This is a genomic window from Bartonella sp. B10834G3 (genome assembly GCF_016102505.1).
Classification (GTDB): Bacteria; Pseudomonadota; Alphaproteobacteria; order Rhizobiales; family Rhizobiaceae; genus Bartonella; species Bartonella choladocola.
This window is the reverse complement of the sequence record NZ_JACFOM010000002.1, coordinates 1-57,671: the sequence shown is the minus strand read 5'-3', so window position 1 is coordinate 57,671 and position 57,671 is coordinate 1. Positions and strand designations below refer to the sequence as shown.

Here is a 57,671-nt window from a genome sequence, read left to right as displayed (position 1 = left end):
CGATTCTCTATTGGTTCAGCGTCCATAATTTTTCAAAATAGCGTGAGACAAACTAATCATTCCCACTTTTATATTATCAGTTAAATCGAGGCAATCGAATTGCATGCAAGAAAAAGGGTCATTTGAATAGTTCACCCGACAAATCATGAACGTACTTTATTTGAGAAAAATGTTTAAAACGCCGTGCTATTTAAAAAGCCGGATTTGATAACGTCTTTCAACTTGAATGCTCGTAAAATGCCGGTAACGAATAATTCGACATCATAGATGCTCTTTATTCGGCAAATCGCAATGTCGACGCAATCCGGTGCGGGTGACCGCCTGCTTGATAAGAGTTTTACAGGTTATTTTTCTGCCTGATTAATTTACTCGTCTTTTTGCAGAGCGCGCCATTTGCGCACATTTGCATTATGCTCATCCAATGTTTTTGAAAAAACATGTCCGCCCGTACCATCAGCAACAAAATAAAGTGCATCCGTTTTAGGTGGATTGGCTACGGCTTCTAACGCGTCTTTTCCTGGGTTTGCAATCGGTGTAGGCGGAAGTCCGTTTATTTTATAAGTGTTATAGGGAGTTTCTTTATCAAGATCGGATTGATAGATCGGCCGGTCGGATGGTTTACCCTTCCCCCCGAACAAACCATAAATGACCGTCGGGTCGGATTGCAGCCGCATATTTTTTTCAAGCCGGTTATAAAAAACCGCTGCCACCTGAGGTCTTTCGGACGGGATGCCGGTTTCTTTTTCGACAATTGAAGCAAGTGTCACAAAATCATTGATATTTTTTATAGGCAAATCGGCACTGCGCTTTGCCCAGATGTCGGCAACCAGTTTCTGCTGGCCTTCCCGTAACCGTTTCACGATCTGTTCACGCGTCGTCCCGCGGGTAAAGTTAACGGTATTTGCCATAAGGCTTCCCTCAGGCGGCAAAACTTTCGGTAAATCGCCGACCAGAATATCATTGGCGGCAAGACGGTCGAAAACTTGCGCCACAGTCAGCCCTTCCGGCACGGTAAATGAATGTTCTATCGATTTTCCATTCACCAGAATGTCCATAATATCTTTCATGGAAGCATGTGCCGGTATGGCATATTCTCCGGCTTTTAAAAGCCGCGCTTTATCCTGATAGCCGACACCGTAAACAAAAATATCTGCCGACCTTATCAAGCCCTGTTTTTCAAGTATGGAAGCAATTTCCCTGATTCCGGAACCTTGACTGATGAGAACCACTTGTTCGGATTCCTGCGGTCCTGCTGCAAGAAACATGTTTTTTCCGACATATATCGGTATCGTGATTGCCAGAATCACCACCAGAACCAGCATCAGGAAGAAATTTCCGAGTATTATAAACGGATTTCGCGCAACTTTGGACCGGCTCGGCTTGGCTTTTATTTTTGCGCCACCATTTTTTTCCGAAGTCGTACCTTTCTCGTTCGGAATGTTGCCGGAATTGTCATTTCCGGAAGGCGTGGGGTTTACCCCTTCGTTTTGCTGCTGATCTCTACCGCCAATTTGCAAGCGCGATGAATGCGCTTCCTCAGGTTCTTCTTCAGGCTCTATCGAAGATTGCTGTAAAGTCGGCAGACTGTTTTGATCTTTCTCGACCTCTCCCTCGGCAACTGGTGCGCTAGCTTGTCCGGAAGGCTGCGTAGCCGGTTCCGCTTGCGAAGGAGTTTGTTTTAATGACGATGCACCGGATTCCGAGGCGAATTGATCCTGTTTTAGCTGTTGCGATTCTTTTTCTGATAAGGATGACCGGGGAAAATTATGGTCGGATGTCATCTTCTTTTCTTCATCAGACATAAGCACACATCCTGTTTGCTACAAATTTCCCGTCATCACCGGTTATCTCAAGATTGCGGCAAAATTTCAAGAATGTAGCGAAAAAGCGAAATATTCCGGAATTTTCATCTATTTTGAAAAACGGCGCATAATCAACGATGCATTGGTTCCGCCAAATCCGAACGAGTTCGATAAAATAGTGTCGATCTTGCGTTCACGCGGTTTATGGGGAACGAGATCTATCTTCGTTTCGACAGACGGATGATCGAGATTGATTGTTGCGGGTGCAATATTGTCGCGGATGGCCAACACACTGAATATAGCTTCGGCAGCACCGGCAGCCCCCAACAGATGGCCTATTGATGATTTTGTAGAAGACATCGAGACTTTCGAGGCATGTGCGCCCATGACACGTTCAACGGCTGCCAGTTCGATTGTATCGGCCATCGTCGATGTTCCGTGTGCATTAATATAATCAATTTCCGAAGGATCGATTCCGGCGCGTTTAATCGCTGCACGCATGCACCGCTCTGCTCCATCACCACTTTCGGAAGGAGCTGTTATATGATAGGCGTCGCCGGACAAACCGTAGCCGATCACTTCTGCATAAATTTTGGCACCACGCTTTTTAGCGTGTTCCAATTCCTCAAGCACAACAACGGCAGAGCCTTCCCCCATAACAAACCCGTCACGGTCTTTATCGTAAGGACGTGAAGCATGTTCGGGGTCATTGTTACGACCGGTTGACAGCGCTTTACAAGCAGCAAATCCGGCCAGAGAAATGCGGTTCACCGGTGATTCAGTGCCGCCGGCAAGCATAACATCAGCATCATCAAGTGCAATCAGCCTTGATGCGTCACCAATCGCGTGCGAGCCTGTCGAGCATGCAGTAACAACAGCGTGGTTAGGGCCGCGCAAGTGGTGTTTGATCGAAACATAACCCGATGCGAGATTGATAAGTCGTCCGGGAATGAAAAATGGTGAAATACGCCTTGGACCTTTGTCCCGCAAAGTATATCCGGCTTCGACTATTCCTTCGACACCGCCAATACCCGAACCGATTATAACTCCGGTACGAATCTGGTCTTCGTCATTCGACGGGTGCCAGCCGGCATCATCTAGTGCTTCGTCCGCCGCTCCCATTGCGTAGAGAATGAACGGATCAACCTTGCGCTGTTCCTTCGGCTCCATATGAAGATCGGCATTGAACGTTCCATCAGTACCGTCACCGAGTGGTATACGGCCGGCAATCTGGCACGGAAGATCATCGACCTCGAACTCGGTTACACGGCGAACGCCGCTTTTACCTTCAAGAAGCCGTTTCCAGCTATGTTCCACGTCGCCGGCCAGTGGAGAAACCAGCCCCAAACCGGTAATGACGACACGTCTCATACTTTCAAATCCCAATCTTAAAAATTAAACCGGATTACTCGTTTATTGGCGAGCAAATATTGGCGAGCAAAAAAGAACAGGAGACAAAAACCGACAAAGGTTTTTGCCTCCTTAAGCAATCAGGCCGAAGCCTTGTCGATAAATTTGACGGCATCGCCAACGGTCAAAATCGTTTCGGCTGCGTCGTCAGGAATTTCTACGTTGAATTCTTCCTCAAAAGCCATGACCAATTCTACGGTGTCAAGACTATCGGCACCAAGATCGTCAATGAAACTTGCGTTTTCGGTTACTTTATCTGCATCAACACCAAGATGTTCGATGACGATTTTCTTGACGCGTTCTGCTGTATCACTCATGTCGGATCCTCGACTTTTGTTGTTTCCCTGCCTTGGTTAGCGGCACGGGCTCATCTAATCAAGCAATAGATGCATTTAACCCTATCATTTTTAGGTTTTCAAATACATCCTGTGGATATCCCCTCAAGGGATCAACCGGCTTTACCCGCCGGCCTTAAAGGCGCCAGTTACCATACTCGGCGCCAAGGCGCAAAGATATTTTAGCAAATTTTGCGTCTTTCTCTTCATTTTGTGCCAGAATTATGTCTTTTTGCTCAAGCAAAAACTATAAAAACATAGCATCCGGCGCAAAATATTGCACTTTTAAAATTGGTGAATACTCATTCGAGTCTTTCACAATCAATCGTCAGATCATCGCCATTCCGCCATTGACGTGCAATGTCTGGCCGGTGACAAAGGAAGCCTCGTCACTTGCAAGATAGATCGCGGCAGCCGCTACATCGTCGCTTGTTCCTATTTTCTTCATAGGAATAGCCGAAATAATTGTTTCCTTTTGCTTGTCGTTAAGTTTGTTGGTCATTGCCGACTCAATAAACCCCGGAGCAATACAATTGACTGTCACATTGCGGCTTGCAATTTCCTGAGCGAGAGATTTCGAGAAACCGATGACGCCGGCTTTGGTTGCACAATAATTGGTTTGACCGGGATTACCGGTAACACCGACAATAGACGAAATATTGATAATGCGCCCATAGCGGCGGCGCATCATCGGGTGGGTCAATGCGCGTGTCAAAAGAAATACCGCTGTCAGGTTGACGGCCAACACATCATCCCAGTCACGGTCGCTCATACGCACGAAAAGTCCGTCACGTGTTATGCCGGCATTATTGACCAGAATATCGATGCCATCCATTTCATTTTCGGCTTTTTCTGCCAATTTTGCAATTTCTTCACGATCGGAAAGATTGGCAGGAAAAACGAAACAATTATCACCCAGCTCTTCGGCAAGAGCTTTCAGCTTTTCCTCGCGTGTGCCATGAAGTCCGACAATAGCGCCCCGTTCATGCAACCGACGTGCAATCGCTTCGCCGATACCACCGCTCGCTCCGGTTACAAGTGCCTTACGCCCTTTAAATTCAAACATCGCCAAATTCCTTAATCATACACCAAGCGCTTTCAGCGCATTGTCAATCTCTTCGGCCGTCCCTACGGTCAGGCCGTGCAAATTCCGGTCGATTCGTCTTGCAAGTCCGGTTAAAACTTTGCCGCTACCGACTTCAAAAAGTGTATCGACCTGATGAGCTGCCAACCATTCCACTGTTTCGCGCCATCTCACGCGGCCTGTGACCTGACGAACGAGCAATTCTATGATTTTTTCCGGATTTGTTTCCGGCTCGACAGAAACATTGGGAATAACCGGCACACTTGGTGCAAGTTTATTCACGTCGAGAAGAGCATCATGCATGGCTTCAGCAGCAGGCTGCATCAAACTGGAATGGAACGGTGCCGAAACAGAAAGCAGAATTGCCCGCTTTGCGCCCTTTTCTGTTGCAAGTTTGACTGCTTCGTTAACAGCTTTTGTCGCGCCTGAAATAACAAGTTGCCCGCCGCCATTATCATTGGCAATTTCGCAAACGCCTTCCCCCAGAACCGAACTGCAAATCTCTGCAACAACGTTTTCTTCAAGGCCGATAATTGCTGCCATGGCCCCCTCGCCTACTGCAACCGCTTCCTGCATGGCATTTCCACGAATTCTCAAAAGGCGCGCAGTATCGGCAAGGCTGAACGTTCCAGCAGCACACAATGCCGAATATTCGCCAAGAGAATGCCCTGCTACGAATGAAACCTTGTTCTTGAGATCAAGTCCGTTTTTTTCGAGCACTCTGATGACAGCCATGGAAACCGCCATCAAAGCCGGTTGTGCATTAGCGGTCAATGTCAAAACATCTTCCGGCCCTTCAAACATAACCGAGGAAAGTTTTTCACCCAAAGCATCATCGACTTCTTCAAATACTGCACGCGCTTCGGAAAATTGTTCCGACAGTGCTTTGCCCATACCAACTGTCTGACTTCCCTGACCGGGAAAGGTAAATGCACAAACCATTAGAGTGTACTCCCTGGCTTAAAAACAAAGATTATCAGGTCTTGGCCTATAAAAGTGCTAAAAGTCAAGCCGGACTTAACGGATCAGGCCTGTAAATCTGTTCCTCTTCCTTTTGGTGAATATGGCAATTCATAAATAAATTTGGGAACAAACGGCATAAGAAATCGCGCTACTATCATAGAAATTACAAGCCCCAGAACGATACCGCCGAAAATATCGGAAGGATAATGGACGCCTGTAAAGACACGCCCCCAACAAGTCAGCAAACCGAGAACAAGACCAATTCTGGCCACCTGTTTATAACGATACCAATATAATGAAAAAACATAGATTGTGAAAATCAAGGCATGATTACTCGGAAAGGAAGCATTTTCCTTGTGTTCGATAAGAGCTTTGACGATTCCTGCCACAAAGGGACGCGGTCGATAGCAAAGTTGTCCGATAATAAAACTGAGGAGAAGCGCTACAGCCACTGAAATCACGATAGAAAGGGCTGCTTGCCTTTCCCCTCGCCCGCCAAAAAACCATAATATAATCAAGTGGAATGGAATGAAATAGATAAGGAATTTCGCACAAACAATGCCCAAATAAGCAATGAGTGTCGGGGTTTGCGGTGTTGCGGCGAAAAAATTGAAAATGAAAATATCGATATTTTCCAGAAAAGCCATTTTGCCTGAACTCCGAAAATTGGCTGTTAAATTTCAATCACTCATATATCGACAATACCATTCTTCCAACCCGAAAACGGTTTTTGTTGTCTTCCTGCTTGCTATTTTTCCAAATACACTGTAAAGACCGCGCGTTCATTGTCGGCATTTGGCCGGGGGTTGAACGGAGGGTCGCCAAACAAGCGACAGGAAACGTTAATGTTTCAAGCCTCCCGTGTCTCCGCTCTCGAATGTCTCGAAACACGCGTCCTTTCTTCTTCGGCTTTAGCCGGAAAGGCAAGTCGCAGAGGCTCTGCGCCGGAGGTCGACAAAGATTAACAGAAGAAAGGCAAAACAATGGCTCTTTATGAACATGTGTTCCTTGCCCGACAGGATATTGCACCGCAACAGGTTGACCAGCTTGTAGAACTCTACAAGGGTGTCATTGAAGCCAATGGCGGCAAAGTCGGGCGTATTGAAAATTGGGGTTTGCGTACGCTGACCTATCGCATTCGCAAGAATCGCAAAGCCTATTACACTTTGATGAACATCGATGCTCCGGCTGCTGCCATTGCAGAAGTCGAACGGCAGATGCGCATCAATGAAGACATTCTCCGTTACATGACGGTTCGCGTTCACGAGCTTGAGGAAGGCCAATCCGCGATGCTTTCGCGTCGCGATCGTGATGAACGTTATGGCAAGGATGATGACCGTCCACGCCGCTCGCGTCGTTCACGTGATGATGATAACAATGAAGGAGATGAATAATGGTTGATATTAGTCAGATCCCGACCCGTCGTCCTTTCCATCGTCGTCGCAAGACCTGCCCGTTTTCAGGTCCGAACGCACCGAAAATCGACTATAAGGATGTGAAACTTCTTCAGCGCTATATTTCCGAGCGCGGCAAGATCGTTCCTTCACGCATTACCGCAGTGAGCCAGAAGAAGCAGCGCGAATTGGCTAAAGCTATCAAGCGCGCCCGTTTCCTTGGCCTTCTGCCTTATGTCGTCAAGTAAGCAATTCCGGCAGCCGGTTTGACCGGCTGCTTCCCCTGCTTTCGGTGCAGGTTTAAATAAAACCGGAGTTGGAGCAATCATCTTGGCCCCTAACTGCAAAGGCAGGACAGCGAATCAATGTTGCAAAAAAAATCCTATACATTTCCGGCGGGTATTTTGGGCGGGCTGTTTGCTGCCGTCCTTGCAACAGCTATTATGAGCTTTTTTCTGGTCTTTCCGCCACTTGCATTGTTACTCGGCTGCTTTATGTCGCTACCGATTTTCATAGTGGCCTTTGGTTGGGGCACGGCTGCCAGCGTCATTTCTCTTGTTACAGCAACAGTCGTTCTGATATTTGCACAAAATTTCTATATCGGGCTTGGCTTTACATTGCTGTTTTTCCTTCCCGCCGTCTATGCATCCTGGCTGTTAGGGCTTGCCGAAATGGACGAGGATGGCCATGCCATCAAGTGGTATCCGCTTTCTTCTGTCATCTTTTTGTTGACCGGCTTCATCTCGATTATTTGTGTTTTCATCGGCACAATACTCTACAACAACCCGACCACGCCGATCATTGCCGGTGAAATTGCCAGTTTTATCGCAAACTCCTTGCGTGAGACCAATTCGGCAAGCGAAGCCGACATCATCACCTTCCACGACTTTCTGGTAACCAATATCGTACCGTTATTATCGAGTAGTCTGTCCACTTACGGCGTGCTCTTTCTCACCGGAAATCTGTATTTTGCGCTTGTCGGTGCGCAACGCATGAAACGACTCGCCCGCCCGCGCGATGACTGGCCGAAAAAATTCCGTCTGCCATTGCCCGCACTTATCATTTTCATTGTCGCCTTCGGGGCCACATTTTTCCAACTGGGGACATTTCTTAATCTATGCGCGTCGGTCTTCAACACGACTTTTACATTGGCAATTTCAATGACCGGACTTGCCTATCTACATAATCTGACGCGCGGCATTAATGGGCGGATTTTTATATTGGGATTCGTCTATGTTTCGCTTTTCACGTTCATATTCACTGTTCCGGTATCCCTCATTCTTCTTTTGATGGGGATATGGACAACCATTCAAGACAGCCGTCAACACGGCAAAATCAAACAATAAATGCAGCTGAAAGGAATTTAAAATGGATGTTATACTTCTCGAACGCATTGCCCGCCTCGGCCAAATGGGTGATACCGTCTCTGTGAAAGACGGCTTTGCACGCAATTTTCTTTTTCCCCAGGGAAAAGCCTTGCGCGCCAATGAAGCAAACAAAAAGAAATTCGAGAACGAAAGAGCCCAATTGGAAGCCCGCAATCTCGAACGCAAGAGCGAGGCCCAGCAAGTTGCCGACAAACTCGATGGCAAGACATTTGTCGTCATTCGCTCTGCCGGTGAAACCGGACAACTCTACGGTTCTGTTTCGACCCGCGACATTGCCGATATTATTACGGCTGAAGGCTTCACAATTATTCGCACGCAGGTAGAACTTAATCACCCGATCAAAACAATCGGCCTGCATAATGTCGCTGTCAATCTTCACCCTGAAGTTCAGGTCAATGTCACCATCAATATTGCCCGTTCTGCTGAAGAAGCCGAACGTCAGGCTGCCGGTGAAGATCTGACTTCGATTGAAGCTATCTACGGCATTGAGGAACAACCGCTCTCGGAAGAAATTTTCGACGAGGAAGGTGCCGAACACGAAGCCGAAAAGAAGGCCGAAGAAAAGACGGAAGAAACCAAAGCCGAATAAGCTTTGAGTCGCCGTTTACGATAACATTGTCTTGAGTGCGACACACCGTCCTAGTGTTTTGGTACAGTTGTTTCTTGACATGTCAAAAAAAAATGAACACACCCGACCCGATGGTCGGGTGTTTTTTTTAAAAATCAGCATTATAAACAGCGCATCGCTTGAAATAGATTTTTAATAGCAATTTAAACGCTTGTTTATGCATAAAAGCGGCCAATTTATTAAATGGAAGATGGGACTCGATAGATGTTTGCTTTATTGAAGACGGCTGCCAGCCACATTATTACTAAAGGTAATTTGACAATTACCGATTCACGTGGGGTCACACACCAGTTCGGCGACCAGACGGGCAAGCCAATTCAAATACGCTTTACATCGGCAAAATGGGAACGTGAAGTTGCCCTCGACCCTGCTTTGAAACTGGGCGAAGCCTATATGGAAGGCGGGTTTATATTTGTTAAAGGCGATATTTACACGCTGCTCGAAACAATTTTTGAAAGCACAGGCCCAATTGCTGAAAATCAACTATGGATGAAAGCATTTTCGTTCATTCGCACTGCTACAAAACGATTCGCGCAGATGAACACATTGCGCCGCTCGGCAAAAAACGTTGAGCATCATTACGATTTATCAGGCAAACTCTATGAATTGTTTCTTGATCCCGATCGCCAGTATTCATGTGGTTATTTTGAAAATCCGCATGTCAGCCTTGCCGAGGCGCAATTAGCCAAGAAGCGCCATCTGGCAGCCAAGTTGCAAGTCAAACAGGGTGAAAAACTTCTTGATATCGGCTGTGGCTGGGGTGGACTTGGTCTCTATTTTGCACGTGTTCTCGGTGCAAATGTTACAGGTGTTACGCTTTCTCACGAACAGCATGGCATTGCCAACCAGCGTGCCAAAGATATGGGACTTTCGGATAAAGCCAAATTTTTGCTTCTTGACTATCGCAAGCTTGATGACAGCTTTGACAAAATTGTTTCAGTGGGAATGTTCGAGCATGTCGGCATCGGCCATTACAAAGAATATTTCGACCATGTCAAAAGATTGATGAAACCCGACGGGCGCTTTGTTCTCCATTCAATCGGCCGTTCAGGCGAACCGGGTGCTACCAATCCATGGATTGCCAAATATATTTTCCCCGGTGGTTATATTCCCTCATTGTCGGAAGTCATTCCGGTTATTGAAAAAAGCGGACTTATCATTACCGATATAGAAATATTGCGTCTGCATTATGCCGAAACATTGAAAGCATGGCGAGAAGCTTTCCTTGCTCATTGGGATGAAGCCAAAGCATTATACGACGAACGTTTCTGTCGCATGTGGGAATTCTATCTTGCCGCATCGGAAAGTGCTTTCCGCTGGCAAGGTATGATGGTTTTCCAGATCCAGCTAGCCCACAAGCAGGATGCAGTTCCTTTAACGCGCGATTATATTACCGAGGAAGAAGCGCGTCTTGAAAAAATTGACGCCGATCCGAATTTGAAAGTGGCAAAAAACAAAAAAAGCAACTGAGGCAATAGGAAAACAGGACAAGGTTAAAGCGCCGGTTTCGCTGAAAATGCCCTGTAAAAATCCGTTCTCTTGAAATGAAATTCCGTGAATCAACTAAAACGACAAGTTCGTGAAAATGCGGATATTTCAACATTCAAAGTGATTGTCATTCCGGTTGTCGAAACAATTTCTTTTTGAAGAAAAATGCCATATATGGCCGGATGTGTGGCATTTTTAAAAAATACAAAATTTATATTTTCTCTTCCGGAATGTGAATCCATTTCCGGCAGACGGGATTTTAATATTTAAAACGCACGGAAATCCGGTTCATTTGCCATTTCTTTTTCCGGCTGGTAATAGATTGAAAAATCTGGCAATCGGGTAAAACCTTGTTAATGGAGAAAAAAAAGTGGCAGTCCCTACCCACAATGGTGTACAGTAACAGGGGTTTCCAATTAAACAAAATTCAGGCGAGCAGCAATAGACTCATGTCAGAAGCAAAAGTTCTCAATATCGGGCAAACCAATGGTGATGAGACACTCCCGTTCAGGCAGATTCCGCATAATATCGAAGCTGAACAGGCTCTTCTTGGGGCAATTCTCATCAATAATGATGCACTTGACCGTGTGTCCGATTTTTTAAAGCCTGAACATTTTTTCGAGCCATTACATCAAACGATTTTTGCCGTTTTGAGCGAATTTATTAAAAACGGCAAGCATGCCGATCCCGTTACAATCAAACCGTTTATTCCGGCTAATGAAAAAATCGGCGACATGACGGTCTTTAGTTACGTTGTCCGCATGGCAACAGAAGCCGTCACCATCATCAATGCAGAAGATTATGGCCGCGCCATTTATGACCTTTATACACGTCGCTCTTTGATTGATCTGGGAAATGAGATCGTCAATACCGCATATGATGCGCCGATTGACCTTACTCCTTCAAAACAAATCGAAAATGTCGAGCAAAAACTGTTCACACTGGCCGAAACCGGTAAATATGGCGGCGGCTTTGAAAGTTTCGATGATGCTGTAAAAAAAGCGATCGATATGGCGGGAGCTGCAAAAAAGCGCACTTCCCGACTGTCTGGTATTCCCACACAGCTCAAAAAGCTCGACGAGCAAATGGGTGGTTTGCAACGTTCCGACCTTATCATCCTTGCCGGTCGTCCGGGCATGGGTAAAACGTCACTTGCCACCAATATCGCCTTCAACATTGCCAATGCCTTTATCAAAGCGAAAGAAAACAAACTTCCGGAAGAAGAAAATGAAGGCGGAATCGTCGGTTTTTTCTCGCTCGAAATGTCATCGGAACAATTGGCAACGCGTATTATTTCCGAACAGGCGGAAGTCTCTTCTTCCAAAATCCGCCGTGGCGATATTACCGAAGATCAATTCGCAAAACTGCTTCATTCGATGACAAGATTGCAGAAAGCGCCACTTTATATCGACCAGACAGGTGGCATTTCCATTGCACAACTTTCAGCCCGCGCGCGGCGGCTTAAACGCCAGCATGGGCTTGATGTTCTGGTCATTGACTATGTGCAATTGATGACCGGCGTCTCGAAACGCGCGTCGGAAAACCGCGTGCAGGAAATTACCGAAATCACGACCGGTTTGAAGGCTCTTGCCAAAGAACTCAATATCCCGATCATTGCATTGTCGCAGCTTTCCCGTCAGGTTGAAGCGCGTGATGACAAACACCCGCAACTTTCCGATCTTCGTGAATCGGGATCTATCGAACAGGATGCCGATGTCGTGCTGTTTGTTTATCGTGACGAATATTATATCAGAAACAAAGAGCCGAAGCTTGGCAGTGAAGAACATTTGAAATGGCAAGCCGAGATGGATGAAGTCTTTGGCAAGGCCGAAGTGATTGTGGCGAAACAGCGTCATGGTCCGACAGGAACTGTAAGATTGGCATTTCAGTCCGAATATACGCGCTTTTCCGATCTTGCTGAAAGTGACAAGCTACCAGAGCAATTCGGCTGATCTCTATGGCAAAAACACGCACCCAGTTTGTCTGTCAAAATTGCGGCACGGTCTATTCCCGGTGGGCGGGAAAATGCGATGCATGTGGCGAATGGAACACCATTGTCGAAGAAGGAACGAGCGGCGGTATTGGCGGCGGGCCTGCCAAAAGCAGCCGTAAAGGGCGCGTCGTTGCCCTCACTTCGCTTTCCGGCTCTATTGAAGACGCACCGCGGATAAAATCGGGAATCGCCGAACTTGATCGTGTGACAGGTGGCGGTTTTGTGAGAGGCTCGGCACTTCTTGTAGGCGGTGATCCGGGAATTGGAAAATCGACACTTCTAACGCAAGCCGCAGCAGCGCTTGCCCGTCAAGGCTGTCATGTTATCTATGTTTCCGGTGAAGAAGCGGTGGCGCAGATCCGCTTGCGTGCACAACGTTTGGGTGCTGCCAACACAACTGTGGAGCTTGCTGCCGAAACCAATGTCGAAGATATTCTTGCAACGCTCACAAATGCCAAAAAGCCTGATCTCGTCATCATCGATTCTATACAGACGCTTTGGTCCGAGGCGGTCGATTCTTCTCCGGGAACAGTAACGCAGGTGAGAACCGGTGCGCAGGCGATGATACGCTTTGCCAAAAAAACGGGGGCAGCAGTTGTCCTTGTTGGTCATGTCACAAAAGACGGGCAAATTGCGGGCCCTCGCGTTGTCGAACATATGGTTGACGCGGTGCTTTATTTCGAGGGTGAAGGCGGACACCAGTACAGAATTTTAAGAACCGTGAAAAACCGCTTTGGCCCGACTGATGAAATCGGTGTTTTTGAAATGTCGGATCATGGCTTGCGGGAAGTCAATAATCCATCCGAACTATTTCTTGGAGAACGCAACAGCAATGCGCCCGGTGCGGCGGTTTTTGCGGGCATGGAGGGGACAAGGCCGATCCTTGTCGAAATACAGGCTTTGGTTGCGCCAACTTCCCTTGGTACGCCAAGACGCGCAGTTGTTGGATGGGACAGCAACCGGCTTTCCATGATTCTTGCGGTTCTTGAAGCCCATTGCGGTGTCCGTTTCGGGCAACATGATGTTTATCTCAATGTTGCTGGCGGATACCGCATTTCCGAACCCGCCGCCGATCTTGCAGTTGCGGCAGCTCTTGTTTCTTCTCTTGCCGGAATAACGCTGCCTCAAAACTATGTCTTTTTTGGCGAAGTCAGTTTGTCGGGAGCGGTGCGTGCCGTTTCCCATTCCGGACAAAGATTGAAGGAAGCTGAAAAACTCGGATTTAAAGGCGCAATTTTGCCATCGGGTACGAGCGAGACCATCAAATCGCCCTCTTTCAGGCAGAGAAGCTTTGGCGACTTGCCCGAACTTGTTGCAGCAATTGCTTCCGGAAAAAGGCGTGCCTCGCCCCCGACACAGAATTGACTTTGTGGACAAAAAGCGGGCTTACCACTTTTAAATAAAGGGAAATATTGATATTGGTTTTCCAAACTGGCATTGAAGACGTAATTGACGACACTGTCATTATATTTTGCCGATCGAAGCGAACTTAAGGACAAGCCTGATGTTCATGACAGCCCTTGATGGCCTGGTTATTGCAGTAATCCTGTTTTCAGCCTTTCTGGCCATGGTACGCGGCTTTTCGCGTGAAGTTTTATCTTTGGCATCATGGGTCATTGCTGCCGTTGCGGCGGTGCTTCTTTATAAAAACCTCCTGCCCTTTGTGGAATCTTACCTTTCCAACAAAACAATCGCGCTAATTGCGAGTCTGGCAATCATTTTTGTCGTTGTTTTTCTCATTGTTTCCATCATTACAATGAAAATTGCGGATATTATTATAGATAGCCGAATCGGTGCACTGGATCGCACCGTAGGATTTATTTTCGGCGTTGTTCGCGGGCTTTTCATTATGGTCATCGCCATGTTGCTCATCAACCAGCTTATCAAACCGGAAGATCAGGCACCATGGCTGAAAGATGCTAAAACCAAGCCCATGCTTGATTCTTTGAGTAACCAGATTTGGGATTTATTACCGAAGGATCCGGACTGGATTTTCGACAAGGCTTCAACTGTGTTGAAAAAAGATGAACCGTTAAATACCGACAATAGCGTCGGAGAAAATCCGGCACAACCGGGTGATTGAATTAAAATGGGTGGCCTATATGCCGCCCATTTTTGCCTATATTACATGTTTTAATAGCTAATATTATTTAATTCTCTACGGGATGGTGAAAATGGCAAAAGAGGTCTTTTGTGAACCCGATTTTTCTTTCGATGACGATAGTTTGCATGAAGAATGCGGCGTTTTCGGAATTCTCGGACATAATGATGCGGCGACATTAACAGCTCTGGGCCTCCACGCCTTGCAACATCGTGGTCAGGAAGCAGCGGGTATCGTTTCTTATGATGGAACCGTATTTCATCAGGAAAAACATATGGGACTTGTCGGGGACCATTACACCAACCCGAAAACATTGGCGAACCTTCCCGGCGACCGCGCAATCGGCCATACACGCTATTCAACGACAGGTGAAACAGCATTGCGCAACGTCCAGCCGCTCTTTGCCGAACTTGAGGTGGGCGGCATTGCCATTGCCCATAATGGCAACCTTACCAATGGGCTCACAATCCGCCGTCAACTCATTGCATCGGGAGCTATCTGCCAGTCGACATCCGATTCGGAAGTAGTCCTTCACCTCATCGCCCGCTCGCGTCACGCAAAATCATCCGAACGTTTCGTCGACGCTATACGCCAGATCGAGGGTGGTTTTGCCATGATCGCCTTGACCCGCTCGAAGCTCATTGCCGCCCGTGATCCTGTTGGCATTCGACCGCTTGTTATGGGTGAACTGGATGGCAAGCCGATTTTCTGTTCGGAAACCTGTGCTCTCGATATTATCGGGGCAAAATATATTCGTGACGTCGAGAATGGCGAAGTGATTATTTGCCAGTTGCAAAAAAATGGCGAAATCACAATTAACACAATCAAACCGAAAGATCGTAAACCGGAAAAACTTTGCCTGTTTGAATATGTCTATTTTGCCCGTCCGGATTCAATTATTGGTGGACGCAGCGTTTATAATGCCCGCAAGAATATGGGCATTTATCTTGCCAAAGAAGCCCCGTGTGAGGGTGATGTGGTTGTTCCGGTTCCCGATGGCGGCACACCGGCTGCAATCGGTTATGCGCAACAAAGCGGCATTCCTTTCGAGCTTGGTATTATTCGTAACCACTATGTAGGCCGGACTTTTATTGAACCCACACAACAAATCCGCGCTTTCGGTGTAAAACTCAAACACTCGGCCAACCGCCCTGTTATTGAAGGAAAACGCGTTGTGCTGATTGATGACTCAATCGTACGCGGCACAACATCCATTAAAATTGTGCAAATGCTGCGCGAGGCGGGAGCTAAAGAAGTGCACATACGCGTCGCAAGCCCGATGATCTTTTATCCTGATTTTTACGGTATTGATACGCCGGAAGCTGCAAAACTCCTTGCCAACCAATATCCCGATCTTAAATCCATGTGTGAATTTATCGGCGCCGATTCATTACAATTTTTGTCGCTTGACGGGCTTTATATGGCGGTCGGCGGTGAAGTCAGAAACAATGCCGATCCGCAATTTACCGACCATTATTTTACCGGCGATTACCCGACCCGCCTTGTCGATCAGGAAAATGCCGATAATGTTCATAAGCTTTCTGTTTTGAATTGTGGATGATAATGGAAAAACATCAATTATTCGACCTTAAAGGTCGTGTTGCTCTTGTAACCGGTGCTTCACGCGGTATCGGTTACCATCTCGCTTTGGAACTTGCAAAACGCGGTGCCCATATCATTGCCGTTGCGCGAACTGTTGGTGGCTTGGAAGAACTTGATGACCAAATCAGGAAGGCCGGTTCTTCTACAACATTGGTACCGCTTGATCTTCATGATATGGCAGCGATCGACCGGTTGGGAAACGAGATTAACGAACGTTGGCATAAACTTGATGTGCTGGTTGCCAATGCCGGTGTTTTGGGATCTATTTCACCGGTTGCACATGTCGAAGCAAAAACATTTGAAGACGTATTTGAAATCAATGTTATCAGCCAATGGCGCTTGATCCGCGCCGTAGAACCGCTGTTGAGAAAGTCGGATTGCGCCCGCGCTATTCTATTTTCGTCCGGCGTCGTCCATAAACCACGGGCTTTTTGGGGGCCTTATGCCGCTTCCAAGGCTGCCTTCGAGGTGTTAGGGCGCTGTTGGGCCGATGAATTGAAAAACACATCCGTAAAGGTGAATATTGCAAGTCCGGGAGCCACACGTACCGCTATGCGTGCACAGGCGATGCCAGGCGAAGACCCGAACACATTGCCTTCAGCCGAAGAAATTGCAGCCAAAATTGTTCAACTGGCTTCCCCTGATCTGGAAGAGACCGGACAGTTTTTCGATGCCCGTAAAAATCGTTTTCTAACCTATCACGTTCCTGATTAGGAAAAACCTGATAAACGGCAGGAAAAGTCCGAACTGTTTTTCCGGAATAGTTGTCTTTTACCGCTCTATCTGCGTCTGTGAATGGCGCAGATTGCGAAATGCATTTTTCGCCGGCAGAAATAACCTTACGAAAAAAATGGGAGTTATCTTTATAATCCCTGCCTTTTATAATTCTTACAATTGCGGCAGTTGAGACCGCGCACCATTGCCGGAACATTTTGTGACAATCGCCAAAATTCCGGCCGGTAACAATCCGGTCATATGAAGTTTAACAGCCGGAAGATTCCGCGCAAGTTCCGAAAAATGTCTAAAAACGCCAATAAAGCTTTTCAAGCCTGAAAGTCGGTTTTTCCAGATTTCGGATTTGCGAGCTTGTTCTATAGGAACGCCAATTCAATCCGAACAGCAAGCCGCAAGAATTCACTATGCGAATACCCACCCAAAAACCGGAATTCCAATCGGAGATTTAATCTTTGTCTTCCGGTTCTTCTTCGTCGGTTGTTGCAACGCCGTCTTTTATTTTTTGCGCTTCACGAACCGAGCGTTTTTGATAGGCCATCAAGCTGAATGGCAAAAATACCATGTAACCGATTGCTGTAACAAGAAGCACCTGCCACGTGTAAGTGGCAAGAAAACCGACATAGATCACAACAACCAGCATACCGGGTATAACCACGTCGCGACGCAATTGCTGACCGACTGTTTTTCCGTTCCAGACCGGCAGACGGCTGATAAGCAGAAAAGCGATAACAACCGTATAAAGGCTGAAAACCAACGCCCAGCCCGCACCCGGTTCGAGGCCAAGACATCCGAGATAGATCGGCAGCAATACCAACAACGCCCCCGCCGGTGCCGGAACACCTACAAAATATTCCCGCTGCCAGCGTGGAATGTGTTTGTTATCAATCATCACGTTGAAACGGGCAAGCCGCAAACAACAGGCAATACAGTAAACGAGCGCGGCTATCCAGCCAACCTGATGAGCCTGATTGAGAAGAAAAGAATAGACAATCAAAGCCGGAGCAACACCGAAGTTCACAACATCGGCCAAGGAATCCATTTGTGCACCGAATGAAGAACCACCGCCCATGAGGCGCGCCAACCGCCCGTCGACACCATCGAGGACAGCGGCAAGCAAAACCATTAAAATAGCCGTTTCAAAACGGTGTTCAAAAGCGAGCCTGATACTGCTCACGCCCGCACATATTGCCAGAATGGTAATGACATTGGGAAGGACAAAGCGTATCGAAATTGACCGACGCGGCTTCGCATCATCATTTTTGTGTCCCTCCGGATCGAACGAAGAAAAAGGCGAAGAACTCTCCATTAAAATCTAATCCAGTCTAAAGTCTGTTATGGTCGCGCTCTTATCAAACGAAGCGAAAACAGTTTCACCGGCGATAGCCTTCTGGCCGATCGCCACCCGTAATTTTACATGAGCAGGCAGATAAACATCAAGTCTTGAACCGAAGCGGATAAGGCCGAACCGTTTGCCTGCGACCACAGGTTCATTTTCTTTCGACCAGCATACTATGCGGCGGGCAACAAGACCAGCCACTTGTACGACACCGATTTCACCATGAGCTGTTTCAATGACGAGACTGTTTCTCTCGTTATGGTCGCTTGCCTTGTCCAGCTCTGCATTGCCGAATTTTCCCGGCCGGTAAACAATGGATTTTACCACACCATCCATCGGTATACGATTGATATGACATGAAAATATATCCATGAACACCGAAACGCGCATCATTTCATTGTTGCCTAGACCAAGTTCCCTAGGCGGAACAAACAAACCGACAAATGAAATGCGACCGTCAGCAGGACTCATAACAAGGTTCATATCAATCGGCGTAACACGCTCCGGATCACGGAAAAAATAGATACACCATATCGTTAGAACCAGCCCGAACCAGAAAAGTGGATCCCATATCCACCCCAGAACGAGCGACAAAATGAAAAAACCGACGATAAACGGGTACCCTTCCTTATGGATGGGTGCAAAACCGTTACGAACCGATCTTACAATGCTCATACGTGTATTCCCCATTTATCTTACACCGCACCTGCCCGTTCGACACGAAGCCGGTTCCTGTTTATCCAATCAACGTGAAAAAAGCGATAGTTTGTTTCATCTTCATCTGCAAGATAGTTGTCAATGATGGGAGATAATGCCCAACTCATCTTCCTCGCGAATTTTGCGCAATTGCTCTTCTGCCTTGGAAGCTTCAAGCTGTTTGTGCCACATTGAAGCATAAAGGCCATCTTTGGCGAGCAATTCTTCATGTTTGCCGCGTTCAATAATCCGCCCGCCTTTTAACACCAGAATTTCGTCGGCTCCGATAATTGTCGAAAGTCTGTGAGCCACCACCAAAGTTGTACGCCCACGACTTACAACATCAAGCGCGTGCTGGATTTCGAGTTCCGTAGCTGTATCAAGAGCCGAGGTTGCCTCATCAAGAATGAGGATAGGTGGAGCTTTCAAAATTGTACGGGCAATCGCAACACGCTGTTTTTCACCACCTGAAAGCTTCAGCCCGCGTTCGCCGACCATTGACTGGTAACCATCCGGCAATTGCGCGATAAAATCGCCGATTTGCGCCATGTCGGCCGCCTTTTTCACTTCCTCGTCGGAAGCATCCGGACGGCCGTAACGGATATTATAGGCAATCGTATCATTAAAAAGCACTGTGTCTTGTGGCACCATGCCAATCGCTTGACGCAAGCTTTTTTGTGTTACAGAACGTATATCCTGCCCGTCAATCGTAATCGAGCCTTTTTGAACGTCGTAAAAACGAAATAACAACCTTGAAATCGTCGATTTTCCTGCCCCCGAAGGCCCGACTATGGCAACAGTTTTTCCCGCCGGTACAGAAAAATCTATATCTTTAAGAATTTGCCGGTTTGTATCGTAAGAAAATTCGACATGGTTGAAGCGGATTTCGCCTTCTTTAACAATAAGCGGTTTGGCATCGGGAGCGTCGGTAACTTCCTGTTTGACATCCAGAAGATCGAACATGGCTTCAATATCTGTCAAACCTTGGCGAACTTCCCGATAAATCGAACCGATGAAATTAAGCGGTATCGAAAGTTGCATGAGCAGCGCATTGATGAAAACAAAATCGCCGAGCGTGTGTGTGCCATGCATCACTTCATATGCCGACATCAGCATCATCACCGCCATACCTGCACCGAATATGACGGCCTGACCGAAATTGAGCCACCCCAGTGAAATCCACGTTTTGATAGCAGCCTTTTCATAACCGGCCATGGAGCTATCAAAACGTTTTGCCTCAAGGTCTTCATTGCCGAAATATTTCACCGTCTCGTAATTCAAAAGCGAGTCGATTGCCCTTGTATTTGCTTCGGTATCGGATTCGTTCATCTCACGGCGAATTGAAATGCGCCAATTGCTAGCCTTGATTGTAAACCACGTATAAAGCCCGACAGTTACAGCAACGACGCTCATATAATGCCAGCCATAACTGATATAGACCACCAGCGCAGTGAGCGCGAATTCAAGTACGGTCGGTGCTGTATTCAATATGGAAAAGCGGACAATTGCCTCGATGCCTTTCGTGCCACGTTCTATCACTCGTGATAGCCCGCCGGTTCGCCTTTCAAGATGAAATCTTAAAGACAATTCATGCATATGAACGAAAGTCTGATAGGCAAGTCTCCTGACAGCATGTTGGCCGACTGTTGCAAACAAAGCGTCGCGTAACTGGTTTAGTCCGGCCTGTAAAATGCGTGCCACATTATAGGCAAGAACCATCATGAAAGGTGCTGCAAAGATAGCCGGAAGCCAGGAAGGTGGTGTATAATCAACATTCAGAGCATTTGTGGCATATTTGAAAAAATACGGAACCGAGATCAGAACCAGTTTTGACAATACAAGATATAGGACTGCCCATAAAACACGCAGCTTCAAGTCCGGCCGATCGGATGGCCACATATAAGGCCAAAGATTGAGGATCGTACGAAACGTATTTCCTGAATCGGCCGAAACAGTTTTTGCTCTATTAGGTTCTGTCATTTTTCTTTCAAATCGGTTTGGCTACTTGAAGCATCGGTTTTTTGCACGTCGGTTATTTCGGGCAAAACCAATTCCTGACCGGTTGTGATATAGTCACGATTTTTCAAAATATCGGAATTTGCCGAATATATCGCGTCGCTATAACGGCTTGAACCATATGCTTTTTCGGCAATAGACGATAAACTGTCACCTTTTTCAACAATAATGGTTCTCACAGGTTTTCCGTGACGGTAGACCTGATTAACGGGCCGGTAACGTTCACCGATACGAAAAGGTGTAACGAGTGAGCCGACAATTTCACCTCCCTCATTGAAGAGGTCGACACGAAAAACATGGTCACCGGCAAATAGTGTGACAAAACGGGGAATAGAAAAATTTCCGGCTTCGTCGGTTTTGCCACTCCCTAGCCGCATATTCCCCAGCGTTGCAATAACCTGCATTTGTTTTCCGGCGTGCCCGCTAATTGTCAAAATACTATTTTTGTAGGTGATTCTTGTTATATCGAAATTTTTATCGTTATTTTTTCCGAGTTCGATAATTGCGGGAGTATTGGAAATAAATCGCGAAGAACCGGCAGGGTCGTTCATAAAAGCCGTCAATCCGTCTGCACCTTTATGTGAAACAATAACCGTGACCGTTTCAACCGATGTGAACGATTTTCCCGATTTGTCTGTTGCCCTCAAAACAAAATGATATTGGCCTTTACCCAGATTTTTTTGCAATGTCAGCGTGAAGGTGCCTTTTTCATCCGCATTTGTTTCGCCAAGTTTTCGTGCGCCGTCTATAAGTTCGACCACCGAATTTGCCGGTGCTTTGCCAAGGATGACTGCGTAATTATCGTCATTCAACATGAAACTCTCGAAACTCGGACTTTCAAGCTGGTCTGATTGAACATTGTTTTTTTCTTCTTGCGCGGATGCAATGCCGACAAACAACATAAACGCCCCCATCAATGAGAGCGTCAAAGTTACGGCAATTTTTTTTATCGACAAAAAGAATGCCATCAACAATCCTGTTTTTCGAGCACTTGACCAATCTTTTTCTGTCCTATTCCATTTGTAACCCAAACGGAATACCAAACTCGTCCGGACGATCTTTTTCCTGTGGTGTGCGTAACCACTTGACGGAATTTTTTTAAAACGGCAAAACACTGTTTATGACAAAAATCAATTCTATCTGCGTTTATTGTGGTTCTTCATCGGGCAACAATCCCGATTATGTCGACGCCGCAAGCAAACTTGGCAAACTTATGGCTCAAGCCGGCATTACACTGGTATATGGCGGTGGCACAACCGGCATTATGGGCACAATTGCACAATCAGTAAAAAGCAATGGTGGAAAAGTGGTCGGAATCATTCCCGATTTTCTTATCAAAAAAGAAGCCCGCAATAAAAATGATGACCTCTTTGACGAGTTCATTGTCACTGAAACAATGCATCAGCGCAAACAATTGATGTTCGATCGCTCGGATGCTTTTCTTGCTCTACCCGGTGGCATTGGAACACTGGAAGAAATTGTCGAGATCATGACGTGGGCGCAGCTTGGCCGACATATGAAGCCGATCGCTTTTGCCAATATAGATGGCTTTTATAACCCGATGATTGCTCTTCTCGACCATATGGCAAGACAAGGCTTCATCCATTCCGACCATAGATTGAAGCCTCTTGTTATTGACAATATCGAAAAAATTATCACTGCTCTTTCAAAAAATCAGGGTCTTAGCGTATTGTAAGTCATTGAAAGCTTTCGATATTCTTCCCGCAATGACGAGAATTCCACCTTTAACTTCCTGAAATCTGTCGCTTCGATATGTTTTGGGGGTGATCTCTTGTTTTTCCGATTATTTTTTAAGTTCGATAATCGTTTCTTTTGTCTTTTTATGTTTGATCGCTGACAGACTGGATACAGTATAAATCGCCAGTCCCAGCCAGATTATTGAAAAGGCAACCAATTGCACTGACGAGAACGGTTCGTGAAAAACAAAAATGGCTATCAAAAAAAGAAATGTCGGGGTCATGTATTGCATCAACCCCAGTGTGGTTAAATTCAGCGTCTTGGCTCCGACTGCAAACAGGATAAACGGAATTGCCGTAAAGGGGCCAGCCAATACGAGTAGCCCCACATCTTTCCATGAACCGTGGAAAAAATAATCCTCGCCCGTTGCAATAAAATAAAAGCAACCGATCAATGCGGGGAGCGTCATAATCAATGTTTCAAGTGCAAAACCTTCTGTCGGTCCGATAGGTAGAGATTTTCTGAAAAAAGCATAAAAGCCGAAAGTGAGCGGTAACAAAATCGCAATCCATGGCAGACCACCGGCGTTTATTGTCAAAATGGAAACCGCAATAAAGGCAAGCGCAATAGCAACCCACTGCCAACGACTGAGGTGTTCCCTCAAGAAAATAAGCGCCAGTATGACATTTACCAAAGGGTTTATGTAATAGCCCAGCGCAGCATCAACGGCATGATTATTGCCGATTGCCCAAATGTAAATGCTCCAATTGGCAGTCATAAGCGCAGACGTCAGAAAAGCCATAGCCATCATTCGCGGCTTCTTCAATGCTTCCCAAAGGGCACGCGTATGCCCGATCACAATAATAATGCCAAGCGCAATAGGTAGCGACCACAACACCCGATAAACAACGACTTCCATGACCGGAATATGGGCGACAGCTTTCATATAAAGCGGAAAAATGCCCCAAATAGCATATGCGCCGAGTGCCGCCAAAAAGCCTGAAATATTGGCCGGAAAGACCTTGCTATCTTTTAAAACAGGCTTTTTCATAAACATTTGTCAAATAATCCCGCTTTTTATTAATTGTTCAATAAAATTATCTGGTCGTACCTTTTACAATAAAAAGTCCCGTGCGTGTTCTGCCATTCCGGCTTTTTTCCTCATACCACTCGGCTGCGTAAATATTATCAAGAGATACTTTCTTCTTCTTCAACTGCTCTTCAAGCCAGGCTTCATCTTTACCGATTTCATCAAGGCTGCCATCAACGATACTTCCATTTTTTACAACAAGTGTCGCGTTTTTTCCCTCTTCCTTGCGGATAACCGAAAGACTGCCATTGGACTCAAGGCGGGCAAAGGCTACTTCATGAAGTGCACAGCCTTTTATTCTAAGCATTGTTGCAAAATCGTTCACATCAATGTTGAGCCGTTTGATTTCATCCATCTGGAATTTGCCGTCAAGCACGAGTGCAACATCACCACCAGCCACAAGATTATGGAAAAACACCGAATGGCGACGCAAATAATTCAATCCTATAACCAATAATTGCCAGATAATCAAAACAATTAATAACTGGATAACAGTGATTTTCGGATTATAGATAACACCGCCGATAATACCGCCCATCACGAAATTGCTAATCAAATCCGTCGGCGTCATCTGACTGAGACTTCCCCTACCGCTTGTACGCAGCACCAGAAGAAATACAGCAAGACCTATGAAAAGCTTGAGCGCCACATAGCCATAACCAAAAAGGTAATCCATACGTTAGACCTTCTTTATCATTGCCAGTGGCGAATTCTGGCGGGATTAATGTTTCATTTCCCAATGTGTCACGCGTTCGCCTGTCTGCGGATTTTTTTCGTCCCTCAGCACTATATCTTTCTTGAGAAGCTCGTCTCTGATGCGGTCGGCTTCTGCCCAATTTTTGTCTTTTATAAACGACAAGCGTTTGGCAATTTGGCTCTCGACAAATTGGCTATCTATTTCGCTTTGTCTGTTAAAGAGCGGGCAATCTTTGTCATTAAGCCATGTTTCATTCAACAAGCCCAAAAGCTCCATACCGGATTTGAGAGCTGCAACATTTTGCGATTTATAATATTGACGCAAAAAGGTAATGGCGCTCCAGCAATTGAGATCTTCGCCCAAAGCTTCGACAAGCTCGTCGCTTGCCGGTGCACCATCTCCGGAACGAACGTTTTGCTGGCGCAATAATTCATACCAGCGATAAAGTTCGCTGCTTGATTCGGCAAGGCGCTGTGCTGTCCAGTTTAAAGGTTCGCGATAATGGGTTTGCAACATGGAAAGGCGCGCACTGAGACCCACCCACTGGTGGCGCAGTTTTTCGTCAACTTGTGGCGATACTTCATTAAGTGCGGTTTCCAACACATCATGAATCGTGATGAAATTGCCCAGACTTTTGGACATTTTTTGCCCTTCAACCTGTAGAAAGCCGTTATGCATCCACAGATTTGCCATGCGCTCTGTTCCAAAGGCCGAGCAACTTTGTGCAATTTCGTTTTCATGGTGGGGAAAAACCAGATCTATGCCGCCGCCGTGAATATCGAAAACATTGTTTTGCGGATTATCACATGTGAGGCCGCCGCCAAAAGGAACCAATAATTTTGCCATCGACATAGCCGAACATTCTATGTGCCACCCCGGACGCCCTCTGGTTTTGATACCCGCAGGAGAAGGCCAACCCGGTTCCCCCTCTTTCGACGGTTTCCACAAAACAAAATCCATTTCGTCACGCTTATAGGCGGCAACATCGACACGGGCTCCCGCTATCATTTCATCAAGCGACCGGCGTGCAAGAGCACCATAACGGGGATGATCTCCCATGCTGGATACAGAAAACAACACATGATCTTCCGCAACATAGGCATGACCACGTTCAATCAGACGTTCGATCATCGCACGCATGTTATCAAGATTATCGGTTGCACGTGGCTGGGTTGTCGGAGGAAGACAGCCAAGAGCCGCCACATCCTCCTGAAACTGGTTATTGGTTTTTTCTGTTAGAATACGGATGGCTTCGTTTAACGGAAGTTCGGGATAATCACGGGCGGCACGTGCATTGATCTTATCGTCGACATCGGTAATGTTACGGGCATAGATGACATGTTCTTTTCCGTAGACATGGCGCAGCAAACGAAATAACACGTCAAAAACCACAACCGGACGTGCATTGCCGATATGGGCATAGTCATAAACTGTAGGCCCGCAGACATAAAGGCGCACCTTGTCAGCGTCGATCGGATGGAATTCCTCTTTCGTTCTTGTGAGCGTGTTGTAGAAATGCAAACTGGTCATCTATAATCTTTCATCTGTCAGGTAATACCAGATCCTTGGCAAGCCACAAAAAAATGGTCAAGGCATTTACCCTTATAATGTTAAATATCTCAGTGAAGCATTTAGAAAAGATCAAGCTGGTCTTTATTCTTTAAAGTTTTCCCCCGTTTTCGATCGTCCGGTTTTTCATTTTGCTGTTTTTCAGCCTTATGATTGAGCCGGTCACCGGTGTCGTTGTTCTCGTCGACAACGCTTATCCTGTCTTTTACGTCGCTATAGGGATAATTTGCATTATTGATTTTATCGGATACAGGAAAGACATGAAGTTCTTCGGCAGGCGTGTTTTTTAGAATATCCATAATGTCGGCGGGACGATAATTCCGGCAATCAAGCCATCTTTCTATATCCTTCTTGCGGACGATAACCGGCATACGATGGTGAATTTCCGCTAAAGGTGCTTTTGCTTCGGTTGTCAAAATAGCCGCGGTATCAATTTGCGAACCTTCACGACCACTCCACGTTTCCATAAGCCCTGCAAAACCGATAATGGCGTTATCATTGAAAGCCACATGATAAGGTTGTGACTTGCCATGGGGCTGTTTTTTCCATTCATAAAAGCCGGTTGCCGGAATAATCACACGATGATGTCGCAATGCGTTGGTAAAAGACTTTTTCACCGCAACTGTTTCAGAGCGTATATTGAATGTCAGCGGCCATTGATCGGGATTTTTTGTCCAGGAAGGAATAAAACCCCAACGCACCAGAACAGCATCATGTTCAGGCTTGTTCGAGAAACGATCACGATAGGCTTCCGGCGCTTTGACAACCAGAATTGGTTGGGTTGGCGCAATATTGTAGCGCTTGGGAAAATCTTCTTCTATCCAGGCATCAAAAGCATTGGCCACCTCGTTTTTCGAGGCTGCAAGCTCGTAGCGACCACACATGGCAATCCTTCTTTATTCACCAGTTCCAAAATAGTCTTCACACAAGAAAGGGGAGCTTTCATCATGTGAAAAATAACGGTTCGCGTCAGGCGACAGTCGAGGTAACAACAAAATATGCCGCCGAATCAAAAGACCAAGGCCTATCCGATAGATTTTTCATATCCGATTTATAATATCGGGCAAAAAAGCCGGAGACAATAAAACGAAACCGGATAAAAGGCCATTTTTCAAAGCATTTTCCAATTCCGCTATAAAGTGACGTTTTGACATTGCCCGAAAACCGCAAAAAGCCCTATAAAGGCCATCGCAATCGGGTTTAACTTCAATCCTGCTAACAAAAAGAGTCCGGAAAAATGAACAAGTATTTGAAACACCTTGTTATTTTTACTTTTCTTTTGTCGGTCATTCCGGCTCATGCCGAACCGGTTCCCCAATATGATGCCAAAATGTTGCGGCTTGCCGAAATCCTTGGCTCGCTCCATTATTTGCGTAATTTGTGTGGTGAAAAGACGCCTCTGTGGCGCGACAAGATGGAAGAGCTTATCAAAGCCGAAGATCCGACGCCGACACGCCGTGCACGCCTTTATGCGGCTTTCAACAATGCCTATCGTGCTTTTTCCGACAATTATCACACATGCACAAAAGCTGCTGTTGCTGCTGATCGTCGCTATATCAAGGAAGGAACAGCCCTTTCGCACGAGCTTTTGAACCGTTATGGCAATTAACCCTTTTTGACTATTAAGACTGACAGACAAAGATTTTATGGTAATGTAAGCTCCTGAACAGCACAGATATAACGAGTTCACCGATGAGCCAATCGAATACTGACCTTCCGGCCATTATTGCCGAAGAGCAAAAACATGTAGCCCACGAGTTTCAATCAGAAGCGTGGGTGGGCGGTATTTCCAACGGAATTGAACCGGAAATTCTCGCAGAAGCTGCATTTGATACCGCGCTCAAATATCTGCTTCAGGCGCGTAGTGAAAAACAGGTACTGAAATTATTGTCCCGTATGCATGACAAAGTCATAAGGGGTGAATTAAGCGATCATAAAACGATTCAATAAAAGGTCTTACATCATTGAAGAAATTTGTTTTTTGCGCGTTCCTGGGTGGTGTTTTATTTTACTCGCCGGTTGCAAATTCGCTTGAACTCGCCTCGACCGATTTGACCGACGAGAGTGTGAAAGTAAAAACAGATATTCCGAAAGTCGATGATTCTGCCAATCCCATTCCTTTGCCGGAAGCCAAAAAAAGCAAAGCGGTAAAAAGCACAGATACACCGCCCAAGGTTGAATATGACATCGAGAAATTGCCCGCCCCTGTCAAACTGATGCGGCAGAAAATTATTGATGCGGCAAAAAGCGGTGATGTCAACAACCTTAAACCGTTACTGGGTACAAGTAGTGATCCCACCCAGCTTTCGGTTTCCGACAATGTGAAAGATCCGATTGCTTATATAAAACAGCTTTCCGGCGATGGTGATGGCCTTGAAACCATGGCTATCATGATTGATCTCTTGAACTCCGGTTATGTTCATCTTGACGAAGAAGATGACGAGGAAATTTATGTCTGGCCCTATTTTGTAGCCTTGCCGATTGACAAGCTGTCAAAGCCACAGCTCGTTGAACTATTCCAGATTATGACTGCCGGTGATCTTGAAGAGATGAAGGAAATCGGAACTTACTCATTTTTCCGGATCGGCATAACACCGGACGGTACGTGGCGTTTTTTTGTCACCGGTGATTAGGCGATTTTGTTGACCGCCCGCCAATTTCGCCCAACAATTTTGCCTAAAGATTTCGCCTAAGACTTTCGCGCGATAATTTCCTGTATCAACATGATGATTGCCTGTGCCACACAGGTGAAGGTAAACTTTCAACGTTACGCGACGCCGTTATTTTGTGCAGTCATGGCTTGCAAGAGTGGAGGAAGAAGAGCGATTTTTTCAACTTTGAAATATCCCTCATGATTATAGGGCTCATCTGCCATTTCATGAATCCAGGTAATTTCATAAGGGATATAGACGGCGAAGGTTCCGGCCGCGAGCGCCGGTAAAATATCCGATTTCAATGAATTTCCTATCATTACGAAGTTTTTGGCGTTGAGTCCGTTGCGTTTCAACAATTCCTCGTAAACAGCTTTGTCTTTGTGGCTGACAATTTCAATTCTGTCAAAATAATCGGCCAATCCCGATTTTGCCAACTTGCGGGCTTGTTCGACAAGATCTCCCTTGCTTACGAGCAGCAAACGGTATTTTTTATGGAGCGTTTCAAGAGTTTCGACAACATTATCAATGAGCTTCACCGGCTGTTCCATCATCCCGCGCCCAAGCGAGAGAATTTCTTTTATCAGGTTCGAGGGGATGGTTCGTTTGTAAATGAGGCTTGCAGCCTCGATCATTGAAAGTGTGAACGGTTTAAAACCGTAGCCGTAGAGACCGATATTACGCGAAATTGTAGAAAAAAGGACGTTTTCAATTGTTTCTTTATCGGCACAATTTTCAAGAAGCTGAACAAAGTGCTGTTCAGCCTCCCGAAACGATTTTTCATTGTGCCAAAGTGTATCATCGCCATCAAGGCCGATAGTGGTGATCGTCATTACCGTTTAGTTTGTATGGTGCAAACATTCCAGAAACTCGATCGGTTCGCCAGTCGATGGCGTAACAATTTCGCCCTGCCACATGACAGTTTTTCCGCGAATAATGGTTCCCACCGGCCACCCCTTGACCTTCTTGCCGTCATAGGGTGTCCAACCGGCTTTCGAGCCGATCTGTCCATTGCGAATAACTTCTTCACGTTTCAAATCGACAATTGTCAGATCTGCATCATAACCGGCTGCAATGCGCCCTTTGCGACTGATACCGAAAATACGATTGGGGCCATGCGAGGTGAGGTCAACAAAACGTTCAAGCGAAAGTCTGCCGGCATTGACGTGATCGAGCATAATGGCTGCTGTGGTCTGAACGCCTGTCATGCCCGAAGGTGATGCCGGATAGGTTTTGTGCTTCTCTTCCAATGTGTGTGGCGCATGGTCGGAACCGAGAACATCAATGATGCCTTGTCTGACACCATACCATATGCCGGCACGATGGCGGCTTTCACGGATTGGCGGGTTCATCTGGATAAGTGTCCCCAAACGCGCATAATCATCTGCTGTCAAAGTCAAGTGGTGCTGTGTTGCTTCCAGAGTGGCAACATCTTTATGATTTTTGAGAAATTCGATTTCCTCGGCCGTCGAGACATGGAGAACATGAATGCGTGCTCCGGTTTCATGTGCAATTTTGACCAGACGCTTTGTGCAATGAAGGGCTGCTTCCACGTCGCGCCAGACCGGATGGGATGAAGGGTCACCTTCGACACGCAAATGTTTGCGTTCATTAAGCCGTGCTTCGTCTTCGGAATGGAATGCTGCGCGACGGCGGGTATGTTTGAGTATTTCTTTCACTCCCGCATCGTCGGCAACAAGCAGATTACCCGTTGATGACCCCATGAAAACCTTTATACCGGCAGCACCGGGTAAACGTTCGAGTTCACCGACATCGCGGGCATTTTCATGCGTTCCACCGACCCAGAAAGCAAAGTCGCAATGCATGCGGTGGTAGCCGCGTTTCACTTTGTCGGCGAGAGCTGCTTCACTGGTTGTCAAAGGATTGGTATTGGGCATTTCAAAGACTGCTGTCACACCGCCCAATACGGCTGACCGTGAACCGGTTTCAAGATCTTCTTTATATTCGCCACCGGGTTCACGAAAATGCACTTGGCTATCAATCATTCCGGGCAAAATATGAAGTCCCGTGCAATCAACCGTTTCACCAGCCGAACAAGCCGACAAATCGCCAATTTCGGCGATGCGCCCATTAACAATGCCAATGTCCCTTTGGCCGATCCCGTCATGATTGACAACTGTTCCGCCTTTAAAAATCCTATCAAATGTTCTCGACATTACTTTTGCTCCTTGCAGCCCATAACTATACCGATTACGTAAATGCGAGAAGAAAGGCAAGGAAAATGCTTGAAAGTCACTGCTCTCTTACCCTCGAAAACCACCGTCTATTGACGATTACAGGCGATGATAGGACGCATTTTTTAGAACGTCTGATAACCACCGATGTCGAAAAAATCGGCGTTGGCGAACTATTGCCCGGTGCCTTACTGTCACCACAAGGTAAAGTGCTTTTCGATTTTCTGATTGGCCGGTCCGACACTGCTTATCTCATTGATATTTCTGCGAGCCTTGCCGACAATTTTATGAAACGGTTGAACCTTTATCGAATGCGTTCCAAAGTGGAAATTAATGAATCTCCTGAATCGGTTATCCGGATTTTTTGGCAAAAAGATTCAGCTACTTCGGAAAGTGATTCAAGTTTTGTCGATAAACGCTTTCCGCCACAAGAAAAAATTATCCGCACCTATGGGAAAAAACTGCCCGCCCTCCCCTTTTCGCAAACAGCATCCGATCAATGGGATCTTCTGCGAATAAAATATGGAATTGCCGAAAGCGGAAAAGATTTTAATGTCGGCGATGTTTTCCCGCATGACATCAATTTTGACGAGACCGGCGCCATTTCTTATAAAAAAGGATGTTATATAGGACAGGAAGTGGTGTCGCGAATGCACCATAGAGGCACTATCCGTCGCCGGATGTTGGTGGTCGAAGGAAAAGACAATCTTCCGAATGCGGGTTCTATTGAATGTGACGGCAAAATGATTGGCAATCTTGGCACAGTCATTGGTAACCATGCCTCGGCAATTGTGCGGATTGACAAGGTGAAGGCCGGCATTGATAAACACATTCCTTTTTTCGTGGAAAATGTGCCCGTAACTCTGACAATAGCACCCAATATGAATTACAGTTTCCCCGATGAAGTGTCGGAAGGTGAATGAATGGCTGACGCCGAAATAACCCGTAATGGAGAAGCCCGTGCCTGGCAACGCATGTTGTCAGGGCGCAGACTGGATCTCATCAATCCATCTCCTCTTGATGTCGAGATTAGCGATATTGCTCACGGTCTTGCACGTGTTGCGCGCTGGAATGGACAGACAAAAGGCGAATATGCCTATTCTGTTGCACAACATTCGTTATTGGTCGAACAGATTTACCGGCGCCTTAATCACTCGGCAACGGCCGAAGAAAAGCAACTCGCGCTTCTCCATGATGCGCCTGAATATGTCATTGGCGATATGATTTCGCCCTTCAAAGCGGTTATGGGCGGGAGTTACGAAATCATAGAAAAAAGGCTTGAAGACGCAATCCGTATCCGTTTCGGCCTTCCCACCGAACTCACAAAAAAAACCATAAAACAATTAAAACATGCCGATCGTATTGCTGCATTTTTTGAAGCAACAAGGCTTGCCGGCTTCAGCAAGGAAGAAGCAATCCGTTATTTTGGCGAACCTGATGCGATCAAACCCGAAGGGCTTGATCTGGTACCACGACCAACTCCGCAAATAGAGGGCGCGTTTCTCGCCCGTTTCAACGCTATCGAACAAGAAAGGAAGCAATGATGGCCTATCTTGTCGTATCACCGCTTTCAAAATTGGCTGAAACCGCCCTTCGGCACTCTCCCCGCGAACTTGTTACCTTGATGAATAAAGGCACCGCAATGGAACGCCCCGCCATGATTGCGGAAAATTGCCATTATTACCTTGAATTCAATGATATTAATGAACCGCAAGACGGCCTTGTTGCACCCACTGAAACCGAAATTTACAAGCTTCTTGATATTGCCGGTAACTGGAACCGTTCCCATCCGCTGCTGATAAATTGCTTTTTGGGAATATCACGCTCAACGGCGGCTGCATTTCTGATGGCCTGTGCACTCCAGCCGCAAAAAAGCGAAGCCGACATTGCCAAACTTCTACGCCAAAATTCGGCTACTGCCACGCCTAACAAACTCATGGTCGCACTTGCTGATAAAATACTCGGCCGCGGCGGGCGCATGAGTGCCGCTATTGCGGATATTGGACGCGGGGCAGAAGCTTTTGAAGGAACACCTTTTATTCTGCCTATCGAAAATCAGGCCGGATGAGGTAAAATAGTCCAGCCTGTTTTTAAAGCGGGAATTTTCGTTTACGAAAAAAATATATTATTCGTCGAGCTTTGCATAGGTCTCGTTCGGGCCAGGGAAGGTGCGGGCTTTCACATCATCGGCATAATGTTTGATCGCCTCGCCATATTGCTGTTCAAGATTGGAATAACGGCGGACAAATTTTGCAACAGAGTCACCAAATCCGAGCATGTCTTCCATAACCAGAATTTGACCATCACATTGGTTGGAAGCTCCGATGCCGATTGTCGGAATAAATAAATCATGTGTTATTTTTGCCGCCAAGGGTTCAACAATACCTTCGAGAACCAAAGCAAAAGCTCCTGCTTCAGCAATTGCAGCGGCATCACTCTCGATGCGAGGCCAGTCACTTTGACGGCGGCCCTGCGTTTTAAATCCACCGAAGCTGTTGACGTATTGTGGCATCAGGCCGATATGCCCCATCACCGGTATTCCCCGACGAGCCAGAAAGCGCACAGTTTTCGCCATTTCGGCGCCACCCTCCAGTTTGACTGCGCCGCAACCGGTCTCGGACATCATGCGGGAAGCATTTGAAAAAGCCTGTTCGGGACTCTTTTCATAGGAGCCGAACGGCATATCAACGACAACCAGCGCATGTTTTGAGCCGCGAACCACAGCCTGCCCGTGCAGAATCATCATATCGACAGTAACGGGCAAAGTTGAATCATAGCCATGAACCACCATGCCGACACTATCGCCGACAAGCAGAAAGTCGCAATAAGAATCGGCAATCCGCGCGCTATAGGCCGAATAGGCTGTCAGCGAAACAATCGGCTCGCCGCCTTTTCTTGCCCTGATTTCCGGTACTGTTACACGTTTGATGCCATTCTGTGCGCTCACTCTCTGTCACCCTCTTTGAATAGATATTGGTCTATCAACCTGACAGAACCAAAACGCACCGTCAACAAGAGTACGACCGGTTTAACAATCCTGTCTTCGACTTCTTCCAGTGTCGCCGCATCACGAAAATCTATTGCTTCCGGTTTCGCTCGTGGTTCACTATTCAAAACCTCTGAAATTCTTTGACGAAGAGTGGCTATTTTTTGCTCCCCTTCGCGAAAAAGCCGGGCTGCGACTTTCAAGCTTCGAGGAATAACGATTGCGGCTTTGCGATCTTCCGGCGTCAGTAATGCATTGCGCGAAGAGCTTGCAACGCCGTCTTCATCGCGCAGAATAGGCACACTTTCTATTTTTACCGGAAAGCACAAATCTTTTACCATTTGGCGGATGATAACTAGCTGCTGATAATCTTTCTCGCCGAAAAACGCCAAATCGGGTTGTGCAATATTGAAAAGCTTGGCGACAACTGTGGTAACGCCCCGAAAGTGTCCGGGACGCAATTTGCCAATCAGGATGTCGGATAATCCTTCGACTTCGACACACGTCGCGTTTCCTTCCGGCCACATTTCTTCTACTGAAGGCGCAAACACATAATCGACACCGGCTTTTTCAAGCAAGGTGCAATCCCCCGCCAGATCGCGAGGATAAGCGCTGAAATCTTCATCCTGTCCGAACTGTTTGGGATTAACAAAAATCGAAACAACGGTTTTTTGACACATTGACCGAGATTTCGACACAAGTGACAAATGACCGTTATGAAGTGCCCCCATGGTCGGGACGAGACCTATCGTCCGGCCATCTTTTCTATCTTCTGCCAATTGCTGGCGAAGGTCGTCAATTCTATTGAAGATTTTCATGTCCATGCATTCCGCTAAAGCGATGAGACCACCAAAAATCGACAACTATGTCGAATGGAATTATTTTGCCGGTATGACACCGTAGCCGGCAACCATTGCTTCGGCAATTTTTACTTCCATTGCATTGGTTGCGCCGCTCACACCGACTGCGCCGACAACGATGTCGTTATTTGTTACCGGCACACCACCACCAAGAGGAACCATATGCGGAGTGCTGGCAATAGCGGGTTCGTCTCCGTTGACGCGTTGCATATTGACCGATGTTTTCACTCTGAACAAAGCCGCCGATTTGGCTTTGGCAATGGCTGCATCAACACAACCATATGGTGCGCGATCCATCCGGTCAAATGCAATAAGGCTACCACTCGGATCGACAACAGCCATACAAACATTGACTTTTAATGTATCCGCTGACGTATGTCCCTTGGCAATCAATCCACGTGCGTCATCAAGCGATAAGACCGATGTCATATATTCAGCCATTGCTGTAGACGACAGGACAGACGCGACAAATGCCAAACAAATTATTTTCTTGAACGGTTTTTTCATTGGTTTTTCCATTACAGTGATGTTTTCAATTTATATAGTCGCGAGGCGGTTCCATCCGACAATAGGCCGATATTGCGCAACTTCTATAATCAAAATTCCGAGATTTCCGAGTTTGCTTGGTAGCGATATTTGGCCGGATGAAGATGTCGACAAAAGTGCCACGAACACAATTTTTTGTTTTAAAAGAGCCGGACATTTTCAAAGCCATATGCAATCTTCAAGACCGTATATTCAGATGAAACAACAATAATACAGCCGGACGGTTCAGTTTGCCAGTTTTGCAAACTTGTCATTAAAAAAACAGAGATTCGTAAAAGAAATACTAAATATAGTGTTTTTCCAATGCAATCCGCGACAAAGCGTAAATGTAAAACGGAAATGAACAGTGATCGGTCTTACCGACTGTTTTATGGCCGATAACTATGCCCTTTTCCAGGAACGAAAAATAGCTTTTTACACGTTATAACCCCGAACTGTTCTGCTCTTTTCAAAAACCTTCTGCTTTCCGGTTCAGTCAAAAAGAACAGTTTTCTGTTAAAATATATCTGCTTTGGTTATCGGCAATAATCGTGGCAAGATTATTATCCTTACAAATTTCATTGTTAATTTCGCCAAATATGATCTGCCCGCAATGAACAGAACCTCAATCAATCGCCTTCAAAAACACGCGAAAGCATTTCAATAAAACGATCGCGAACCTTCGGCGGTTCAATGCCGCGCGCGTTCCAGACATTACGCATTAAAAAATAACCGGTTAACAGAAAGCCGTTTTTTATGTCTTCAACCCCTTCCGGTCGTCCCGATTTTTTTAACAGAAATTCGGGAAGAGGTAACAGTTTGTCTTTCCATGGCGCTCCTGCTTCTGCACAAATGGCCCGCGCAGTTTTTGGCGAGACATATTTCAAATTTTCGCGTGTTCCGGTTGCTCCGCATTTTGATAGATCAAGCCCGAAACCCATGGCCTCCAGCAACCGCATCTCGAATCTCACCATCAATTCACCGACGATAAGTTCGCTATCGCTATTTTCGATCAACAGTTCAAATATATCGTAGAGTGCCGGATAAGGATCGCGTTCCGGCAGAAGCCTGATATGGGCGGCAGCCAATTGCAAAGCGTATAAAGCGTGTGGCTCCAGCATCATACGAGATGCATTGAAATCAACCGGTTCGAGTTTAAAAATACCGAGATGTTCATCAAGCCTTGCCCACCAATCGGCAATAACTTTGTTTCCCGGCTGGAGAACAGCACTCATCTTGCGCGATCTCCCGCCCTTGACCAGCCCCAGATGCCGACCGTGAGAACGGGTTAACACTTCAACAATGGCGCTCGTTTCACCATGCTGCCTCGTGCCAAGAATAAAAGCCTGTTCTTTCCATTGCATCGCTAGTTTGAATAATCCAATCCCATTTCGCGATAGCGTTCCGGATCATCACTCCAATGGTCACGCACTTTGACAAAGAGGAACAGATGCACTTTTTGCTCGAGAATTTCCATCAGTTCCTTTCGGGCTGCCTGCCCTATTGCTTTGATCGCTTCACCTTTGGTACCCAAAACAATCTTTTTCTGCCCCTCGCGCTCGACATAGATGATCTGGTTGATCTTGACCGATCCATCAGGTCTTTCTTCCCAGCTCTCGGTTTCTACCGTGGAAGCATAAGGCAACTCGTTATGTAAACGCATATAAAGCTTTTCACGCGTAATTTCTGCTGCGAGTTGCCGCATCGGCATATCGGATATCTGATCTTCCGGATAATACCATGGGCCTTCCGGCAGCTTTTTTGCCAGACAATCAAGCAAATCGTCACAACCGGTGCCCTTCAACGCGGAAATCATGAAGGTTTCGGAAAACTGTTGGCCTTCATTCAACTTTTGTGCAAGTTCAAGGAGCGATGGACGAGGCACAGCATCAACTTTATTGATAACCAGTATTTTTTCCTGTTTTATTCTGGAAAGTGACGTAAACACCTCTTCTGTTTCTTCGTCCAGACCTTTGGTCGCGTCAACCAGAACAAGTACAATATCGGCGTCTTTTGCACCGCTCCAGGCGGTTGTGACCATCGCCCGGTCAAGACGTCGTTTAGGGAGAAAAATTCCCGGTGTGTCAATAAGCACAATTTGTGCATTGTCGTGAATGATAATACCTTTAACAAGCGCACGCGTCGTTTGAACTTTATGCGTGACGATCGATACTTTTGTTCCCACCAGACGGTTGACAAGTGTTGATTTACCGACGTTGGAAGCGCCGATCAAAGCAACAAAACCGGAACGGGTCTTTTGATTATCATTCATCTTTTTGACTTTCGGTTTCTTTCCAGACACCTTCGCGTACCAGAAGTTTTTCTGCTGCATTCCGTTCGGCTTCCCGCTTCGACCGTCCACGCCCCGTTTCCGGAGCAAATCCGGAAACCCGAACCTCTATATCGAAAATCGGGTCATGATCCGGCCCATGCCGTTTAAGCACCCTATATTGCGGTTGCGCTCCATTTTGCGTATGCGCCCATTCCTGCAATTCGGTTTTTGCATCTCTGCGGGCAGCACCCGATTGACGGGCACGCTCTTCCCAATATCGACGAATAAAGGGGCGCACCGCATCAAGCCCCCCGTCAAGATACATCGCCGCAATCAACGCCTCGACAACATCGGCGTGCATATTTGCCAATCTTCGTTCATCAAGATTTTTCATTTCGGCGCCCACATAGACAATATCGGGCAAACCGATTTCTTGCGCAATTTCGGCACAAGTCACCGCATTGACAAGCCCGTTCAAGCGAACAGACAGTTCACCTTCACTGGCACGCGGGTAGAACCTGAAAAGCATTTCGGAGACAAGCAGTCCCAGCACCCTATCGCCTAAAAATTCCAGCCTTTCATAATTGCCATGTGTTTGATCCTGAACGCTCGAATGTGTCAGAGCACGTCTTAAACGTTCTTCGTTCAAAAATTTGTGGCCTGTCGATTTTTCCAGTTTTTCGACTTTTTGGTGATCCATCTTCATACCTATTTATCAGGCGGAAAATATTTGATTGTGTTCACCGACGAAAACAATCTGCTCCACCTTATATCTACTGGCCAGCGCCAGATTTTCCATGCACTTGCACCGTTTCCTATCGAAAAGAAAATAAGATTGGCGCGGCCGACCAAATTCTCGTATGGGACATAGCCGACATTCATGCGGCTGTCGTCCGAGCGGTCACGATTATCCCCCATCATAAAATAATAGCCTTCTGGCACCTCGAACACTTTGGTATCGTCGAGTTCGGGATAAAACTCCATATCGAGTGTATTATAGGTCACGCCATTCGGCATGGTTTCGCGGTAAACATCGACAGGTCTTGAAACTTCGGTCACATCGGCATTGGTAATTTGTCCGACGAGTTTACGCGGTACTGCTTCATCGTTAATATAAAGCGTACCGTTGCGAACCTGTATCCTGTCACCGGGGAGGCCTACAAGTCTCTTGATATAATAATCGTTTATTCGGTTCGGCGGGCGGAACACAATAATATCGCCCCTTTTCGGTTCACTGCCGAAAATACGTCCCGAAAACAGATCGGGCGAGAACGGTATAGAATAACGTGAATAACCATAGGCATATTTGGAAACAAAAAGATAATCGCCGACAAGCAATGTCGGGCGCATCGACCCCGAAGGTATTGTGAAGGGCTGGAAAAGAACGGTTTGAAACAGAACAGCAATAATGAGCGCCTGTATGACAATAGAGATAAATTCGCCAGCTCCCCCGCTTTTTTTGTCTTTGGGAGAAAGAGTGGTGTTTTCCATTTCGTTCATTTCCATTTTGCCTTTTATAATAAAGCTCACTCTATTGTTTATGGATTTCGGTTATTGGTATAACGTTTCAAGCAATATCTCCAAGAGAGACTGCCTCGATAATGACGAAAGCTTGAGCCCAAGGAAAATCGTCTGTAATTGTCAAGTGGATCACAGCTTTATGTCCTTCAGGTGTCATTTTATCAAGAAATATTTTCGCGTTATTGGTGAGCATTATTGTGGGTTTGCCACCCGGCAAATTGACAACCCCCATATCTTTCCACCAGACACCGCGCGAAATTCCGGTACCAAGTGCCTTGGCACAGGCTTCTTTGGCGGCAAACCGCTTCGCATATGACGCAACCCGATTCTTCCGCCCTTCCGATCTTTTCTGTTCGATCGGCGTAAAAATACGATCAATAAAACGTGTTCCATGGCGCGCAAGTGTCTTTTCAACCCTGCGAATATCGATCATATCATTGCCGATGCCTATAATCACTATCAAGCACCCTGTTTCTGGTCTTTTTTCAACCGCATACGAACCTTTTCAGCCATTTTCTCCTGCCGGTGCTTCTGGAAGCGTGCTGTTGCCCGATAAGCACAAATATAGGCCAGACTTCCCAAAAACAATCCGAGTATAAGTCCGCCAAACAGAATGGGTTTCATCACCGTGTCCCATGCTTCAAGAAGTATGACCCAGGCTTGCGAGACAGACAGCCCCTCGAACATTGCTCTGATTTCGGTGAGAGGTATTCCGTCGACATTGCCAAAAAGTGCAAAACAGAAATGTCCGAGTTTATAGTCGAGCATGACTATCGGCAAGAATGTCAACGGGTTGGATAGCATTGTTCCGAGAATAGCAGCAGCCACATTGCCGCGCAAAAGCCATGTTACAATACCGGCCAGAATAATGTGAAAGCCGAATAATGGCGAGCTTGCCGCCAATACACCGATTGCTAACCCCAATGCCACTTGATGCGGTGTAGCAGAGATGCGTAGCAGGCGTTTTCCATAATATTTCAAAGAACGCGAAAATGAACGCCGTGGCCAAAGCCACAAACGTACGCGTTCCAGGAAACTTACAGGTTTTCTTCGGCGAAAAAGCATTTTTTTGTCATAAACGCCCTGAAAGCCGGAAACAATGTTTAATATTCAAATTATTGCCCTCACTTAAAAAATTCACTTCTATACAAAAACACAATCACTTTACCCGACAGTTTTTATCTTGCCGACTATTTTTTTTAAAGTTAAAAAATATCCTTCCACGGGAGTGAGGAAGCCATGAGCATAATAAACAGCAATGCTGATCGACAAGTGGAAACCACATTCATTTCAATCATCCTGGCCGTCAGTTGTGGACATTTTCTCAATGATGTCATGCAATCCATGCTTCCGGCAATTTATCCGATCTTACGCGAAAACTATGGCCTCACCTTTCTCCAGATAGGTATTATTACGGCTGTTTATCAAATGACCGGTTCGGTTTTACAACCGGTTATCGGCTTTTATACAGATAAAAAACCCAGTCCCTATTCACTGCCTTTTGCTTCCGCGTCAACCATGGTCGGGCTTCTTCTGCTCGCTAATGCACATCATTATTACATATTATTGATCGGTTCGGCCTTTGTGGGGCTAGGTTCTTCCATTTTTCATCCCGAAGCTTCGCGCGTTGCGCGTCTGGCATCCGGCGGGAAATATGGTGTGGCACAATCAATTTTTCAGGTTGGCGGCAATTGCGGTTCGGCAATCGGTCCGGTCATTGCAGCGGTTTTCATAAGCCAGCAACAACGCATCGGCTGGCTTTCCATTCTTGCCTTTTTTGGTATCATCATTCTGACTTTTGTAAGCCACTGGTATGCCAATAACCTCAAAAGACGTTTGACAAAAAAAGCCTCCGCCGATCGACATCATCTGCCCAAAGCGCAGGTTCGTAACGCCTTGTTCGTTCTTGTCGGTTTGATGTTTGCCAAATATGTATACATGGCCAGCATGCAGAATTATTATATGTTTTACACAATGGAGAAATTCGGCGTCAGTCTTCATCAGGCGCAACTTCTGTTATTTCTTTATCTTGGCGGAATCGCGATAGGCACAATATTCGGTGGCCCCATTGGCGATCGAATCGGCGCAAGAACAGTCATCTGGGTATCAATTCTGGGCGTATTTCCTTTTACTGTCATTCTGCCCTATGTGAACTTGCCTTTCACAGCGATTCTTACCGTGATTATCGGAATGATTCTGGCTTCGGCATTTCCGGCAATCGTGGTTTTTGCACAGGAACTGCTGCCTGGAAAAGTCGGAACTGTCGCAGGGCTGTTCTTTGGTCTTTCCTTTGGAATCGGAGCTTTATCGGCTGCCGCACTTGGTCGTGTGATGGATATTGTGGGGGCACAAACCATGTTTGAAATTTGCTCTTATATGCCGGCTTTGGGACTTATTGCGGTTTTTCTTCCCAAAATACGCACAGGCCATGCTTGACGTAAAACACCACCCCGACGACAAGAAAATATCACCAGCCTGATATTGCCTTGATATTGCGAAACCCGATTGATTGTTACACAGCAGCACTGAACTGTGCGATATTTTGCTGTCTATAGGCATCAAACAGGCTGGCAACTGCGCGAACAAAGGGGCGACCTTCGTCTGTCATCTCGATAAGGCCGTTGTGTTCGAGCGCCAATCCGTCAGCAATGATCGGTTTAAGTCGTTCAAGAGCATCGGCAAATTTTTCTTTGCCACCGAATTTCGAGAGATCCAGTTTGAAGTTGCACATAAGTTCGGCAATCATCGCACTGCGTAGCCGATCATCATCATTTATTGCAATACCGCGAACTGTTGCCATTTCATTTGCATCAATTGTGCGCCGATATTGCGCGATACCGGCAACTGTCTGGGCAAAGCCGTCGTGGAACTCGGAGATGGAAGAACAACCGAATCCGATCAAAACCGGACAATCATCGTCGGTATAGCCTTGAAAATTTCGATGCAAATTATGTTCTTTGGCAGCAATTGCCAAATTATCATCAGGTAGAGCAAAATGATCTATACCTATCGGCATATATCCCGACGCGACGAGATTTTTTTCAACTGCCTCGGCCTGATAGAAACGCTCAAGCGGACCAGGTAACAATGCGGCATCAATAAGCCGCTGGTTGGCACGTCTTTTCGGCAAATGTGCATAACCATAGCAGGCTATACGGTTCGGACGATAGTCACCGATTGTCCGGCATGTCTCGTTGAGTGTTTCGATTGTTTGAAGCGGCAGACCATAGATCAAATCGAAATTGATATGTTCAATTCCTGCCTCGCGCAGATAATCGACAGACCGTTTAACCACCGCCGCCGGTTGTATACGCCCGATTGCTTTTTGAACCTGCGGGTTTACATCCTGCACACCAAGACTTGCCCGATTGACACCCATTTCCAACAAGGTATTGACAAGGTCACGGGTAACCGTGCGCGGATCAAGCTCGATGGCATGTTCGGCCTTTTCATCAAATACGAAAAATTCGTGTAACGTTTCCATAATTGCCTGAAAAGATTGACGCGGCAAAATCGAAGGCGTCCCGCCGCCCCAATGCAAATGCACGACGCGCGGCTTACCCTGCAAATGCTGTGCCTGTAGCCTTATATCTTTTACAAGACTATCCGCATAACCGGCAATTGCATCATCCTTCCTTGTTGCCTTCGCATGGCAACCGCAATAGTAGCAAAGCTGTCTGCAATAGGGCACGTGAATATAGAGTGAAACAGGCTCATCAGGCTTGATTTTACCAAGCCATGTTGCCCGCTGTTCATCGCTGACAGTTACAAAATCTGCAGCTGTCGGATAGGAAGTATAACGCGGGACCGCCAATGTCGCGTAATGCAACAGTGTTTCCGTTTTCATGTTATATCCTTCCCTGTTGGCTGAAGAGATCCGTTAATTCACATTCCCTACAAAATAGTCATCGACAAGGTGTTATTCAACCTCGCCGGTAATTGCCGCTGTCTGTTTCAGCATCATCTTGTCAACAATTTCTACCTGATTGGCAGAAATCAATTTTATTATCCCCTGCACTTTCAGTTTGGAAAAACAGCGGCTCACAGTCTCGATTGTTAAACCGAGGTGGTCGGCAATATCGGTTCTGTTCATCGCCAAAGTGAGAGGTGACGCCTTCAACCGGTTATCTTCCATACGCCCGATGAGATCATAAAGAAAACGCGCTACTTTCTCGACCGGCGACAACCTGCTTAATATAAGCTGGTTCTCATATGAGCGTTGCAACGCATTTTTTGCCATATCAAGCACACGATCCCGAACCTCGGAATGTTCGCGAAGATAGGCTTCGATCATTTTCCGATCAAACGAACAGACATGAACCGGTGTAACGGCTTCGGCGGTCAAAATATGATTGCCGCTTTCAATAAATCCCAGAAAATCACCGGCAAAAGCAAATCCGGTAATGCAACGTCGGCCATCATTCAAGGTTTTCACCAGTCGCACCGCGCCGGAGACAATTGTATATATTTTTTCTCGTGGGCAACCTTCCTGAAAAATAGTATCCCCTGTTGAAAAGCTCTCGCGCGTTTTAAGATGTTCAAGTTCGAGCAAGTCTTCATCGTGCAGCGGCGCACACACTGCCAAATCGTGCACCATACATGATTGGCAACGCCCCGCATCCTTGATGTTCCCCGAACAATCCGGACAATATTCGTCAGTCCTAGAAGTCAAATTTGCTACCCATCAATGATATTGTTGAATACCCGCAGACTTTTTCTCAACTCAGCATAAATGAGATAAGATGAAAGTTAAAGAAAACAATTATATATTTCTGCTGCCAGGCTTGACAGCCGGTATTTTTGCCAGTTCTTCCGGTATTTGGTCGGCCGGATAGGAAGGAACAGCATATTCTGCTAGCGGAATAAGAGGCACTCCGACATCAACTTTTCCTGCCGAGCGGTCAACAATACAAGCGGCGGCGACAACATCGGCACCCGCTTCACGCATAGCTTCAATGGTTTCGCGTATGGAAAGACCCGTTGTCACAATATCTTCCACAATAACCACACGTGAACCTTCAGGAATATCGAACCGGCGGAGGCGGAATTTTCCGTTTTCGCGTTCAACCCAAATAGAAGGCACTCCAAGATGCCGCGATGTTTCATAAGACGGGATCAATCCGCCAATTGCCGGACCTACAACGTAATCAATCTTACCCGCAACATTTGCACGTATTTTTTCGGCAAGCGCACGGCATAGTTTTTCAGTCATATCGGCATGCATGAAAACTTTCGCTTTCTGCATATAGATTGCGCTATGCCGACCGGAGGTCAAAATGAAATGGCCTTCCAATATAGCACCCGCTTTTTTAAAAATATCCAGCACATCTTGCGTATTCATGAATAAACCTCAGTCATTTTCGCGGTGTAATCCGCCACTTCATTTTTCAATTGTTTTCAGTTCAAAAAATAGGGCCGAACCTTTTTCCTGCCCGACCAAATGCCCGACAGACAAATATGTTAACCATTGACACGTTCGGCCGTGCTTACCGATGCCGCTTCTTTTAGTTGAGTTAGAATTCTGTTCAAGTGTTTTAAATCCCATACCTCAAGGTCAATAATCATTTCTGTAAAATCCGGAGCTGTCCGAACCATTGAAAGGTTTTGTATATTGGCATCATTCTTGGCTATTGCTTGCGATACTTCGGCAAGTGAACCCGGCGAATTGATTGCAAGTACCCTGATACGAGCCGGAAAACGTTCGGTCATTGCAGCATCAATATCCCAACGAACATCTATCCAGCGTTCAGGCTGGTCATCAAACGCTTTCAGCGCCGGTGACTGTATAGGGTAAATGACAATACCGGCTCCCGGTTGCATAATGCCGACAATTCTGTCACCCGGAACAGCTCCTTCCGGTGCAAAGCGCACGGGAACATCACCGTGTGTTCCGCGAATTGGCAGTGCATGGTCTTCCTGATAAGACCCTACAGGTTTTGTCTTGTCACCGTCAGGCACTTTGAATAACATTCCTTGCGCATTCTGGATATTAAACCAGCCTTCTTCACGCGGACCGGCCGAAGATTTTTGTTGCGCTCGATTATCCTGATAATCGGGATAGACAGCTTTGACGACATCGGCAGAAGGCAACTCTCCACGTCCAACCGCAGCAAGCACATCCTCGACATCAAGGCGTGCCAGACGCGGCAGAACTTTCTTGAGTTCGTCTTTGGAAAACTGTTTTCCTGCCCGTTCAAATGTTCTTTCAAGAATACGCGTTCCCAAGCCGGAATATTGTTTGCGCACAGCCACACGTGTAGCGCGCCTGATTGCGGCGCGTGCTTTACCGGTCACAACAAGAGATTCCCATGCGGCCGGCGGAACCTGTGCTTTCGAGCGTATAATCTCGACCTCGTCACCATTGGTAAGGGTTGTCATGAGCGGCATGATACGCCCGTTAATTTTTACACCGACACATGAATCACCGACATCCGTATGGACAGCATAAGCAAAATCAATCGGCGTTGCCCCTTTCGGCAAGGCGATGAGGCGCCCTTTCGGAGTAAAACAAAAAACCTGATCCTGAAACAATTCCAGTTTTGTGTGTTCCAGAAACTCTTCCGGATTATCCCCTTCCGACAATGATTGTATGGTTTGGCGCAACCATGCATAGGCATTGGTTTCATTTTCGAGTTTGCTTGGCGAATTATTCGAGCCGCGATCTTTGTAAATGGAATGTGCGGCTACACCATATTCCGCTACCTCGTCCATCTCCCGTGTTCTGATTTGCAGTTCGACACGTTGTCTTGATGGCCCCACGATTGTTGTATGAAGCGAGCGGTAATCATTTTGTTTGGGAATTGAAATATAGTCTTTAAATCTGCCCGGAACCATCGGCCAGGTTGTGTGGATAATGCCCAGTGCACGATAACAATCGGCAACACTATCAACAATCACACGAAAACCGTAAATATCCGACAATTGCTCGAATGATAGCGCCTTTGTTTCCATTTTACGGAAAACCGAATAAGGCTTTTTTTGCCTGCTTTTAACATAAGCATTGATACCATGTTCGGCAAAAAGCTTGGTCAACTCATTTTCGATGGTCGACAACAGATCGCGGTTTCGTTGCGACAGATCGGCCAAACGGTCTGTCACTGCGCGATAAGCTTCAGGATTAAGATAAAAAAATGCGCGATCTTCAAGTTCTTCACGCATATCCTGCATACCCATGCGTCCGGCAAGCGGCGCATAAATATCCATTGTTTCTTCGGCAATGCGACGGCGTTTTTCTTCCCGCATCACGCCAAGAGTGCGCATATTATGCAACCGGTCGGCAAGTTTGACCAACAACACTCTTACATCTTCCGAAATGGCGATAAGAAGTTTTCGTAAATTTTCCGCCTGAATGGCTTTTTTCGACACCAGATCGAGTTTTTTAAGTTTGGTCAGCCCTTCCACCAATTTACCGATTTCAGGTCCGAAAAGCTGGTCGATTTCCGCACGTGTTGCGCTTGTATCTTCGATTGTATCATGAAGAAGTGCAACCGCTATCGTCGCCTCGTCAAGATGCATATCGGTCAGGATCGCTGCAACCTCCAGAGGGTGTGAAAAATAAGGGTCTCCGGACGCGCGTTTCTGCGAGCCATGCTTGCGCATGGCATAGACATAAGCCTTATTAAGCAATGCTTCGTTAACGTCAGGCTTGTAACGTTGGACACGCTCGACAAGCTCGTACTGACGCATCATTGAGGCATACTCCTTTTATTCGATAATAGGCTTAGTTTATAATAACATGCTTATCTTGTACCGGAAAAAAACGATACAATAATCAAAAAGCACAAAAAATATGCGCTACCAACAAGGTAGCGCATATATCATGATTAAAATGTGGATTGATAATCAATAATCGTCATTTTTTTCCGGTGCAACCAAACCTTCAATACCGGCCAGCAGTTCATCTTCCGACATATGATCGAACGAAACTTTCTCATCCGACTTTTCGCCATTTGAACCGAACACGTCGTTCGCTTCTTCACTGTGACCAATCAAAGCGGGCTCCGGCTCCGGCTCGTCAACTTCAACATGTTTCTGCAGCGAATGGATGAGATCTTCTTTAAGATCTGCCGGTGACAATGTCTCGTCAGCGATTTCGCGCAGAGCTACAACGGGATTCTTGTCATTGTCTCGATCAACAGTGATTTGAGCGCCTTGTGATATTTGGCGGGCACGATGAGCTGCCAAAAGCACCAGTTCAAAGCGGTTATCAACCTTATCAATACAATCTTCTACCGTAACGCGGGCCATAGATGCCCCTTTCCTAAGAGTTCGTAAATTGATGAAATTGTCTTTGGCATATACAATTTGAAATTAAAAAACAAGAAAAACTGCATTAACTTGATAAATTTTCCCAAAAGCTCTCTTGGCAAGTGCTGTCAGAGCTGACATATCTAACGGTAATAATTAGTGATTTATGCCTTTATGGTAAAATGGATATAGAACGATGTTTGACCCAAGAGAAAAAATAGCTCTTTTTATAGACGGAGCGAACCTTTACGCAACCTCGAAAACGCTTGGCTTTGATATCGATTATCGAAAACTCTTAAAGGCCTTCCAGAAGCGTGGCTATCTCCTCAGGGCCTATTATTACACTGCACTAATTGAAGATCAGGAATATTCATCCATTCGCCCGTTGATCGACTGGCTCGATTATAACGGTTATCGCGTTATCACCAAGAATGCGCGGGAATTTACCGATCCCGCCGGTCGACGCAAAGTGAAGGGTAACATGGACATCGAACTTGCTGTCGATGCCATGGAATTGTCGGATACGGTCGACCATTTCGTGATTTTTTCCGGCGACGGTGATTTTCGTTCACTCGTCGAAGCTTTGCAGCGGCGTGGCCGCAAAGTCAGTGTTGTCTCCACCCTTACCACCCAGCCGGCCATGATTTCCGACGAATTAAGGAGACAGGCCGACCATTTCATAGATCTCACAACGTTAAAGCCGGAAATTGGCCGTGCACCGTCGGATAAACCGCAAAAGGAATATCCTGTTGGCAGCGATGAAGATAATGGCGACGACGAATTATACTGATGCTTCAGCATTTGAATAAAACTGTTGCCGCCGGTTGTCCCGAACCGTCTTATGATTGCGGTTTATGCCCAAGGCTCCATGATTTTCGCGAAGAATGGCGCAAAAAAGAACCGCTTTGGTATAATGGGCCGGTTAAACCGTTTTTTCCGATTGGCGGCGCCAATTCAACACGGCTTCTTATTGTTGGTCTTGCACCGGGGCTGCGCGGGGCGAACCGCACAGGAAGGCCATTTACCGGTGATTATGCCGGAAATCTTTTATATTCGACGTTAAAAAAATATGGTTTTGCCCGCGGCATATTCGAGGCAAGACCGGACGATAGCCTGGAACTTATCGACACGACGATTGTCAATGCAGTGCGGTGCGTGCCGCCGGAAAACAAACCGACGGGAGCCGAAATTAACAAATGTCGGCAATTTTTTGCTCCACTCCTCCATTCTTTGCCAAAGCTCACAGCCGTTGTGACATTGGGTTCGATTGCCCATCAATCAACCATACGTGCACTAGGTGCCAAATTGGCACTGCACCCTTTTGGCCACGGAAAAATAACCGAAATCGGAAATATACGCATATTTCCAAGCTACCACTGTTCGCGCTACAACACCAACACCGGAAGATTGACCGAGTTGATGTTTCATGAAATCTTTTCGGCAGTACACGATTATCTTGGTAAAAATTGATTGTCCGGTTGAAAGTCGACTTTTACATTCAGACATTCGGTTGATTGTAAGCGCTATCTTTTTTCCGAACTACCTTGAACTTTCGTCTTTCAATAAAACGATCATGTGACAAAAGATGTCAGTCCCGATAACTTCAAGTGCAAAGGCTTGAAATAAAGCGGCTAAAAATGAAAAACCGGTGCTGAAATAACAGGTCTTCTAGTTCTTTAAATCATCGCAAAAAGCCACCCGTTTTCGTTAAAATCCGGTCACAAGTCATAAAAATATTAAGTCACAAGCTTATGTTACAGGCACAACACATTCACTCTCACGACATTGGGGGGGTGATTTCTGAAGTCGTCGGCCATTTCAGACATGCCTTTATTGCGGTAGATATTTCTGCATCACCAATATGATGATCGCGGTAATACCCCCCTCCCCGAAATGTCAGGTTCTTTTGAACACTATGACAAGCTATGTTCCGTCCCTACCTGCCACACGAATGTTCAATCTATATAGTAGCCTGTTGCGAAACTTTGCCGATAATGTCGGAAAATAAGGGCATGAAACGCCGGACAGATAAACTTAATCGGGATTCAGTGACATATCAGCCGCGTTCGCGCATGAGACGTGATTTTTCGCGGTTCCAGTCGCGCTTCTTTTCGGTTTGGCGTTTGTCATGAAGCTTTTTGCCGCGTGCAAGGGCTAATTCCAGTTTGACCCGTCCCCGATCGTTGAAATAAAGTTTCAATGGAACAATTGTCAAACCTTCCCGCGCAACCGCATTTGCCCAACGTGACATTTCATGCTTCGAGAGCAAAAGTTTGCGCAGCCGACGCGGATCATGATTAAAGCGATTGCCTTGCGTGTATTCGGGAATGTAAGAATTAATCAGCCAGAATTCGCCATTTTCAAAACTTGCATAACTTTCGGCTATGTTTCCGTGATGTGAGCGCAACGATTTGACCTCGGTTCCCTGCAGAACCACTCCGGCCTCCAATGTGTTCAGAATTTCATAATTGAAACGTGCCTTACGATTGTCCGCAACAACCTTATAGGCCGGAGAAGCATTTTTTTTATTCATAGATACCCGGATAGCCAGTAATTATTTCCGTCGCCAGTCATTATTCCTGATGATTATTCGTCAAGAAGACCGGCATGTTTTAATGCTGCATCTATTATTTTTCTTGTTTCCTCTTCGATAGGCACAATCGGCGAACGTACAACACTGGTACAGATACCAAGTTTTTCGGCTGCATATTTGACACCGGCAGGGCTTGGTTCAATAAATAGCGCGCGGTTGAGCGGCATCAAGCGATCATTAAGCTCAAGTGCCTTGGCAAAATTGTTTTCGCGGCAAGCCTGAAACAATTCTGCGCATTGTTTCGGCGCAATATTGGACGTAACCGAAATGCACCCGACCCCGCCCTGTGCGTTGAAGCCCAAAGCCGTGCTGTCATCGCCGGAAAGCTGCACAAAATCAGTGCCGCATTTTTGCCGTTGCTCGCTGACGCGTTCGATCTTGCCGGTTGCATCTTTGACACCGATGATGTTTTTGCAGTCATGATGCAGTTTTGCCATTGTATCAGCCGTCATATCAATGACCGACCGGCCGGGAATGTTATAAATGATAAGCGGAATAGAAATGGCTTTGGCGACCGTCGAGAAGTGTTGATACATTCCTCTCTGGTTCGGTTTGTTATAATATGGAGTAACCACCAGAACCGCGTCTGCACCGGCTTTTTCGGCAAATTCGGCAAGCTCGACCGCTTCTTTGGTGCTGTTTGATCCCGCACCGGCAATAACCGGAACGCGTTTTGCAACCTGTCGAACGCAAAGCTCGATCACACGTTTGTGTTCCTGATAGCTCAGTGTTGGCGATTCACCGGTTGTTCCGACGGGGACAAGGCCGTTAATGCCCTGTTTGACCTGCCATTCGACAAGATCACATAATGTTTTCTCTGCAACGCTGCCATTATTGTCGAAAGGTGTAATGAGTGCGGTCAGTGCTCCCTTGAGCATGGTAAACTCCCTGATTATATATTCAGCATTAAGGCAATTGCCCCTTCAATTAGCCTTTAAGACCATAGTATCGCCATACGAATGACGCAAGTTGATTTTGTTCTATTCGCATGTTCCGGATGGCAGAAATATGCAACACTTTGAAGAAAGGATATTCGCCAACAGATTTGTTGCGCGAATTTTTGTCATTCACAAAATAAAAGAGGTAAAAAGCGTTAACGCCTCTTTCACAGTTGCAGCTTATGTTACGCTAAAAAATTGAGGAAATGGGTCTTTATAAGTACGATGCATAAATACTCATCAGGTGTTTTGGCAAAAACGGCGTTTTCATTCTTTTTGGCAAGCAGTATGCTTGCCACAACTGTAAGCTATGCAAGCTCGGTGAAAAACAATCCACCCGTGCCATCCACCCGCCCGTTTGCTTCAACACAGAAAGCGCCAACCCCGTTCAAGTCCGATGCAATTGTGACAAGTGGCATTCCAAGGACGAATGGCGACGTGGCAAGCGGAAGCCTGAAATCCGGCCTTGATGCGCTTTATAACAAACAGGCGTCAAGCGCCATTGCTATCCGCAACGCTATGCCGAAGAACAGCCTTGACCGGCATATCCTCACTTGGGCGATCGGTGTATCCGGCGTATCAGGAGTTCCAAGTTCGGAAATATTCAATGCGGCACAGGAACTGCATGATTGGCCCGGCATGACAGCAATGCGCAAAAATTCCGAGCGTGCCCTTGCCAGTGAAATGAATTCACCGCAAGCGATTATCAATGGCTTTGGAAATTATATTCCGGTAACAGCCCAAGGCATGGCTGCCCTTGGCGGTGCTCTGATCGAAACCGGTCAGTCGGCACGAGCCAGACAAATTATTGCACCTTGGTGGTATAAAGCAAAGCTGAGTGCTGCGGAAGAGCAACTCGTTTTGAAAAAGGCTGGTGCTGCCTTGCTACCTGCCGACCATCTCCAACGCATGCGCGCCATGCTTTATGCCAATCGTATTTCTTCAGCCGAACGGGTTGCTGTACTGGCAAATGCCCGGTCTCTCTATGCCGGTTTTGCGGCTGTCGCCAATAATGACTCGAATGCCCGCCAGAAACTTGCAGATGTTGATAAAAGTTTCCGTAAGGATTCACTTTATCTTTTTGCCCAAATTCAATATTTGCGCCGTTCCGGCCAATGCGATGACGCGGCAAAACTCATGTTAAAAGCACCGAAAGATGCCCTTACGCTTGTTGATCCCGATGCCTGGTGGATCGAACGGCGTGTTTTGTCACGCGAAATGCTTGATGAAAACAAGCCGAAAATCGCCTATCAACTGGCAGCAGCCCATTCGGCCGAAAGCCCGACCTTGGCAGCCGACGCAGAATTTCATGCCGGCTGGTATGCTCTCCGGTTTCTGGGCGATAATAAAACCGCAATGCAACACTTTTCCCGTATTGTGCAAATCTCGTCACGACCGGTTGCAGCCTCGCGTGGTTACTACTGGATGGGCAGAACTGCTGAAGCACAGGGGAATCGTAACAACGCCATACAATATTTTCGCCGTGCTGCCCATTATGGTACTACCTTTTACGGCCAGCTTGCCGCTGCCCGGCTTGGAGAACAAAGGCTTGAAATTCCCTATCCGAAGCCGACAGCAAGCGACCGCCAGCGTTTTGAATCACGCGAACCGGTTATGGCTATAAAGAGGCTTGAAGCGATAGGATATTCCGATCGTGCAGGCGTCCTTTATCGTGAGCTCGGAGACGAGCTTGATAGCCCTGGTGAACTTGCAATGTTGGCTGTTATGGCAGAGCGTAAAGGCGACCATTATACGAGCCTGAAGATCGGCAAAAGTGCGGTTATCAGGGGGATGGATGTAGGCTCCCTCTCCCACCCTGTCGGAGCAATTCCCGAAACCGCCAATATTTCGGCTTCCGGCAAGGCACTTGCTTATGCCATTGCAAGGCAGGAAAGCGAATTTAAAACAGATTCAGTGTCAGGTGCGGGTGCCAAGGGTATGCTGCAACTTCTACCGACAACGGCAAAAGCGGTTGCAACCAAAAACGCGATAAAATGGCAACCGGAAAAATTGGCGACCGATGCAGGTTATAATGCGACTTTGGGAGCCCATTTTCTGGGTGAGCAACTTGACCGCTTCAACGGTTCCTATATCCTGACATTTATCGGTTATAATGCCGGCTCACGACGCGCCAATGAATGGATCAGCCGCTATGGCGACCCGCGCGGGCAATCGGTCGATTGGGTTGTCGACTGGGTTGAACGTATTCCTTATTCGGAAACGCGCGACTATGTCATGCGTGTTATGGAAAACTATCAGGTTTATAAAGCACGCCTTACCGGCACTGCCGATATTAATGTCGACCTAACCGCCGGCCGTCACGGTTAAAGAGCAAATCTCTTGGCGTCTTGAATTCCGTAAAGTCAGTGCAACAAACATAAATCCGGAGATTTTTGAAAACTATAGTCCGGAATTTAATAAAATAGTCGCGATAGTTTAATTATAAGTTTTTGTACGCGGGCTTACCATATAATATCTGTAATTATGAACCTAAAAATTATACAATAAAAATCAACTATAAATTTATAATTTAATTTTTAAAATATGAATTAAATGCGTAATTTTATTTATAAATACGCAATTTTAATAAACTACTTTATTGTGTAAGGTAAAGATAATTTAGACCAATCATAGTTACCGTTGGGTAATCCCTTACATTGATACCTATATTCTATTAAAAAATTATAATTCGTTACTGCTCTTATTGCTTTAAATGAAGCTGTATATTTACCATCGCTTTCCTGGAGCCATTTCGTCAAACGCTGAAAACCATATCCTCCTCCCACAGCATAACATGGCTCCCAGTCGAAAATACTACCATCATCACCAGCATACGGGTTCCAGGTTGTTATCGGATTGTTTTTGACATCCGCCATCCAAACAGTAACAGTTATGACATCGCCTATTTGCAGCAGATATTTATCAAGAGTTACTGTCGATGCATTTCTATCAATATAGCCTGCTACGATTTTGAATGTTTGAGATGATATTTCACTGGTCCACTCGGGCAATTTCAAGGTAACAGTCAAATTGGAACCTACCTTGTAAGGCAGGTAAGACCGACAATAAGATATCGTGTTGTCGCTACATACACTCCACTCGTTATAGACTGTTACATTTTCCGGTACAACAATATTGTTACGTACAGCGTCCAAATCATCCTTGATAACATTATTTGCCTTGTCTCTTATAGTAACCTTGAAATATATTGGGGAATAAGTAGTAACCTTAAAGCTATTACCGCCTAAATCGATTGATGAATATTCAGCAAGTGCTTCCCCGTGGCCAATTGTATATTTATTCGAAGTCGCCTTGGAATAACTAGTGATAGCTATGTAGGATGAGCGTGACCCGGAGTTCCAAGCCGTATAAGTGCGCGTGTAAGTCCCGTCACCATTATCTATCCACTCAGTATCTTTTATTTTCCCTCCATCAACCATAATCCCTTTGCCACCATAACCACCATTACTCAACCAATTGGTTTGCCCGACCAACAGATAACCATTTTTATTCCTGACCGTTACGGTAACCAACATATCTTCTTCAAATGCGTAACTAGATTTGTCGAGTTTTATAATAGTTTTATCTGTAGCAGGTCGAGGCGCAGTCGTCGCGAGTGTCACCGCAAGCGATCCTATTTGCACACCGTTAAATTTCGGAACTATCGTATATTGTCCTATTGCAGTTGTTGACTTTACAGTTACCGTATAGACATTCCCTGACTTTACCATCTGTCCAAATGATAAGTCTTGTTGATTACCACTCGTTACTTCAAACTTGAGTTTATCGGTAATATCGTCAGAAATAGCATTACCAAAAACGTCGATAGCCTTGAATGTCAAGGTCGTACTATCGATGCCATCCGCCTCTATGCTCGTTGGTGTGGCAACAAATGTTGACTGTTGGTTGCCTTTTATATCTTTATCAGCGGGATCACCTGCCGTCCAACGAGGTTCAACCATGAGATAATCATTGCTGTTGTTGTAGGAAGCGACATTGTTTCCTTTATATGTTACATAAATTGTCTGTTTCCCTGCTTTAGTAAATCGAGCCAATGAGGTGTAGGTACCTGGCGTTTCTGTTTCGATAAATTTCTCGATTGTTCCACCATAGATACCATATTGAACATTAACACCAAGTTGGTTTGCAATTCCGGTAAGATCGTTTCCATAACGGTCTTTCGCGACAAATGTCAGCGTTATAAATTCCGTGTCACTTACTGTTCGTGATTGCGGAGTGGCAGTAAGAGTAGAGCTTTGATTGCCTGAAGAATCTGTCTTATATGGTTTGCCTAGCGAAACTTGAATAGTCGCAGAAAGTCCTGAAATAGGGGTACCAAGACGCTGTGGTACGATCGTATAGCTGTCGGGTTTTTTAACGGGGTAAGAAGACGGATAAAAATATATTCTATAAGTACCTTTTGTGGACGTCTCATAAAAATAATTGTTCTCAGTAGCCCCTGAAACTCCAGAATTTCTTCCTGTAAGCAACAAGTTCAGACTATTGTTCGGGATACCGGTAATAACATTGCCGTATTTATCTTTTAAAGTCAGCGTAAAATAAACGCTATCGTCGAATGTGACCGAAGTGCTGTCGGCAACAAAAGTTGAACGAACCTCTCCATTCTCGCCCAGCACAGCCACCGGACCAGGTTGAACCGTCACACTAACGGACATGATATCAGCATTCTTATATTTTACGTAAATACTATATCTACCAGCCGCTGTTGCCCTGAAGGTATTTGTATAGGTATTGCCATTAGCTTCTTTGGTTCCCAAGCTCACCGTAGCTGCATTACCACCGTCCGAAACAAACTTGATATAGAACTCGATATCGTCCCCGATATCATTCACCGGGTTTTTATATTTGTCGATTGCAACAAATGTGAGTTTTGCGTTGGTTACACCATCTGCAGGAAGTGTTCCCTGATCGGCAGAGAACTTTGACCTCGCCTCATATGATGGAGAAATATAGGCTACAGGTGCACCGGCTTTGATCGTCAAGTCAACGGATAACCCGGTTAATTCATTGCTGTTTTGCTTAGGCACAATTTTGTATGTGCCTGCAGTTATTCCTAGTATTTTGAATTTATAGATGCCGGGTTGCGGCTCCGTCGTAGACACCAGTGTCCCCGTTGCTAATGCCGGAGTTCCTGCAAGTTGTAGCTGAGTTGCAACTCCTTTTACAATATTTCCGAATTTGTCTTTTGCCTCAAGCGTTATTATTGTGTTCGTGTCTGCTACAATTTCCGATGAATCAATAGTGAACGTGGAGTGGTCCGGATCAATAGTTCCCGCTTTTAGAGAGACTACGACATTCAGATTTCCGACATTATTACCGTCAACTTTTGGCTTTATAACATAAGAATTGGCCACGTGACCACTCAGCTTGGCCGTATAAACTCCGCTTCCCGCAGTTGTTTCCTGAATTTCAGCAAGCTTGACATCACCATCGTTCGGTGCACCGGCGTTTTGAATGGCAATGTCAAATATAAGTCTCGTTCCCAAACCCGAAACCGGATTATTGTACGGGTCTTTGGCTTTAAAAGTGAGCGTTATTGTCTCAACGTCATTTGCTGTAATCGACGAAGCACTCGCCCCGAATGTGGACTTCGTTTTTTCACTCGTGTCGACGTCACCTGCCTTTACAGTTATACTAACAGAAAGCGAACCAACCTGACTGGAATTATATTGTGGGACAATCGTGTAAACACCAAGTGTCGTTCCTTTGAAAGTTGCGCTAAAGGAATTGCCATCCACTTCAATGGTGCCAATTGTATAAGATGATCCGGTGGGAGAAGCTTTTACGACAAATTTAAGCTTGTCCTTTATACCGGTCACAGCATTTCCATAAATATCTTTCGCAATAAAGTTCAGCTTGGCCGTTGTTGTTCCATCTGCAACTATTTCGCCCCGATCGACACCAATCGTTGACCGGAATTCGTTATTCTTGCCTTTTTCAACCGGATCACCAAAAATGACTTTTACGGGTGCCGAACCTGCTGCTAAAATTGTGTCACCCGACTTGGCCACGATCTCATAGTCTCCGGCAATCACGCCGGTTAACGTGGCTTGATACCGCCCCGGCACATTAGCTTTCGATATTTCACCGATCGCTACGCCTGCATCATTCCCGTTTTTGTCGACAAATTTTAGCGTGCTTAAATCATAATCAATCGGATTGCCAAATTTATCTTGCGCTATCAACGTCAGCGTTAATGTTTTATCTGCGATAACCGAAGACGCGCTCGATGTTAAGCTCGACTTGCTTTCATCTATTTCACCGGCTGTTAATGTCACCTGAGTTGTACGTGTGACTGATGCATTGCCCGAAAGGTTAAGTGTTACTGTATAAACTCCGGATGCCGTGCCTTTCAATTTGGCTATATAAGTGCCAGCTTCTGTCTCCCGAACTTCCGACAGATTAACGGTGCTACCATTTGTGACCACCACCGTTCCTCTTTTGATGGTAAAAATAATATCTCCACCTAGTCCGTTAACGGGATTGGAATAAGCATCCCTAGCCTTAAAAATGAGTTTCGATTCTGTGCTTCCATCTGCTGTAATGGATGGCGATTCTGCAAAAAAGTCGAATTTTGTAGCATCGATATTACCGCCGTTTATCGTTACAGTGGCTTCAAGAGTTCCAACAGCAACAGAAGAAATCTTCGGTGTAATTTTATAAGTTCCCGCAAGCGTGCCTTTTAATGTAGCTACATAAATGCCGCTTTGAGCCGGTGTCTCTTGAATGTTCGACAGAACAACCTTGTTCACATCCGGCTTGTTACCACCCCCGTCAACAATGTCAAAGGTAAGGTCATTGCCTAATCCTGCAACAAGATTGCCATAAGCATCCTTC

General features: G+C 46.2%; 55 protein-coding genes (1 of these 55 running past the window's edge). 21 read left to right on the top strand and 34 right to left on the bottom strand.

Annotated features, from left to right (window positions below):
• From H3S94_RS05655 to H3S94_RS05625, 7 genes are all read right to left on the bottom strand, one after another.
• On the bottom strand, positions 1–26 hold the start of the coding sequence (locus H3S94_RS05655) for a hypothetical protein (protein WP_198240526.1). Its footprint begins 196 nt before the window's first position; only the first 26 of its 222 coding nucleotides appear in the window; the start codon lies at positions 24–26; its stop codon lies beyond the left edge, outside the window.
• 339 nt (positions 27–365) lie between these two features.
• Positions 366–1,583, bottom strand: a complete 1,218-nt coding sequence (gene mltG, locus H3S94_RS05650) for an endolytic transglycosylase MltG (RefSeq protein ID WP_369805736.1) — start codon at positions 1,581–1,583, stop codon at positions 366–368.
• 327 nt (positions 1,584–1,910) lie between these two features.
• Entirely contained in the window at positions 1,911–3,173 is a 1,263-nt protein-coding gene (fabF, locus tag H3S94_RS05645) for a beta-ketoacyl-ACP synthase II (RefSeq protein WP_198240525.1), read from the bottom strand.
• Positions 3,174–3,292: 119 nt separating this feature from the next.
• A complete protein-coding gene (locus H3S94_RS05640; protein ID WP_077991719.1) occupies positions 3,293–3,529 on the bottom strand; it encodes an acyl carrier protein in 237 nt (78 codons plus the stop codon).
• A 346-nt stretch (positions 3,530–3,875) separates the two neighbouring features.
• Positions 3,876–4,613: a 3-oxoacyl-[acyl-carrier-protein] reductase gene (gene fabG / locus H3S94_RS05635; RefSeq protein ID WP_198240524.1), complete on the bottom strand. Its 738-nt coding sequence runs from the start codon at positions 4,611–4,613 to the stop codon at positions 3,876–3,878.
• A 15-nt stretch (positions 4,614–4,628) separates the two neighbouring features.
• Positions 4,629–5,573 (bottom strand): ACP S-malonyltransferase, encoded by a 945-nt coding sequence (gene fabD, locus H3S94_RS05630; RefSeq protein WP_077991715.1) that lies wholly within the window; start codon positions 5,571–5,573, stop codon positions 4,629–4,631.
• 83 nt (positions 5,574–5,656) lie between these two features.
• Positions 5,657–6,241, bottom strand: a complete 585-nt coding sequence (locus tag H3S94_RS05625; RefSeq protein WP_198240523.1) for an undecaprenyl-diphosphatase — start codon at positions 6,239–6,241, stop codon at positions 5,657–5,659.
• 336 nt (positions 6,242–6,577) lie between these two features.
• Here H3S94_RS05625 and rpsF point away from each other — a divergent pair, with 336 nt between their 5' ends.
• The 10 genes from rpsF to H3S94_RS05575 all read left to right on the top strand — a co-directional run bounded on the left by rpsF (position 6,578) and on the right by H3S94_RS05575 (position 16,902).
• Positions 6,578–6,988, top strand: coding sequence for a 30S ribosomal protein S6 (gene rpsF, locus H3S94_RS05620; protein ID WP_077991711.1), 411 nt, complete (start codon positions 6,578–6,580; stop codon positions 6,986–6,988).
• Complete coding sequence (gene rpsR, locus H3S94_RS05615) at positions 6,988–7,236, top strand: 30S ribosomal protein S18 (RefSeq protein WP_075870048.1); 249 nt, start codon at positions 6,988–6,990, stop codon at positions 7,234–7,236. The genes rpsF and rpsR overlap by 1 nt, the downstream gene beginning before the upstream one ends.
• A 117-nt stretch (positions 7,237–7,353) precedes the next feature.
• A complete protein-coding gene (locus H3S94_RS05610; RefSeq protein ID WP_198240522.1) occupies positions 7,354–8,334 on the top strand; it encodes a hypothetical protein in 981 nt (326 codons plus the stop codon).
• 22 nt (positions 8,335–8,356) lie between these two features.
• Positions 8,357–8,965 (top strand): 50S ribosomal protein L9, encoded by a 609-nt coding sequence (gene rplI / locus H3S94_RS05605; protein WP_077991708.1) that lies wholly within the window; start codon positions 8,357–8,359, stop codon positions 8,963–8,965.
• Positions 8,966–9,208: 243 nt separating this feature from the next.
• Positions 9,209–10,474 carry a cyclopropane-fatty-acyl-phospholipid synthase family protein gene (locus H3S94_RS05600; RefSeq protein ID WP_198230935.1) on the top strand — a complete coding sequence of 422 codons (1,266 nt, stop codon included), beginning with the start codon at positions 9,209–9,211 and terminating at the stop codon, positions 10,472–10,474.
• Positions 10,475–10,941: 467 nt separating this feature from the next.
• Entirely contained in the window at positions 10,942–12,444 is a 1,503-nt protein-coding gene (locus H3S94_RS05595) for a replicative DNA helicase (protein ID WP_077991705.1), read from the top strand.
• Positions 12,445–12,449: 5 nt separating this feature from the next.
• Positions 12,450–13,850 carry a DNA repair protein RadA gene (gene radA, locus H3S94_RS05590; protein ID WP_077991703.1) on the top strand — a complete coding sequence of 467 codons (1,401 nt, stop codon included), beginning with the start codon at positions 12,450–12,452 and terminating at the stop codon, positions 13,848–13,850.
• 139 nt (positions 13,851–13,989) lie between these two features.
• Positions 13,990–14,568 (top strand): CvpA family protein, encoded by a 579-nt coding sequence (locus H3S94_RS05585; RefSeq protein ID WP_198240521.1) that lies wholly within the window; start codon positions 13,990–13,992, stop codon positions 14,566–14,568.
• A gap of 91 nt (positions 14,569–14,659) precedes the next feature.
• Positions 14,660–16,147 carry an amidophosphoribosyltransferase gene (gene purF, locus H3S94_RS05580; protein WP_369805227.1) on the top strand — a complete coding sequence of 496 codons (1,488 nt, stop codon included), beginning with the start codon at positions 14,660–14,662 and terminating at the stop codon, positions 16,145–16,147.
• Between the two features lie 2 nt (positions 16,148–16,149).
• Positions 16,150–16,902: an SDR family NAD(P)-dependent oxidoreductase gene (locus tag H3S94_RS05575; protein WP_198240520.1), complete on the top strand. Its 753-nt coding sequence runs from the start codon at positions 16,150–16,152 to the stop codon at positions 16,900–16,902.
• A gap of 466 nt (positions 16,903–17,368) precedes the next feature.
• On the opposite strand, the gene pssA is transcribed toward H3S94_RS05575, so the two are convergent.
• The 4 genes from pssA to H3S94_RS05555 form a co-directional block, all read right to left on the bottom strand.
• Complete coding sequence (pssA, locus tag H3S94_RS05570; protein ID WP_198240519.1) at positions 17,369–18,229, bottom strand: CDP-diacylglycerol--serine O-phosphatidyltransferase; 861 nt, start codon at positions 18,227–18,229, stop codon at positions 17,369–17,371.
• A 6-nt stretch (positions 18,230–18,235) separates the two neighbouring features.
• Positions 18,236–18,934, bottom strand: coding sequence for a phosphatidylserine decarboxylase (locus H3S94_RS05565; RefSeq protein WP_077991696.1), 699 nt, complete (start codon positions 18,932–18,934; stop codon positions 18,236–18,238).
• Positions 18,935–19,054: 120 nt separating this feature from the next.
• Positions 19,055–20,935 carry an ABC transporter ATP-binding protein/permease gene (locus H3S94_RS05560; protein WP_198230931.1) on the bottom strand — a complete coding sequence of 627 codons (1,881 nt, stop codon included), beginning with the start codon at positions 20,933–20,935 and terminating at the stop codon, positions 19,055–19,057.
• A complete protein-coding gene (locus tag H3S94_RS05555) occupies positions 20,932–21,939 on the bottom strand; it encodes an Ig-like domain-containing protein (protein WP_198240518.1) in 1,008 nt (335 codons plus the stop codon). Before H3S94_RS05555 ends, H3S94_RS05560 begins: the two co-directional genes overlap by 4 nt.
• A 152-nt stretch (positions 21,940–22,091) precedes the next feature.
• Between H3S94_RS05555 and H3S94_RS05550 the strand changes: the two genes are divergently transcribed.
• Positions 22,092–22,667, top strand: coding sequence for a TIGR00730 family Rossman fold protein (locus H3S94_RS05550; protein WP_198240517.1), 576 nt, complete (start codon positions 22,092–22,094; stop codon positions 22,665–22,667).
• A 108-nt stretch (positions 22,668–22,775) separates the two neighbouring features.
• On the opposite strand, the gene rarD is transcribed toward H3S94_RS05550, so the two are convergent.
• The 4 genes from rarD to H3S94_RS05530 form a co-directional block, all read right to left on the bottom strand.
• Entirely contained in the window at positions 22,776–23,726 is a 951-nt protein-coding gene (rarD, locus tag H3S94_RS05545) for an EamA family transporter RarD (protein WP_369805707.1), read from the bottom strand.
• A 40-nt stretch (positions 23,727–23,766) separates the two neighbouring features.
• Entirely contained in the window at positions 23,767–24,435 is a 669-nt protein-coding gene (locus tag H3S94_RS05540; protein ID WP_198240516.1) for a DUF421 domain-containing protein, read from the bottom strand.
• Positions 24,436–24,480: 45 nt separating this feature from the next.
• Positions 24,481–25,986, bottom strand: coding sequence for a cysteine--tRNA ligase (cysS, locus tag H3S94_RS05535; RefSeq protein WP_198240515.1), 1,506 nt, complete (start codon positions 25,984–25,986; stop codon positions 24,481–24,483).
• Positions 25,987–26,087: 101 nt separating this feature from the next.
• On the bottom strand, positions 26,088–26,909 hold the full coding sequence (locus tag H3S94_RS05530) for an SOS response-associated peptidase (protein ID WP_198240514.1): 822 nt from the start codon (positions 26,907–26,909) through the stop codon (positions 26,088–26,090).
• Positions 26,910–27,262: 353 nt separating this feature from the next.
• Between H3S94_RS05530 and H3S94_RS05525 the strand changes: the two genes are divergently transcribed.
• From H3S94_RS05525 to H3S94_RS05515, 3 genes are all read left to right on the top strand, one after another.
• Positions 27,263–27,634: a TIGR02301 family protein gene (locus H3S94_RS05525; RefSeq protein WP_198240513.1), complete on the top strand. Its 372-nt coding sequence runs from the start codon at positions 27,263–27,265 to the stop codon at positions 27,632–27,634.
• 83 nt (positions 27,635–27,717) lie between these two features.
• Positions 27,718–27,975, top strand: coding sequence for a hypothetical protein (locus H3S94_RS05520; RefSeq protein WP_077991680.1), 258 nt, complete (start codon positions 27,718–27,720; stop codon positions 27,973–27,975).
• Between the two features lie 14 nt (positions 27,976–27,989).
• Positions 27,990–28,658: a hypothetical protein gene (locus H3S94_RS05515; protein ID WP_246786434.1), complete on the top strand. Its 669-nt coding sequence runs from the start codon at positions 27,990–27,992 to the stop codon at positions 28,656–28,658.
• 134 nt (positions 28,659–28,792) lie between these two features.
• Here H3S94_RS05515 and H3S94_RS05510 read toward each other — a convergent pair whose 3' ends face one another.
• Complete coding sequence (locus H3S94_RS05510) at positions 28,793–29,509, bottom strand: HAD family hydrolase (RefSeq protein WP_198240512.1); 717 nt, start codon at positions 29,507–29,509, stop codon at positions 28,793–28,795.
• A 6-nt stretch (positions 29,510–29,515) separates the two neighbouring features.
• Entirely contained in the window at positions 29,516–30,853 is a 1,338-nt protein-coding gene (locus H3S94_RS05505) for a dihydroorotase (RefSeq protein ID WP_198240511.1), read from the bottom strand.
• 65 nt (positions 30,854–30,918) lie between these two features.
• Between H3S94_RS05505 and H3S94_RS05500 the strand changes: the two genes are divergently transcribed.
• The 3 genes from H3S94_RS05500 to H3S94_RS05490 are packed head-to-tail and all read left to right on the top strand — an operon-like array spanning position 30,919 to position 32,939.
• A complete protein-coding gene (locus H3S94_RS05500; protein WP_198240510.1) occupies positions 30,919–31,794 on the top strand; it encodes a folate-binding protein YgfZ in 876 nt (291 codons plus the stop codon).
• Positions 31,795–32,415, top strand: a complete 621-nt coding sequence (locus H3S94_RS05495; RefSeq protein WP_077991674.1) for a YfbR-like 5'-deoxynucleotidase — start codon at positions 31,795–31,797, stop codon at positions 32,413–32,415.
• Complete coding sequence (locus H3S94_RS05490; protein WP_335617820.1) at positions 32,412–32,939, top strand: hypothetical protein; 528 nt, start codon at positions 32,412–32,414, stop codon at positions 32,937–32,939. The genes H3S94_RS05495 and H3S94_RS05490 overlap by 4 nt, the downstream gene beginning before the upstream one ends.
• Before the next feature lie 57 nt (positions 32,940–32,996).
• Here the strand turns inward: H3S94_RS05490 and panB are convergent, their stop codons facing one another.
• The 9 genes from panB to H3S94_RS05445 all read right to left on the bottom strand — a co-directional run bounded on the left by panB (position 32,997) and on the right by H3S94_RS05445 (position 40,100).
• A complete protein-coding gene (gene panB / locus H3S94_RS05485) occupies positions 32,997–33,818 on the bottom strand; it encodes a 3-methyl-2-oxobutanoate hydroxymethyltransferase (protein ID WP_077991671.1) in 822 nt (273 codons plus the stop codon).
• A complete protein-coding gene (panC, locus tag H3S94_RS05480; protein WP_077991668.1) occupies positions 33,815–34,675 on the bottom strand; it encodes a pantoate--beta-alanine ligase in 861 nt (286 codons plus the stop codon). The genes panB and panC overlap by 4 nt, the downstream gene beginning before the upstream one ends.
• A 60-nt stretch (positions 34,676–34,735) precedes the next feature.
• A complete protein-coding gene (locus H3S94_RS05475; protein ID WP_077991666.1) occupies positions 34,736–35,224 on the bottom strand; it encodes a heme-binding protein in 489 nt (162 codons plus the stop codon).
• Positions 35,225–35,871: 647 nt separating this feature from the next.
• Positions 35,872–36,606 (bottom strand): DNA repair protein RecO, encoded by a 735-nt coding sequence (gene recO, locus H3S94_RS05470; protein WP_077991662.1) that lies wholly within the window; start codon positions 36,604–36,606, stop codon positions 35,872–35,874.
• 2 nt (positions 36,607–36,608) lie between these two features.
• Positions 36,609–37,514 carry a GTPase Era gene (era, locus tag H3S94_RS05465; protein ID WP_077991658.1) on the bottom strand — a complete coding sequence of 302 codons (906 nt, stop codon included), beginning with the start codon at positions 37,512–37,514 and terminating at the stop codon, positions 36,609–36,611.
• The gene (gene rnc, locus H3S94_RS05460) at positions 37,507–38,214 is read right to left on the bottom strand and encodes a ribonuclease III (protein ID WP_077991657.1); all 708 of its coding nucleotides are present in this window, start codon (positions 38,212–38,214) and stop codon (positions 37,507–37,509) included. Before rnc ends, era begins: the two co-directional genes overlap by 8 nt.
• An 8-nt stretch (positions 38,215–38,222) precedes the next feature.
• Positions 38,223–39,014: a signal peptidase I gene (lepB, locus tag H3S94_RS05455; protein ID WP_077991656.1), complete on the bottom strand. Its 792-nt coding sequence runs from the start codon at positions 39,012–39,014 to the stop codon at positions 38,223–38,225.
• 67 nt (positions 39,015–39,081) lie between these two features.
• Positions 39,082–39,492: a holo-ACP synthase gene (gene acpS / locus H3S94_RS05450; protein ID WP_077991654.1), complete on the bottom strand. Its 411-nt coding sequence runs from the start codon at positions 39,490–39,492 to the stop codon at positions 39,082–39,084.
• 2 nt (positions 39,493–39,494) lie between these two features.
• On the bottom strand, positions 39,495–40,100 hold the full coding sequence (locus tag H3S94_RS05445; RefSeq protein ID WP_077991653.1) for a DUF2062 domain-containing protein: 606 nt from the start codon (positions 40,098–40,100) through the stop codon (positions 39,495–39,497).
• A gap of 174 nt (positions 40,101–40,274) precedes the next feature.
• Here H3S94_RS05445 and H3S94_RS05440 point away from each other — a divergent pair, with 174 nt between their 5' ends.
• Complete coding sequence (locus tag H3S94_RS05440; protein ID WP_077991650.1) at positions 40,275–41,471, top strand: MFS transporter; 1,197 nt, start codon at positions 40,275–40,277, stop codon at positions 41,469–41,471.
• A gap of 76 nt (positions 41,472–41,547) precedes the next feature.
• Here the strand turns inward: H3S94_RS05440 and hemN are convergent, their stop codons facing one another.
• The 5 genes from hemN to rpoZ all read right to left on the bottom strand — a co-directional run bounded on the left by hemN (position 41,548) and on the right by rpoZ (position 47,282).
• Positions 41,548–42,882 (bottom strand): oxygen-independent coproporphyrinogen III oxidase, encoded by a 1,335-nt coding sequence (gene hemN / locus H3S94_RS05435; protein ID WP_198240509.1) that lies wholly within the window; start codon positions 42,880–42,882, stop codon positions 41,548–41,550.
• 72 nt (positions 42,883–42,954) lie between these two features.
• Positions 42,955–43,707 (bottom strand): helix-turn-helix domain-containing protein, encoded by a 753-nt coding sequence (locus H3S94_RS05430; protein WP_149866636.1) that lies wholly within the window; start codon positions 43,705–43,707, stop codon positions 42,955–42,957.
• A 90-nt stretch (positions 43,708–43,797) separates the two neighbouring features.
• Positions 43,798–44,376 carry an orotate phosphoribosyltransferase gene (gene pyrE, locus H3S94_RS05425; protein ID WP_077991645.1) on the bottom strand — a complete coding sequence of 193 codons (579 nt, stop codon included), beginning with the start codon at positions 44,374–44,376 and terminating at the stop codon, positions 43,798–43,800.
• 119 nt (positions 44,377–44,495) lie between these two features.
• Positions 44,496–46,724: a bifunctional (p)ppGpp synthetase/guanosine-3',5'-bis(diphosphate) 3'-pyrophosphohydrolase gene (locus tag H3S94_RS05420; protein WP_198240508.1), complete on the bottom strand. Its 2,229-nt coding sequence runs from the start codon at positions 46,722–46,724 to the stop codon at positions 44,496–44,498.
• Positions 46,725–46,877: 153 nt separating this feature from the next.
• Positions 46,878–47,282 (bottom strand): DNA-directed RNA polymerase subunit omega, encoded by a 405-nt coding sequence (gene rpoZ / locus H3S94_RS05415; RefSeq protein WP_198230913.1) that lies wholly within the window; start codon positions 47,280–47,282, stop codon positions 46,878–46,880.
• A 196-nt stretch (positions 47,283–47,478) separates the two neighbouring features.
• Between rpoZ and H3S94_RS05410 the strand changes: the two genes are divergently transcribed.
• A complete protein-coding gene (locus tag H3S94_RS05410) occupies positions 47,479–48,072 on the top strand; it encodes an NYN domain-containing protein (RefSeq protein WP_198240507.1) in 594 nt (197 codons plus the stop codon).
• A complete protein-coding gene (locus tag H3S94_RS05405) occupies positions 48,072–48,752 on the top strand; it encodes a uracil-DNA glycosylase (protein WP_077991638.1) in 681 nt (226 codons plus the stop codon). The genes H3S94_RS05410 and H3S94_RS05405 overlap by 1 nt, the downstream gene beginning before the upstream one ends.
• Before the next feature lie 586 nt (positions 48,753–49,338).
• Here the strand turns inward: H3S94_RS05405 and smpB are convergent.
• Positions 49,339–49,815 carry an SsrA-binding protein SmpB gene (gene smpB, locus H3S94_RS05400; protein WP_077991637.1) on the bottom strand — a complete coding sequence of 159 codons (477 nt, stop codon included), beginning with the start codon at positions 49,813–49,815 and terminating at the stop codon, positions 49,339–49,341.
• A 53-nt stretch (positions 49,816–49,868) separates the two neighbouring features.
• Positions 49,869–50,753 carry a 4-hydroxy-tetrahydrodipicolinate synthase gene (gene dapA / locus H3S94_RS05395; RefSeq protein WP_077991636.1) on the bottom strand — a complete coding sequence of 295 codons (885 nt, stop codon included), beginning with the start codon at positions 50,751–50,753 and terminating at the stop codon, positions 49,869–49,871.
• 285 nt (positions 50,754–51,038) lie between these two features.
• Between dapA and H3S94_RS05390 the strand changes: the two genes are divergently transcribed.
• A complete protein-coding gene (locus H3S94_RS05390; protein ID WP_198240506.1) occupies positions 51,039–53,141 on the top strand; it encodes a transglycosylase SLT domain-containing protein in 2,103 nt (700 codons plus the stop codon).
• A 263-nt stretch (positions 53,142–53,404) separates the two neighbouring features.
• On the opposite strand, the gene H3S94_RS05385 is transcribed toward H3S94_RS05390, so the two are convergent.
• On the bottom strand, positions 53,405–57,586 hold the full coding sequence (locus tag H3S94_RS05385) for an invasin domain 3-containing protein (protein ID WP_210327986.1): 4,182 nt from the start codon (positions 57,584–57,586) through the stop codon (positions 53,405–53,407).
• Positions 57,587–57,671 lie beyond the last annotated feature (85 nt).

What these genes read in the sequence shown, in the direction of transcription:
- H3S94_RS05625 (WP_198240523.1), bottom strand. Translation starts at nt 6,241, where the DNA reads ATGGCTTTTCTGGAAAATATCGATATTTTCATTTTCAATTTTTTCGCC.
- rplI (WP_077991708.1), top strand. Translation starts at nt 8,357, where the DNA reads ATGGATGTTATACTTCTCGAACGCATTGCCCGCCTCGGCCAAATGGGT.
- H3S94_RS05510 (WP_198240512.1), bottom strand. Translation starts at nt 29,509, where the DNA reads ATGACGATCACCACTATCGGCCTTGATGGCGATGATACACTTTGGCAC.
- H3S94_RS05475 (WP_077991666.1), bottom strand. Translation starts at nt 35,224, where the DNA reads ATGAAAAAACCGTTCAAGAAAATAATTTGTTTGGCATTTGTCGCGTCT.
- purF (WP_369805227.1), top strand. Translation starts at nt 14,660, where the DNA reads ATGGCAAAAGAGGTCTTTTGTGAACCCGATTTTTCTTTCGATGACGAT.
- fabF (WP_198240525.1), bottom strand. Translation starts at nt 3,173, where the DNA reads ATGAGACGTGTCGTCATTACCGGTTTGGGGCTGGTTTCTCCACTGGCC.
- H3S94_RS05520 (WP_077991680.1), top strand. Translation starts at nt 27,718, where the DNA reads ATGAGCCAATCGAATACTGACCTTCCGGCCATTATTGCCGAAGAGCAA.
- H3S94_RS05495 (WP_077991674.1), top strand. Translation starts at nt 31,795, where the DNA reads ATGGCTGACGCCGAAATAACCCGTAATGGAGAAGCCCGTGCCTGGCAA.
- H3S94_RS05405 (WP_077991638.1), top strand. Translation starts at nt 48,072, where the DNA reads ATGCTTCAGCATTTGAATAAAACTGTTGCCGCCGGTTGTCCCGAACCG.
- H3S94_RS05530 (WP_198240514.1), bottom strand. Translation starts at nt 26,909, where the DNA reads ATGTGTGGTCGCTACGAGCTTGCAGCCTCGAAAAACGAGGTGGCCAAT.
- H3S94_RS05440 (WP_077991650.1), top strand. Translation starts at nt 40,275, where the DNA reads ATGAGCATAATAAACAGCAATGCTGATCGACAAGTGGAAACCACATTC.
- H3S94_RS05585 (WP_198240521.1), top strand. Translation starts at nt 13,990, where the DNA reads ATGTTCATGACAGCCCTTGATGGCCTGGTTATTGCAGTAATCCTGTTT.
- H3S94_RS05410 (WP_198240507.1), top strand. Translation starts at nt 47,479, where the DNA reads ATGTTTGACCCAAGAGAAAAAATAGCTCTTTTTATAGACGGAGCGAAC.
- hemN (WP_198240509.1), bottom strand. Translation starts at nt 42,882, where the DNA reads ATGAAAACGGAAACACTGTTGCATTACGCGACATTGGCGGTCCCGCGT.
- H3S94_RS05565 (WP_077991696.1), bottom strand. Translation starts at nt 18,934, where the DNA reads ATGAGCATTGTAAGATCGGTTCGTAACGGTTTTGCACCCATCCATAAG.
- H3S94_RS05640 (WP_077991719.1), bottom strand. Translation starts at nt 3,529, where the DNA reads ATGAGTGATACAGCAGAACGCGTCAAGAAAATCGTCATCGAACATCTT.
- dapA (WP_077991636.1), bottom strand. Translation starts at nt 50,753, where the DNA reads ATGCTCAAGGGAGCACTGACCGCACTCATTACACCTTTCGACAATAAT.
- H3S94_RS05500 (WP_198240510.1), top strand. Translation starts at nt 30,919, where the DNA reads ATGCTTGAAAGTCACTGCTCTCTTACCCTCGAAAACCACCGTCTATTG.
- H3S94_RS05525 (WP_198240513.1), top strand. Translation starts at nt 27,263, where the DNA reads ATGAACAAGTATTTGAAACACCTTGTTATTTTTACTTTTCTTTTGTCG.
- fabD (WP_077991715.1), bottom strand. Translation starts at nt 5,573, where the DNA reads ATGGTTTGTGCATTTACCTTTCCCGGTCAGGGAAGTCAGACAGTTGGT.
- H3S94_RS05595 (WP_077991705.1), top strand. Translation starts at nt 10,942, where the DNA reads ATGTCAGAAGCAAAAGTTCTCAATATCGGGCAAACCAATGGTGATGAG.
- H3S94_RS05560 (WP_198230931.1), bottom strand. Translation starts at nt 20,935, where the DNA reads ATGACAGAACCTAATAGAGCAAAAACTGTTTCGGCCGATTCAGGAAAT.
- H3S94_RS05540 (WP_198240516.1), bottom strand. Translation starts at nt 24,435, where the DNA reads ATGGATTACCTTTTTGGTTATGGCTATGTGGCGCTCAAGCTTTTCATA.
- smpB (WP_077991637.1), bottom strand. Translation starts at nt 49,815, where the DNA reads ATGAATAAAAAAAATGCTTCTCCGGCCTATAAGGTTGTTGCGGACAAT.
- cysS (WP_198240515.1), bottom strand. Translation starts at nt 25,986, where the DNA reads ATGACCAGTTTGCATTTCTACAACACGCTCACAAGAACGAAAGAGGAA.
- rarD (WP_369805707.1), bottom strand. Translation starts at nt 23,726, where the DNA reads ATGTTTATGAAAAAGCCTGTTTTAAAAGATAGCAAGGTCTTTCCGGCC.
- recO (WP_077991662.1), bottom strand. Translation starts at nt 36,606, where the DNA reads ATGCAATGGAAAGAACAGGCTTTTATTCTTGGCACGAGGCAGCATGGT.
- H3S94_RS05555 (WP_198240518.1), bottom strand. Translation starts at nt 21,939, where the DNA reads ATGGCATTCTTTTTGTCGATAAAAAAAATTGCCGTAACTTTGACGCTC.
- pyrE (WP_077991645.1), bottom strand. Translation starts at nt 44,376, where the DNA reads ATGAATACGCAAGATGTGCTGGATATTTTTAAAAAAGCGGGTGCTATA.
- rnc (WP_077991657.1), bottom strand. Translation starts at nt 38,214, where the DNA reads ATGGATCACCAAAAAGTCGAAAAACTGGAAAAATCGACAGGCCACAAA.
- H3S94_RS05445 (WP_077991653.1), bottom strand. Translation starts at nt 40,100, where the DNA reads ATGCTTTTTCGCCGAAGAAAACCTGTAAGTTTCCTGGAACGCGTACGT.
- era (WP_077991658.1), bottom strand. Translation starts at nt 37,514, where the DNA reads ATGAATGATAATCAAAAGACCCGTTCCGGTTTTGTTGCTTTGATCGGC.
- rpsR (WP_075870048.1), top strand. Translation starts at nt 6,988, where the DNA reads ATGGTTGATATTAGTCAGATCCCGACCCGTCGTCCTTTCCATCGTCGT.
- fabG (WP_198240524.1), bottom strand. Translation starts at nt 4,613, where the DNA reads ATGTTTGAATTTAAAGGGCGTAAGGCACTTGTAACCGGAGCGAGCGGT.
- H3S94_RS05550 (WP_198240517.1), top strand. Translation starts at nt 22,092, where the DNA reads ATGACAAAAATCAATTCTATCTGCGTTTATTGTGGTTCTTCATCGGGC.
- rpoZ (WP_198230913.1), bottom strand. Translation starts at nt 47,282, where the DNA reads ATGGCCCGCGTTACGGTAGAAGATTGTATTGATAAGGTTGATAACCGC.
- lepB (WP_077991656.1), bottom strand. Translation starts at nt 39,014, where the DNA reads ATGAACGAAATGGAAAACACCACTCTTTCTCCCAAAGACAAAAAAAGC.
- H3S94_RS05575 (WP_198240520.1), top strand. Translation starts at nt 16,150, where the DNA reads ATGGAAAAACATCAATTATTCGACCTTAAAGGTCGTGTTGCTCTTGTA.
- H3S94_RS05490 (WP_335617820.1), top strand. Translation starts at nt 32,412, where the DNA reads ATGATGGCCTATCTTGTCGTATCACCGCTTTCAAAATTGGCTGAAACC.
- pssA (WP_198240519.1), bottom strand. Translation starts at nt 18,229, where the DNA reads ATGGAGAGTTCTTCGCCTTTTTCTTCGTTCGATCCGGAGGGACACAAA.
- H3S94_RS05505 (WP_198240511.1), bottom strand. Translation starts at nt 30,853, where the DNA reads ATGTCGAGAACATTTGATAGGATTTTTAAAGGCGGAACAGTTGTCAAT.
- rpsF (WP_077991711.1), top strand. Translation starts at nt 6,578, where the DNA reads ATGGCTCTTTATGAACATGTGTTCCTTGCCCGACAGGATATTGCACCG.
- H3S94_RS05420 (WP_198240508.1), bottom strand. Translation starts at nt 46,724, where the DNA reads ATGATGCGTCAGTACGAGCTTGTCGAGCGTGTCCAACGTTACAAGCCT.
- radA (WP_077991703.1), top strand. Translation starts at nt 12,450, where the DNA reads ATGGCAAAAACACGCACCCAGTTTGTCTGTCAAAATTGCGGCACGGTC.
- H3S94_RS05600 (WP_198230935.1), top strand. Translation starts at nt 9,209, where the DNA reads ATGTTTGCTTTATTGAAGACGGCTGCCAGCCACATTATTACTAAAGGT.
- panC (WP_077991668.1), bottom strand. Translation starts at nt 34,675, where the DNA reads ATGAAAATCTTCAATAGAATTGACGACCTTCGCCAGCAATTGGCAGAA.
- H3S94_RS05610 (WP_198240522.1), top strand. Translation starts at nt 7,354, where the DNA reads ATGTTGCAAAAAAAATCCTATACATTTCCGGCGGGTATTTTGGGCGGG.
- H3S94_RS05390 (WP_198240506.1), top strand. Translation starts at nt 51,039, where the DNA reads ATGCATAAATACTCATCAGGTGTTTTGGCAAAAACGGCGTTTTCATTC.